The sequence below is a fragment of the Winogradskyella vincentii genome, assembly GCF_020166345.1.
GTDB classification, from domain to species: Bacteria; Bacteroidota; Bacteroidia; order Flavobacteriales; family Flavobacteriaceae; genus Winogradskyella; species Winogradskyella vincentii.
Genome location: NZ_JAIUJS010000001.1, coordinates 576715 through 634385, shown reverse-complemented (window position 1 = coordinate 634385; position 57671 = coordinate 576715). Strand labels below are relative to the sequence as shown.

Here is a 57671-nt window from a genome sequence, read left to right as displayed (position 1 = left end):
CACCCTCAAGGCTATGATAGTTTTGGTTTGCCTGCTGAGCAATATGCTATACAAACTGGGCAACATCCTCGTATTACAACCGAAGAAAATATTAAGACCTATCGCAGACAGTTAGACCAAATAGGATTTTCATTTGATTGGAGTAGAGAAGTGCGTACTTCAGATCCTAAATATTACAAGTGGACGCAATGGATTTTTATTCAGCTGTTTGAGTCCTGGTATAATTATGACAGTGATAAAGCTGAGAATATTGAAACTCTAGTAGAGATATTTGAATCAGATGGGAATGCTACAATAAATGCGGCATGTGACGATGATATCGAAATTTTTACAGCAGATGATTGGAAAGGCTTTTCTTCTGAAGAGCAACAAGAAATTCTTTTAAAATATAGGTTAACCTATTTAGCTGAAACAGAAGTAAATTGGTGTCCTGCATTGGGTACGGTTTTGGCTAATGACGAAATTATTAATGGCGTTTCTGAACGTGGTGGACATCCTGTTATCCGCAAGAAAATGACGCAATGGAGTATGCGTATTTCTGCTTTTGCAGAGCGCTTATTACAAGGATTGGAAACCATAGATTGGACAGACTCATTAAAAGAAAGCCAACGTAATTGGATTGGAAAATCTGTTGGAGCATCAGTAACATTTAATATTAAAGATTATGATGCCAAAATTGATGTCTTTACTACAAGGCCTGACACTATTTTTGGGGTATCCTTTATGACTTTGGCTCCAGAGCACGAATTAGTCACTCAAATAACAACATCAGAACAAAAGGCAGATGTTGATGCTTATGTTGAAGCTACTGCAAAGCGTTCTGAACGCGATAGAATGGCAGATGTTAAAACTATATCTGGTGTATTTACTGGAGCATATGCAGAACATCCCTTTACAAAAAGACCAATTCCAATTTGGATTGGTGACTATGTATTAGCTAGCTATGGTACTGGAGCTGTAATGGCAGTACCTTGTGGTGATCAACGTGATTATGATTTCGCTAAACATTTTAATATTCCGATACCAAATATTTTTGATGGTGTTGATATTTCTGAAGAAGCCTTTGCTTCAAAAGATAATGTAAAGATTGGTAATAGTGATTTTCTTGACGGTTTAAATTATAAAAAAGCGACTAAGCGTGCTGTTTATGAATTAGAGCAAATTGGGCAAGGAGAAGGCAAAACCAATTATAGATTAAGAGATGCGGTTTTTTCGCGTCAGCGTTATTGGGGCGAACCATTTCCTGTGTATTACAAGAATGGATTACCTCAAATGATAGATGTAAAGTATTTGCCACTCACACTTCCTGAAGTTGAAAAGTACCTGCCTACAGAAACAGGCGAGCCACCTTTGGGTAATGCCAAGGTTTGGGCTTGGGATACAAATACTAATTCGGTTGTAGATAATGATAAGATTGATAATGAAACAGTATTTCCATTAGAGTTGAATACCATGCCAGGTTGGGCTGGAAGTTCTCAGTATTTTAATAGATACATGGATCCTCAAAATGATGAAGAAATTTTCTCTCAAGATGCTATTAATTATTGGCAACAAGTAGATTTATATATAGGAGGTAGTGAGCACGCGACAGGACATTTATTGTACTCACGCTTTTGGCAAAAATTTATGTTTGACAAAGGTTTTGTGCCGTATGACGAATACGCCAAGAAACTGATCAATCAGGGTATGATTCTTGGAACGAGTGCTTTTGCGTATAGAATCAACTTAGATAGTTTTGGATTTGAAGCAGTTGGAGAAGACGTCAAAAATGAATTAAATAAATTTATTGTTTTTGTGTCTGGTAATAAATTGGAAAAATTAAAGGAATCGGATGAAGAAAAGGAACTCTTTGTTCAAAAAATTAAAAAAGAATTAGAGTCTATTAATTTAGAAAAAGGTAAACTTGTTCGAGTTGAAATTAATCCAGATTTGTTTCATGGAATTCATGCTGATGTGTCTTTTGTGAATGCTTCTGACGAGTTGGATATTGAAGCATTTAAAAACTGGAGAACTGAGTTCAAAAATGCGGTTTTTATTTGTGAAGAAGATGGTACGTTTAAGGTTAAACGCGATGTTGAAAAAATGTCCAAATCCAAATATAATGTTGTCAATCCAGACGAGATCTGTGAGCAATACGGTGCAGACAGTTTAAGGCTTTATGAGATGTTTCTTGGTCCATTAGAGCAATATAAGCCATGGAACACTGCAGGAATTACAGGTGTACATAGTTTTCTTAAGAAACTTTGGAAACTTTATGTTGGGCAAGATGGACTGAATGTTAATGACGCGGAGGCATCAAAGGATAATTTAAAGACCTTGCATAAAACTATTAAAAAGGTTGAAGAGGATATTGAGAATTTCTCATTCAATACATCAGTTTCAACTTTTATGATTGCTGTAAGTGAGTTAACAGCTCAAAAGTGCACTAGTAAGGATATTCTTGAGCCATTATTAATTCTTATTTCACCTTATGCACCACATATAGCTGAAGAACTTTGGGAGCGTTTGGGAAATTCAGGTTCTATTTCTACTGCACCATTCCCAAAATTTGATGAGAGCCACTTAGTGGAGAGTAGTAAGAACTATCCAATTTCTTTTAACGGTAAAATGCGATTTACCTTAGAATTACCGTTAGATATGAGTAAGGAAGAAATTGAAAAGACTGTCTTGGCTTATGAAAAAACACAAGAACAGCTTCAAGGGCGTACGCCAAAAAAGGTGATTGTTGTACCAGGAAAAATTGTCAATATAGTAGGATAGACGGAAAAATAGGAATGATGATAAAGCTCAAAAGAAACGATAAAATTGGATTGATTTTCTTTTTGGCCTTTATTATTAGTATGTCCCTTATTTGGCTTTTTGAAGAACGATTTGATCAAGAGCAATGGCGAAGCAATCCTGGTAAACGCTATAAAATGGCAAAGAATATTATTGAGCAAGACCTGTTGGACAATAAATCTAAAGAAGAGGTAATTCAAATTTTAGGACAACCTGTTACTGCTGAATCTTCAGATAAAAATATTTTAATTTATCAATTAGGTACTCCACCAAGTTTTTTTGATGAAGAGCCTCAAGAATTAATAATTGTCTTAAAAGATTCTAAAGTAATTCATGTATCTGTAAATCAAGAAGAGTAGTTGCTTTGCTAGAAGAACCTGACAAATTTTCTTAACTCAAATTTGGCTTATTTTTTGTTATTCATTTAGTATTTTTACAATAACTAATAGTTAAAAATATGTTTGGATATTATATATTAATTGGAGCAATTGCATTAGTCAGTTGGTTAGTAAGCAATAAACTGAAGCAGAAGTTTGCCTTTTATTCTAAAAGACAATTACAAAATGGAATGAGTGGTAGAGAGATTGCTGAAAAAATGCTCGCCGATAATGGTATTTATGATGTTGAGGTAATTTCTGTTAGAGGACAATTAACAGATCATTATAACCCAAAAAATAAAACAGTAAACTTAAGTGAAGCGGTTTATAATCAGCGTAATGCTGCCGCTGCGGCTGTTGCTGCTCACGAAGTTGGACATGCAGTACAACATGCACAAGCGTATAGTGCGTTAGGCATGCGCTCAGCTTTAGTGCCCATTGTAAGCGTAACGTCTGGCATGTCACAATGGCTAGTAATAGGTGGTTTGGTTTTAGGTGCTGCAGCCGGAGTTGGATTAGGATATTGGGTGGCTGTAGCAGGACTGGCATTTATGGGATTTGCTACACTTTTCAGCTTTATAACTTTGCCAGTTGAGTATGATGCAAGTAATAGAGCATTAGCTTGGCTAAAAAATAAAAATATGGTGAATCAGCAAGAATATGAAGGCGCGGAAGATGCTTTAAAGTGGGCGGCAAGGACTTATTTAGTAGCTGCGATTGGTGCACTAGCTTCACTATTATATTGGGCGCTTCAGGTCTTTGGTGGTAGGGATTAAACAAGTAAATAAAAATGAAAGCTCTGAGAAATCAGAGCTTTTTTTATTTAAATTTTTATCTGCCTATTTATCTGTTGTTGCAAGGAAATAAAGGTTTCAGTTCTCGAAACTCCTTTTATAGTCTGAATTTGGGAATTGAGAACATGCATTAAATGTTCATTGTCTTTAGATAATATTTTAATAAAAATACTCCACTCTCCTGTAGTATAGTGGCATTCTATAACTTCAGGTACCTTTTGGAGTTGTTTTACAGCATCAGGATTACTCACAGCTTTGTCTAAATAAACACCAACAAACGCCATTGTTGTATAGCCTAATACTTTAGGATTAATAATAAACTTAGAACCAGCAAGTAATCCAGATTTTTCAAGTTTTTTGAGCCTTTGGTGTATTGCGGCACCAGATATACCAACACCTCTAGCTATTTCCAGAATAGGAGTTCTGGCGTCAGACATTAAAGCTCTTAGTATCTTTTTGTCAATACCATCTATAAATATACCCTTATCGTTAACCTTCATTGCAAATATTGTTTAAAATTGAAAGTTAAAAATAAGAAAAGGATTTCAAAATGTAATTATTCGAGATTTAAAGGATTATAACCTAAGTAGGGCACTTTCTTCTCATTAAATACGATGCCATAAGTCTTTAACTCGTCTAAAATTGGAGTATATATTTCTTTCGAAATAGGAATTTGTACACCTGGAGTTGTGATTTTTTTATTCAGAATATCCAACGTTGCAATTGCGACAGGTAGGCCAACAGTTTTAGCCATTGCGGTATAAGTTTGGTCTTCTCCAACAACTACCATAGTAGAATCAATTTGTCGTTTTTCACCATTGATTTCATAGCCAAATTTATGATACATTACGATCATGTCCTTATCATCTTCGCTTAATGTCCAACTGTCCATTAATATTTTTTGAAGGATTTGAGCTGGTGTAGCTTTTTTTAATTCTACCATTTTAGTGGCACTAAACAAGTCTAGTTCTAAAAACTTATCCCAGACAATATCGTCTTGATCAATTTTTAAGGCATGCCTAAATTTCAATTCTACAGAATCTGTTGGGCTGTATGGTAAAAATGAATTAACAAAATCACGATAAGTCATATTAGCACTATCCTCTATAGTATAACTATCATCTGTCATACCGAGCTGTACAAATACATGCCATGCTTTGCTGAAACCTACACGTCTCATTGTGCCACGATATAATGTTTTAGTATTATCAAGTCCATAAGAGTGTTGGTACTTTAGAGAATCTCTATTAGCGTAGGCTTCAAATCTACCAAATCCCTCTACTTCAAGAAATTCAGTGCGTCTAAATAGTCTGTGGTATGGGATATATTTAAACTGGTTTTCTTGTAAAAATTTGGCGGCACCACCTTGTCCAGCAACTACAACATTCCTTGGGTTCCAGGTAAATTTATAATTCCAAAGATTGTTATCACTCTCAGGTGCTACTAGACCACCAGTAAAAGATTCGAATAGAATTATTTTACCTCCCTTATCCCTAATGCGATCTATCACTTGCATTGCACTCATATGATCTATACCAGGATCAACACCAATTTCATTCATAAAAATCAAACCATTTGCTTTTGCCTCTGCATCTAGCGCTTCCATTTCCTTACTAACATAAGATGCAGTTACCATGTGTTTTTTAAAAGTTATACAGTCTTTGGCGACTTCGGTATGCATTCGGGCTGGCAACATTGATACCACAATATCAGCCCTTTTAATCGCCTCCTCTCGTGATTTTGAATTGAACACATCCAGGTGAATAACTTCAACATTTTGTGCGTCCTTTTCCAATAATTTCGTTGCATTCTCTACATTAATATCTCCAATAGTAATTTTAAGATTTTCAGTAATAGATTTATCTATTAAATATTTGATAAGATAAGAGGATGATTTACCAGCACCAATAATTAAAATCTTTCGCATAATGGCTTTATATGACTAATTTTGTATAGCACGAATGTAATAAATACAAAAGGGATTTTAAATGAATATTCTAGTTTAATTATGAACAAAACAATTTTAATTACAGGATCAATTTTAGGGCTATTAGGAATTGTTTTAGGAGCATTTGCAGCACATGGATTAGAAAAATTGATTGATGAAAATGCAATAGAATCTTTTAAAACTGGCGTAAGGTACCAAATGTATCACGCCTTTTTACTTTTAATTATTGGAGGTACAGGTTTTGTAAAAGAAAAGATTAAAAAGAGTATTTTCTACTTGGTGTTAGGTGGTATAATTTTCTTTTCAGGATCAATTTATGGCCTAGCAACAAATACACTTACAGGTTTTGATTTTAAAATCATAGCTATGGTAACACCTATTGGAGGATTATTTTTAATTTCTGCTTGGCTAATTATGTTAATTGGTATAATAAAAAGTAATATCGATTAATGAGTTTCTTGACCATTTATATAAAATAAAATTATAATTTTGCGACCTAAACAATACTAAAATTATGGCAAACCATGCTTCATCAGCGAAAACGATTTCGTTAGATAAATATGGCATTAAAAATGCTCAAATTCACTATCAACTTTCACCAAAAGATCTACAGGCTATAACCATTGAAAAAGGAATGGGCCGTGAAACCAATAATGGAACTTTGGCAATAAACACAGGTAAGTTTACCGGCCGTTCTCCAGAAGACAGGTTTTTGGTAAAAGACAATTATACTGAAGATAAAATATGGTGGGGAGATTCTAACAAAGCAATCTCACCAGAAAACTTTAACTTTTTGCAAAGTGAAATAGAGCAATATCTATGCGAGAAAGAGCTTTTTGTAAGAGATGGATATGTATGTGCAGATCCAAAGTATAAAATGAATGTTAGAACTGTTACAGAATATCCATGGTCTAATATGTTTATTTATAATATGTTCTTGCGTCCAGAAGAAGAAGAACTCGATGGGTTTGAAGAAGAATGGCTCGTATTATGTGCACCAGGTTATGAGTGTCTAAACCCTGAGCAACATGGATTAAGACAAGGAAATTTTTCGATTCTTAATTTCACAAAGAAAATTGCACTAGTGGCTGGTTCTGCATACACTGGCGAGATGAAAAAAGGAATTTTTACTGCATTGAATTTTATTTTACCAGTTGAGAAAAATGTATTACCGATGCACTGTTCTGCGAATGTTGGTGATAATGGTGAAACAGCAATCTTCTTCGGTTTATCAGGAACTGGAAAAACCACATTGTCTACAGACCCAAATAGAAAGCTTATCGGAGACGATGAACATGGTTGGACTGAAGAGAATACAATCTTTAATTTTGAAGGAGGGTGTTATGCGAAAGCTATTGATTTAAGTGAGGAAAAGGAGCCAGACATTTATAGAGCCATAAAACCGGGAGCCATTCTAGAGAATGTAATCTTTAAAGAAAATGGTGAAGTTGATTATATGGATAGCACAATTACTCAGAATACACGTGTAAGCTATCCGATTTATCACATTGACAATATACAGCAACCATCGTTTGCAGCTAATCCCAAGAATATATTCTTTTTAACCGCAGACGCCTTTGGAGTGTTGCCTCCAATTTCTAAGCTGACTCCAGCTCAAGCAGCTTATCACTTTATTTCTGGTTATACAGCTAAAGTTGCTGGAACTGAAGCAGGAGTGGTTGAGCCACAACCATCGTTTTCCGCTTGTTTTGGAGCGCCATTTATGCCACTACATCCAACAAAGTATGCAGACATGCTGAGTAGAAAAATGAAAGAGGCAGGAGTAAATGTTTGGTTGGTAAATACGGGATGGACAGGTGGACCATACGGAGTTGGAACAAGAATGAAGTTAAAATATACACGTGCAATGATTACTGCAGCCCTAAATGGGGATTTGGGTAATTATACTTATGAAGATTATCATATACATTCAGTATTTGGTGTTGCACAACCTAGAACCTGCCCTGGTGTCCCAACTGAGGTTTTAAGCCCAAGAACTACATGGAATGATGATGACGCCTATTATAAAATGGCATTTAAATTATCTAATTCCTTTAGACATAATTTTAAGAAGTTTGAGTCTTATGCTTCTGAAGAAATCAGACGTGGAGGCCCACAGCGATATGCATATTAATTTAGGTGCGATAAATAAAAAAAGCGATTCTAAAGAATCGCTTTTTTTATTTGTTAATTGTTTGATAATAAATTATTTATATATTTAGAACTGATAACAAGACTTGAATTATTCAAATTAATATGAAAAATAAGTTCTTCCTAGTTCTATTTTTAGCCTCTCTTCAACTATCGTTTTCTCAATTTAAAAAGAAATATTCAATCTATTTAAACTTTGATTCATCAAAGGGGCAAATGATTATAACAGAAAAGAAAATGAGTGATTCAATTTGGGTTAAAACGTTTAACTTTTCCAAAGATGTCTCAACTGAGAATTGTAAATCTGCACTAACAATTGACAGTAATGGAAGGTTGATTAAACAAAAGGATAGAGGCAATACAGAAAAAAAAGAAGATAAAATTATACTTTATCATTATTCATACAGAAATAAAATAGTTTCATTAGATCAATTACCACAGTCTAATATTATTGAATATGATGATTTTATTAATTCTGAATTTATAAGTTTTAGTAAAATTCTGAAAAATGCGGAAAATGTTTACGTAATTGATTCGGGTGAATCCAGAGATTCTACTAATTCTATTAAAGCCTATCAAGTTGTGTTTTAAAACAAAAAAGCTCAACCAAAAGATTGGGCTTTATGTATTCTTATTTCTTAACTTCTTCCTATTTCCCTTTGTTTACAGAATCAATATATTTCTGTAATGCCATGGTCATTGAAGGTGTTTCTGGTGTTGGAGCAGCAATATCTACTCTTAATCCTTTTTTCTCTACAGCCTTTACTGTTGTGTTACCAAATACAGCTATGCGCGTGTCGTTTTGTTTGAAATCTGGAAAATTATGAAATAACGAATCAATTCCGGATGGGCTAAAGAATACTAAAATGTCATAATACACATCAGCTAAATCAGATAAATCACTTATTACGGTTTTGTAAAAAGTGGCCTGTATCCAGTTCACTTCAAGATTATCAAGAATTTCTGGGATAATAGGCTTTACCTTGTCAGTTGTAGGAAGTAAAAACTTTTCTTCCTTGTATTTTTTGATTAATGGAGTTAAATCTTCAAAATTACGTTTACCAACATAAATTTTGCGTTTTCTATACACAACATATTTTTGCAAGTAATAAGCAACTGCTTCTGATTGGCAGAAATACTTCATAGAATCAGGAACCTTAAAGCGCATTTCTTCCGCAACTCTAAAAAAATGGTCAACAGAATTTCTGCTGGTAAGGATTATTGCAGTAAACTTGCTTAAGTCAATTTTTTGTTGTCTAATATCTTTGGCAGATACTCCTTCAACATGTATAAAAGGTCTAAAATCTACTTTTACCTTTTGTCTTTCTTGGAGATCAAAGTATGGAGAGTTCTCTATTTTAGGCTCTGGTTGCGATACTAAAATTGTTTTCACTTTCATACGTCTTTCTTTGTTTTATACGTTATAGTCCCTAATTATCTTATACAAAAGTATATAAGGTCCAATTTCGAGAGCGCAAAGATACAACAAAAAATAGAATAAATTAAGATTTATTGTGTTTTGATAGGTTTTAAACGAACTGTAAAATCCAATAAGATTCAATAAGCAAATGACACAAATTACTGAGATTATGATAATTTCTGGAGCGCTATTTGTATAAATTAAAAATAGGTTGGCTACTAATAAAATTAACCCTGAATAATTTTTAAATGTAGTTTTCTGAAATAAATAATCATCTATAATATTGTCAATTTCAAAAAGGCTTGCAACTAGACGTTCCACCAAAACTTTAATAATTAATATAGTAGCAATTGCAAAGCTTAACTTCAAAAAGGAAATCAAATTAAATTCTATAGTTTCAACAAATTGAGCATAGCAGAAGTATATAAATATACTGAGACAAACTGTGAAATTAAAAAATAAGAACCCATCAAACGTATCAATGAATTTTTGATCCCTAGAATAGATTTTCAGGTATTTTGAGTTGCCAACAACATAAAGAAAATCATTAAATCTTAGGCTATGAAGAGATTTAGCTATAACAACTGAAACTAGGGCTAAAACAATAAAAATTGTAAACCATTCATATGTTATAAATTCTCTCATGTCGCTAAATTATGAAGAAAATGTGGGATTTGTCAGATTAAAATAGGCAATAATCAAATAAACAAATTCCAGTATATAATCCATTAAAAACTTTACTTTTGTCAAAATTTAAGAATACTTAAAATACGACTTCAAATAATTGATTTAATGTCTGACGCTTTAGTAATTATTCCTACATATAATGAAATTGAAAATATAGAGTCTATTATAAGAGCTATATTTTCTCAAGATAAGGCATATCACATATTGGTGGTTGATGATAAGTCACCAGATTATACAGGTAAAAAGGTAAAGCAGCTACAAACGGAATTTTCAAATTCCTTATTCCTATTGGAGCGCAAGGGGAAAAAAGGTCTCGGATCTGCATATATTGAAGGGTTTAAATGGGCTTTAGAACGATCTTATAGCTACATTTTCGAAATGGATGCCGATTTTTCACATAATCCAAAAGATCTCATTAAATTATACGAAGCCTGTGCTATAAATGGAGCTGATATTTCAGTCGGTTCTCGATATGTAAAAGGTATTACTGTTGTAAATTGGCCAATGTCAAGAATTTTATTGTCTTACGGTGCATCCAAATATGTAAGGATGATAACCGGAATGACTATAAATGATTCAACGGCTGGTTTTATTTGTTACAAGAGAGAAGTTCTAGAAAGTATAGATTTAAATAAAATAAAGTTTGTGGGTTATGCATTCCAAATTGAAATGAAGTTTAAAGCTTACAAGAAAGGGTTTACAATTGTTGAAATACCTGTAATATTTAAAGATAGAACACAAGGTAAATCTAAGATGAGTGGAAGTATTATATCTGAAGCTGTGTTTGGAGTTATTAGTTTAAAATTAAAAAGTTTATTTGCTAAGTCATAATATCATGAAGCGAAATACCCTCATAAAAAACGCGAAAATTGTTAACGAAGGAATAATATTTGAAGGTGATATTCTCATTGAGAATAACAGAATCAAAGCGATAGATTCATCAATAAGTGTAAAATCCGCAGATATGACAGTGATTGATGCGGAAGGAAATTATGTTTTACCAGGCTTAATTGATGATCAGGTACATTTTAGAGAACCTGGATTAACTCATAAGGCAAATATTGAGTCAGAATCAAAAGCAGCAATTGCGGGAGGAATTACTTCTTTTATTGAAATGCCAAATACCAAACCTCAAACAACTACAATAGAAAAACTTGAGGAAAAGTTTGCTATAGCAGCAAAGACCTCTTATGCAAATTATTCGTTTATGTTTGGTGGTACTAATGATAATTTGGATGAGATTTTAAAAGTTGATCCAAAATCTGTTGCAGGATTAAAACTATTCTTGGGTTCGTCTACAGGAAATATGCTAGTTGATGATCCAGAAGTTCTAGAGAAAATCTTTTCTAGTACTGATATAGTAATTTCAGTGCACTGTGAAGATGAAGCTACAATTAGAAAAAACCTTGAAAAATATACGGATGAATATGGAGATGATATTCCAATGGAATTACATCCTATTATCCGCAGTGAAGAAGCTTGCTATTTATCCTCATCAAAAGCAATAGATTTAGCGAAAAAAACAGGTGCAAGGCTACACGTATTTCATTTATCTACAGGTAAGGAAACCAGTTTATTTACGAATAAAATTCCACTTAAAGATAAGAAGATAACAGCTGAGGTTTGCATTCATCATTTATGGTTTTCGGATGAAGATTACAAGACTAAAGGAAGCCGAATAAAGTGGAATCCAGCTGTAAAGACAGCAAAGGATAGGGATAAATTGTGGGAAGCATTGTTGGATGATAGAATTGATGTACTGGCAACGGATCATGCACCTCATACAAATGAAGAAAAGAATAATCCATATACAAGCGCACCATCTGGTGGGCCTTTAGTGCAACATGCACTTGTAGCATTATTAGAAGCACATCATAAGGGTAAGATTTCCATAGAGAAGATTGTTGAAAAAGCATGTCATAATCCTGCTATTTTGTTCGACGTTGAAAAACGCGGGTATATTAAAGAAGGTTATTTTGCAGATTTGGTAATTGTAGATTTAAAAAGCCCTTGGACAGTAAATAAGAGTAATATACTTTATAAATGTGGTTGGTCTCCATTTGAGGGGAACACCTTTAAAAGTAGGGTGACACATACATTTGTTAATGGTGAGTTGGTTTATAATAATTTTAAAGTTCTAGACGTTAAAGCTGGGCAGAGACTAACATTCAATAGATAGTATGTTAAAAAAGACAGTTGTATTAATATTAACGATGGTAATTTTCTTGTCTTGTGACAATAAAGATAGACCACCTAAACCATCAAATCTTATCCCAAAAGAAAAGATGGCTGATATATTATACGACCTTTATATTATAAATGCGGCAAAAGGTGTTAATCGAAAAGTTTTAGAAAAGCGTAATCTGGTGCCTGAAAATTATGTACTTACTAAATATGAGATAGACAGTATTCAATTTGCTCAGAGTAATAATTATTATGCCTTTGACACAGAGGATTATGCATCAATTGTTGAATCAGTAAAATCTCGATTAGAAGGAGAAAAGAAGGAGATTGAAGATCTACAAAAACAGGAACAAGTTGAAGCTAAACGAAAGAGAGATTCATTAAAAGCGCTGAATAAAGAAAAAAGGGAACAGAAAAAAGTATCGAAAGATTCTACGTCAATAAAGTAACTTAAGCCCTTAAATCTTTTATAAACAAACTACAAACTTCGTCTATAGAATCATCAATGGTCTTAAAATCAAAATTTAGTGCTTTTTTAATTTTTGAATTATCATATTTGGTGATGCTAACCGCGGATTTGGCTGTTTGTTTTGATAAAGTCCTGCGTTTTCCTAATAGTTTATGATTAAGCCAATCCAAACGCCATCCAATATTTAGTAACCATAATTTAGCTTCTTTTTTAGGTGGATTAACGTTCAAATATGAAGCAACTTTATATTGAAACTCCTTAAAACTCAAGTTTTCCGAGATGAGAATATAACCTTGATTTTTAATATCGCTTTTCATAAGTCCATGCATAATATGAACCACATCAAAAACGTCAACATAACCTACCACGCCTTTAACGTAATACTTCATTCCGTCATAGATTAATCTAAATAAATGACCACTACTACCACCATTCCAATGTCCTGCACCTAATACCACTCCAGGATTTACAATTACTGCATTTAGTCCCTCCTGTGTGCCGCGCCATACCTCGAGTTCGGCACCATATTTAGTTATGCGGTAAACATTATTGTCTTCCTCTGGATTCCAAGGTGTATTTTCATTTATTAATTCATTTTCATCTTCTGTGTGTCCTAAAGCAGCAATAGAACTCACATAGCACAATTTTTTAATTGAATGGCTGATGCAAAGATTAACAATATTAGCCGTACCCTCAATGTTAATCTTTCTAAGAAGTTTGTACTTGTCCGGTTCAAAAGAAACAAAAGCTGCACAATGGTAAACATGAGTAATTCCGATAAAAGCGTGTTGTAATTTTGGGATATCATTTAAATCAGCTTCAACCCAATCAATTCTTTCAAAAAGTGTTTCTGGTTCATCAGTAAAATAGGAGAAAACGTGTTCAACACGTTTTAAGGTTTTTTCTCGTCTATAAATTGCTCTCACATTTTCATTGTCACTCACCAATTTAAATAACAAATGAGAACCGACTAATCCTGTGCCTCCAGTAACTAAAATCATAATGCTAAATTACGTTTTTTAGATTTGTCTTTTGTCTTTAAAAGTGGAAACATATCTTTGCTAAAATTTAATCACAACTATTATAAAATGGGACAGAATTTTGTTGAAGAATTAAAGTGGAGAGGAATGATACATGATAGTATGCCAGGTGTAGAAGAACATCTTGCAGAAGCAATGAGAAGCGCATATGTTGGTTTTGATCCTACGGCCGATTCTTTGCACATAGGTAACCTTGTTCCAATTATGCTCTTAGCGCATTATCAGCGTTGTGGACACAAGCCAGTAGCTTTAGTTGGTGGTGCTACCGGAATGATTGGTGACCCCTCAGGAAAATCAAGTGAACGTAACTTGTTAGATGAAAAAACACTTCGCCATAATCAAGAAGCTATTAAAAAACAATTGTCTCATTTTTTAGATTTTGAAAGTGACGCTCCTAATGCAGCGGAACTTGTAAATAATTATGACTGGATGAAGGCGTTCTCCTTTCTTGGATTTATAAGAGATGTTGGTAAGCATATCACTGTAAATTATATGATGGCAAAGGACTCAGTAAAAAACAGAATTTCTAGTGAAAATACTAGTGATGGAATGAGTTTTACAGAGTTTACCTATCAATTGGTACAAGGCTATGATTTTCTTCATTTATATAGAGATCGGGATTGTACTATTCAAATGGGCGGGAGTGATCAATGGGGAAATATTACAACTGGAACAGAGCTAATAAGACGCATTGGAAATGGAAAAGGCTATGCAATAACTTGTCCTTTAATTACAAAAAGTGATGGCTCAAAATTTGGTAAATCTGAAGGTGGAAATGTTTGGTTAGATGCCAACCGTACTTCACCGTACAAATTTTACCAGTATTGGTTAAACTCTAGTGACGAAGATGCGGCAAAGTATATTAAAATCTTCACTTTTTTGTCACAAGATGAAATTGAGAATTTAATCAAGGAGCACGCAGAAATGCCACATATGAGATTACTACAAAAGAAACTTGCTGAAGAAATTACTGTAATGGTGCATTCTAAAGAAGAATATGAAAATGCAGTAAAGGCATCTCAGATTTTATTCAGTAAATCCTTTAAGGAAGATATTGTAACCTTAGGTGAAAAAACATTTCTCGATGTTTTTGAAGGCGTAAAGCAAGCAGAACTATCAAAATCAGAATTTGATGAAGGTTTAGATATGATAGGTGCTCTATCTGCTAAAACGGGTTTTTTAAACTCCAATGGAGAAGCACGTAGGGCATTGAAAGAAAATGCTATAGCTGTAAATAAAGTAAAGGTTACAGAAGACTACCAACTTTCTTCAGAAGATCTTATTAACGACAAGTACATTATTTTAAGTAGAGGTAAAAAAACAAACTTCATTCTAAAAGTTATCTAAAAAGAGAATGCCCGAAAAAAATTCGGGCATTAACTAACCAATCAATCAACTAATGAAAAATCTTTCTTTTTCATAGCACTCAATTGGTCGGTTTTAATTTAGATTCCTTACAAAACCATAAGATTGCAGCCACGAATATCAGAATTGTCAAATCTGCCTATAATTTCAAAATCACCACTGTCATGCACTTTTCCTAAATCTTGCGTTGCAATAAAGGAACAAGAGTTTATATTGGCTAAATCAATGATATTAATACCACCTGATTTATTAGTTTTCTGAAGTGTCAATGCATCTTCAGTATCTCTAGTTAGTATCTTCATCCAAGGAGGGCATTCAAAAATACCATTACCTTTAGAATATGCCTGACTTAATAGTTCTGTCATGCCATATTCACTATGTATGTGATCTACACCAAATCCTTCTTTTAGGATAGTATGCAATTCAGTACGGATCATTTCTTTCCTTCTTCCTTTCATACCACCAGTTTCCATTACGATGGTATTTTTTAATTTAATGCTGTGAGATTCAACAAAATCTAATAAGGCAAAGGATACACCAATTAAAATAGTCTTCTGTTTTTGGGCTTCTAGGAATTGAATGGTTTCGGCTAATTCATCAAGATTTTTTAAATAGAAACCACTTTTAGGATGATTTGATTTTTGAATTAAATAATCAACCATATAAATCAATGAAGAGCCATCTCTTTCTAGATAAGATGGGAGTAAACCTAGTATCGCATAATCATCATTATTGCCATAGAAATATTCAAATCCCTTTTTAAAACTCGACTCATAAATATTTAAATCTGTGACAAAATGTTTACTAGTTACATTTCCTGTGGTACCAGAACTTGTGAAGACCTTCTGAGGCTGTTTTCTTGAACTCAATACCTCATGAGTTTTGAAAAATTGGATGGGTAAAAAAGGAATTTTTGAGATAGAATTAACATCTGATGGATGTTTATATAACAAATCACAAAAGGATCTATAAACAGGATTATTATCAAACTGAAATTTAAAAATCTCTAAGGCAAGAGATTCGAATTCCTCCTCTGATTTAATCTTAAAAATTTCATTATCTGATAGCATGATGCAAAAGTATGGAAAATAAAAAAGCGCAATCTGAACAATCAGGTTGCGCTTTTCATTATAACAATGCTACTATTTAATAACTAATTTTTTAGTAACTGACGCATTGTTTTGAGTAATCTTAACGATATATAAACCAGATCTAAGGTTAGATACATTAAGATTGTTATTTGAAAGTCTTTGATTAATTACCTGCTTACCTAATACATCAAATACTTGAATATCCATCACATCATTATTGGTAGACGTTATAGTTACGTTACCAGTGTTTGTTGGGTTAGGGTAAATATTAAACTCTCCAATTTCAAAAGATTCCAAATCTAATGTAAAATCTGACAAGCTTCTTGCAACTACTTGAGCGGTGCCAAAAAAACGGGAAACTATAACGGTTAGATCTTGGCTACCAGACGGAATTGGGGTTCCGATATAATTTGCGGTACCAAAATCTGATCTAAAAATCATTGTTCCTGAAGAATCTGTAATATCGTAATTTCCAGTACCACCTATGGCAGCAACAAAGTTGTTACCCACGTCTGCTGGATCAAAAGTTACATCATTTATATTTACTAATTCAGATTCATAGTCGTCTAAATTAGCAGTTATTGTTGCAATATCAACTGTAGGAGCTGATGGAGTATTACCTGTTGTGTCTGGAGTTCCCCAATCTGCGAATGTCGGCACAAATTGAAGGGTCCCATTAAATATTTCTAACCGTCCTCTAATATTTGAAACTGCATCTCCAATATTATACGTCTGTAATTCGTAATCTGCATCAAAAACTTTAATTGCTCCTGTAGCATCCTGAAAATACATAACTTGTTCGGTATCAGCATCGGTTGCAGTATTTATAACTTGACCAGTAACTCTGTAATAGGTATCAGGATCTACAGTTTGAAGTCTCAATGCTCCTAAATTAGCAACATTATTATATTGTGCTATGGTAATAGTAAACGAATAAATTACTGCTGGACTTAAGGAAGCCCCTGCATTGTCAACTAACTCAGATGTAAAATCATAAGTTTCTCCAGCTATTAAACCTGTTATGTCATATTCAACACCGTCATTAGCTGTATAAATATTACCTCCGTCATTATTTCCTGCGTTATTTATGTTCACTATCGACCATACTATATATCCATCCCCTTGTGTACCTGTACCAGGTTCTCCTACAGTAAAATTAGTTGTTTCAAAATCAATCGTAGCATTTCCTGGGACTGCTGTTTCAGGATCATCGGTAAAAGAAGAGCCATTCGCAGGAGCATCAGTTCCTGCTATTTTTAAAGTAGGGTCTGTATTAGGTGTTGTCGAATAAGTTCCATTAGGAAAAGGTGTTGAAGCCCCAGCATTGGAACTTTCACCATCTAGAACATTTTTTCCGCTATAGGTCCAGTTACTCAGAGTAAATGTGCTACCATCAGGTCCAGTACCATCAACTCTATACGCCCAACCGTCTAAATATTCCCATGGCTCGTTAGTACCATCGGTATTAATATCTCCAAAAGTATCTATTACCGTTTCTGCACCAGAAAAGGTTCCAGAGGCATCATAAAAAAGCTCTATAGCATCATCACCATTTACATTTGTAGCAGATGGATGGGTAATATCTGGATTAAATCCAAACCATGTATTAAAATCTCCAGCATTTGCTTCATATGCAACATATATAAAATCTCCTAAAGATGCCGTACCAGATAATTGTACTTCAGATCCGTCGGTTCCTCCACCGTTATTAGCAGATCCAACACCGTAAAGTGACAAGTCTGGTATATTGGCAGTTGCATATAATTCAACGGCCTTTGGTGAGCCACCTGGCAAAGTAGCATCAATGACTCCTGTTAGTATCAGATCTTGTCCATAAGAAAGACTTGAAATTAGAATAGCGCTTAAAAAAAAGTAAAGTTTTTTCATAATTGATTAAAATAAAATTAGTCCTTAAATATAAGAACTATTTATGATTAAAAGGAGGGAATTTTGTTAACAACCTACAATTTTACAATAGCATAACATTGTTTAAAAATTGCTATTCAAAAGGATGTAATACCGAATATTCAATGTTAGGGAATTGTTATCAATTGTTACTATATATGACACTTAATAAAGATATATTTTATATTTACAAATCTTAAAACATTATTGTAGGATTGAAGAAAAAGGATATAAAAATACTATTGGTTGATGATGAGCCGGATATTTTAGAAATTGTTGGTTATAATTTGTCATCACAAGGTTATCAAATTATAACTGGTGAAAATGGTATTGAAGCTGTTGAGAAAGCCAAAACACATAGACCACATCTTATCATTTTGGATGTAATGATGCCAGAAATGGACGGCATTGAGGCTTGTGAAAAGATTAGAGAATTACCAAACCAAAATGATACAATAATAACTTTTTTAACAGCAAGGGGAGAGGATTATTCCCAGGTTGCTGGTTTTGATGCTGGTGCTGACGATTATATTGCAAAACCAATTAAACCAAAGGTGCTCGTTAGTAAGGTTAAAGCACTGCTAAGACGCTTGAAGAAACAAGATAATACCAGAGATAGTGTTGTTAAAATCGGAGACCTTGTTATTTACAAAGAAGAATATAAGATTACCAAAAAGGGTGAAGAAATAACTTTACCACGAAAAGAGTTTGAATTATTATCTTTGCTAGTGACCAAGCCTGGAAAAGTATTTAAGCGCGACGAGATTTTAGATAAAGTATGGGGCAATGAAGTTGTTGTAGGCGGAAGAACAATAGATGTTCATATTAGAAAGCTCCGTGAAAAAATCGGCGATAATTCTTTTAAAACTGTTAAAGGCGTTGGTTACAAGTTTGTTGATTGATGCAAGGAAGTAATTTTAAGAAAACCTATAAGTTCGCTACAATAACATCGTTATACGTAACGATGTTTACAACGCTCCTTGTGAGTGTTTTTTTATGGTATTACCATAGTTTTAATTGGCAGGTGATCTTCTTTGCACCCATTTGCTATATCGTATGTTTTTTTGTTATTCAGTATAGAGTTGAACGTTTTATTTACAGAAGAGTTAAGAAAATCTATGATGATTTAACACTTTTAGAATCTGCATCCTTAAGACAACAGCCCATAACTACGGATATGGGAACACTTACCAAAGAAATTGATAAGTACGCGCGAGATAAAAAATTAGAAATTGAAACGCTTAAGGTCAGGGAAGAATATCGGAAGGAATATATGGGTAATATTTCCCATGAAATGAAAACACCATTGTTCACAGTTCAAGGCTATATCTTAACCTTGTTAGATGGTGGCATGGATGATGAGAAACTCAGAAATAAATATTTAAACAGAGCAAGCGAAGGTGTTGAACGATTAATTTATATAATTAAAGATTTGGATATGATCACTAAATTAGAAGTTGGTGATCTTAGCCTAAACAAGGAAAAATTTGATATTGTAGAATTAGTAAAGGGTGTTTTTGATTTATTTGAAATGAAAGCCTCAAAAAGGAAAATCACCCTAACTTTTGACATGGATTATAACCATCCGATTATGGTTTATGCAGACCGAGAAAGGATTCAACAAGTACTTACAAATTTGATTGTAAACTCAATAAAATATGGTCAAGAAAAGGGTACCACCGAAGTCAGTATAGAAAACCTAATAAAGAACAAGGCTATAGTTAGAGTAACTGATAATGGAGAGGGTATAGATAAAAAAGATCTTCCAAGACTTTTTGAAAGATTTTATAGAGTAGATAAAAGTGGTTCTAGAAAAGAAGGAGGTTCTGGTTTAGGGCTTTCTATTGTGAAACATATTATTGAGGCACACGAAGAAAAAATCTACGTTGAAAGTCAACTTGGAGTCGGTAGTGAGTTCTCTTTTACTCTAGAAAAGGCTGAATAGATTTTCATAGTCTGTTTGAAATGGACTTGATTTAAAACCTGAATAATCTTCAATAGAGTTTAGCATTTCTATTTTAAAATCATCTTGATTACAACTTGGGATAATTTTATCGTCCTTAAGTCGACGTGCCAAGTACTCTTGTTCAAATTGGCCTGGAGTTGGAATAAAAAAGGCCTTCTTCTCTAATTTTGCTAAATCCATAATAGTGGTGTAGCCGGATCTGCTCAAAACTAAAGCACTCTCGTTTATAGACTTCTCAAGTTCTTGAGTAGTCATATAATTATATACGGTTAAATTATTTTGAGTTTGTTTTGTCTGTGAGTTTTTGATTAAACCTCTTACGAATCTTACATTTCCATTAAAGTGTTCAAGTTCATTAAGTAATTTCTGTTCTAAAATTGTACGTTGAGGTTCTGGGCCAGATAGTAGTACAATTAAATCGTATATTTTATTGGTTTTTTGTTTTTGGAATCTACTTAGCGGACCAATATATTTTAATTGTATTTTATCAAATGTTCCATGCCCCAAATCACCACTTAAGTTATTTGCTCCTTTATGATCTGGCACCCAGCATTCATCAAATTTTGAAATGATATTTTGATGTAATTTAGTACTCAACCATGTTGTTGAACCACTTAAAACTTTTAATTGATGTGTAATAAATATAGTAGGAATATCTTTTGCCCTAACACCAAATCGATTGTCTGAAATTATGCCAGATAGACCTTCTGTTTCTGCCAGTAACTTAATTAATCTTCTCTCTTTTTTTATTGTTTTCATAAAACGAGGTGAATCAGAAAGCAGTTTTTTTCTAAGGCCTTTCCCTTTTTTTGGATATGTAATATTATATGAAGGCAGTTCAATGGCATTTAATTCAGGAAACTCTTTTTTCAATAATTCTAAAGCATCACCATCACTTGCAATTATAGGCTCAAAATTATAATCTAATAGTGCTTTGATTATAGGTATACACCGAGTTGCATGGCCCAAACCCCAATTTAGAGGTGCTACTAATATTTTTTTCCGACCATTATTTTCCAAAAAACAAAGTTGTTTTTAATTATTCTGAAACAAAGATGAATATCAAATATAAAGCTAAAATCTTTCCTTAATTTTACGGCATTAATAAACTAGTGTATTTTAAAAGTGGGTAGTAAAAACAAGCTCAAACGATTCAAAGAAAATGAGACATTTCATAATGTCTATCAGCCAACACGTGAAGAACTTTTGAACAACTCTTATGATAAGAAAGGCCAATGGCGTGAGAAAGTATTTAATAATAATAATCCCATAGTATTAGAATTAGGATGTGGCAAAGGTGAGTATACAGTGAGCTTGGCTAAGCGTAATCCAAATATAAACTATATAGGTATAGATATTAAAGGTGCAAGATTTTGGCGTGGTGCCAAAACGGCAATAGAGGAAAACTTAGATAATGTCGCTTTTGTAAGAACCCAAATAGAATTGGTTGAATATGTATTTGGAGAAAATGAGGTTGATGAAATTTGGATAACTTTCCCTGATCCACAGATTAAATATAAGCGCACAAAGCATAGAATGACCAATTTGGCTTTTATTGAGCGTTATAGAAAAATATTAAAAGCAGATGGAATAATGCATTTAAAAACAGATAGTGAATTTATGCATGGTTATACACTTGGGTTGTTGCATGGTGCTGGTTATGAAGTGATTTATGCCAACCATAATGTTTATAAACTAGAGGGAAGCCCAAAAGAAGTAACTGATATTCAGACGTTTTATGAAAGCCAGTATTTAGAGCAAGACAAAGCAATTACGTATATTAGATTTAAAATCAACTAAGGTTTGAGCATTACCGTAATTTTCTTTCTTGGGCTATTTGTTGCGCTTATTGGTGTTATACCTCCTGGATTACTTAATATGACAGCGGCTAGAATTAGCCTTAAAGAAGGTCCTGGAAGAGGCATTACATTTTCATCTGGCGTATGTCTTATCGTATTTGTTCAAACTTATATTGCAGCAATTTTTGCTAGATATCTTTCCAATAGACCCGATATAGTTGAAATTCTGCAACGTGTAGCATTTGTGATTTTTATATTAATTACTATATATTTTTTGGTTATTGCAAAAAATCAAAAAGACCCAAAGATTAATCCAGATACCAGAAGTAAGAAAAGTCGCTTTTTTCATGGAATGTTTTTGTCTTCATTAAATGTATTCCCAATTCCGTATCAAGCTTATATGACTATAACCTTAGCTTCTTTTGGTGTTATGGATTTTGAAAGATTGAGTATAATTACCTATGTAACTGGAGCAGCAATGGGGACTTTTGTGATGCTGTATTTCTATATTTTCTTTTTTGATAAGATAAAAGACAAAAAGTTTACGTCACAGAAAAGCATGAATTACAGTATTGGTATTATTACAGGTCTTGTAGCACTGATTACTTTTATAAATATATTAAGAGAACTCTAATGAAACCTGAAACACTTGGTTTTTTCGAGAAAGTTTATGATGTCGTAAGACTGATTCCATATGGTAAGGTCACTAGTTATGGTGCTATTGCAAAGTATCTTGGGGCAACAAAAAGTGCAAGAATAGTTGGTTACGCTATGAATGCTTCTCACACTAAGGATGTACCAGCGCACAGAGTGGTTAATCGCAAAGGATTATTAACAGGTAAACATCACTTCGAAGGGACGAATTTAATGCAACAATTGCTCGAAAATGAAGGTGTTGTTGTCATTGACAATCAAATACAAAATTTAGAAGAAATCTACTGGGATCCTTCGAAGGAACTTCTCTGATATACTGCCTATTATAAAATCGAATTCAACTATTATCCAATTCAATTTTGGAGCTTCAGAATATGAACTTTTAGCAGTATCTTTGCATTTAGAATTAATCTAGATAATGGTAAAACTAAACAAACAAGATATACTTAAGGCACTTAAAACCATAACGGCTCCTGGTGAGGGTGAGAATATGGTTGATAGTGGTGCGGTTACAAACATAGTGACATTTGCAGATGAGGTAATAGTTGATATAACGATTAAAAACCCAAGTCTTCAGGCAAAGAAAAAAACTGAGGTTGAGATTCTACAGACTATTCATAGAGAGGTTTATGAAAAAGCCAAAATAAAAGTTAACGTTAAGGTAGATGCGCCAGCGCAAACTGCTGTGAACGAAATAAAAGGGAAGCCAATTCCAGGCATACAAAACATCGTTGCTGTAGCTTCTGGTAAAGGTGGTGTTGGTAAATCTACGGTTACCGCAAACCTTGCGGTCACTTTAGCAAAGATGGGTTTTAAAGTAGGTGTGTTAGATGCTGACATTTATGGTCCATCAATTCCTATAATGTTCGATGTGGCTTCAGAACGTCCACTATCAGTAAATGTAGATGGTAAGTCAAAGATGAAACCAATTGAAAATCATGGTGTAAAAGTGCTTTCTATAGGATTTTTCACTAAACCAGATCAAGCAGTTATTTGGAGAGGACCAATGGCTGCAAAAGCGTTAAACCAAATGATTTTTGATGCCGCTTGGGGAGAACTAGATTTTTTACTTATAGATTTACCACCAGGTACTGGTGATATTCATCTAAGTATAATGCAAGCACTACCAATTACTGGATCTGTTGTAGTTAGTACACCACAAAATGTTGCACTTGCAGATGCAAAAAAGGGTGTAGCAATGTTTCAACAAGAAAATATTAATGTACCAGTTTTAGGAATTGTAGAAAATATGGCCTACTTCACTCCTGAGGAACTGCCAGAGAATAAATATTATATATTTGGTAAGGAAGGTGCAAAATATTTGGCAGAGGACTTAAGCGTACCGTTTTTAGGGGAGGTTCCAATTGTACAAAGTATTCGTGAGGCTGGTGACCTAGGAAGGCCAGCGGCATTACAAACAGCAACGCCAATTGAAAAGGCATTTGAGGCCATCACTCGTGAAATGGTACAACAATTAGTGCATAGAAATGAGGCTTTACCAGCAACTGAAGCAATTAAGATTACAACAATGGCAGGATGTTCTGCTGTTAAAAAGAAATAAATGAACTCAGAAGAATTAAAATTAAATGTTGAAAAAGCGTTAGACGAAATTCGACCTTTTTTGCAAAGTGATGGTGGAGACATCAATTTATTGTCAATAGAGGATGAGAAGTTGGTTAAGGTGCAGCTTGTTGGAGCCTGTACATCTTGTAGTGTCAACCAAATGACATTAAAATCTGGCGTAGAAATGACCATTAAAAAGTACGCGCCTCAAATAGAAAGAGTGATTAATGTTGAATAGTAATGTGTTTATCATCACATTAATGATATTGCAATATTTGTGTTGCTTCCATTTTTAAATTCATGATTACAACTGATATACTTATTATAGGAGCTGGTCCTACAGGATTATTTACTGTTTTTGAGGCCGGATTATTAAAATTAAAGTGCCATCTAATTGATGCTTTACCTCAACCAGGTGGTCAATGCTCTGAAATTTATCCTAAAAAACCGATTTATGATATTCCTGCCTATCCAGAGATTCTGGCTGGAGATTTAACTGATAAACTTCTTGAGCAGTGTAAACAGTTTGAACCTGGTTTTACATTAGGCGAACGAGCAGATACAATTGAAAAACAAGAGGACGGTTCATTTATTGTTACTACAAACAAGGGTACAAAACATAAAGCGCCTGTTGTGGCAATTGCTAGTGGATTAGGAAGTTTTGAACCCCGTAAACCTTTAATTCATAACATCACTGATTTTGAAGAAAAAGGCGTAGAATATATGATTAAAGAACCAGAATTATATCGCGATAAAAAAGTGGTTATTGCTGGTGGTGGTGATTCAGCATTAGATTGGTGTATCTTTTTAAGTGATGTTGCATCAGAGGTTACCCTTATACATAGACGCAACGAATTTCGTGGCCACTTAGATTCAGTAGAAAAAGTGCAGGAATTAAAGAATGCAGGAAAGATTAATTTAATAACACCTGCTGAGGTAGTTGGTATTGTTGGCGATGAAAAAGTAAACGCTGTAGTTGTAAAACAAGCACAACATATTGAAAAAGAATTTGAAATAGAATGTGATCATTTCGTGCCACTCTTTGGTTTGTCTCCAAAACTTGGACCAATTGCAAATTGGGGATTGGAGATAGAGAAGAATGCTATCAAAGTAAACAATGCGTTAGATTACCAGACAAATATTCCAGGGATTTTTGCTATAGGAGATGGTAATACCTATCCAGGAAAGTTAAAACTAATTCTTTGTGGTTTTCATGAAGCTACTTTAATGTGTCAAGCGGCATTTCAAATTATTAATCCAGGTAAGAAAAACGTATTAAAATATACTACAGTTACTGGTATAGATGGATTTGATGGTTCTAGAAAAGAGGCGCCTAAGCAAGTTGTTAAAAAGATAAATTAGTTTTCTATTACCAATAAAAATGCAAAAACATCTACTCCTTAATGAAATAGATGTTTTTACACAATGATGAGAAGTTTACATATTTCTGTAAAGCTCTAATCTTTCCCATTTAGTATCAACTTCTTCTTGAGCCTGCTTGAGTAGTTTCGCTCCAACTTCAGCATTTTCTTTAACGACTCTTGAGAATCGAGTTTCGGTATACATAAAATCCTCTAATGGTGCTGAAGGTGCCTTAGAATCTAATTTAAACTTCTTACCTTTTGGTTTGGAAGGGTTGAATCTAAATAATGGCCAATAGCCCGTTTGTACGGCTTTCTCCTGGTGTTTTGCTCCATCCTTTAAATTATAGCCATGATCACCACAATGTGAGTAAGCAATAATTAATGAAGGGCCGTCGTAAGCCTCAGCTTCTTCAATAGCTTTAAGTGTCTGCAAATCTTTTGCTCCAATTGCCACTTGCGCTACATAAACGTTACCGTAAGATACTGCCTGCAATGCTAAATTTTTCTTACCTGTACGTTTTCCAGCTACAGCGAATTTTGCGCTAGCTCCAAGTGGTGTGGCTTTAGACATTTGACCACCAGTATTAGAATATATCTCAGTATCTAATACCATAATATTGATATTTTCACCAGAGGCTAAAACGTGATCAACACCACCATAACCAATATCATAAGCCCAACCGTCTCCACCGAGTATCCAAACTGATTTTTTACGTAAGTACTCTGTTAACTGGGATAATTTTTTGGCTTCAGGTTTGTCAATTGTTGCTAACTTTTCTTTTAACTTATCTAAGTTTGAGAAATTTTCTGCTTTTTCCGCTTCTGTTTTTTCAGGATTGTTTAGAATAGCATCAACTAATTCAGTTCCTACTTCAGCTTCAAGTTCTTTTAACAGATTGGTAGAAATTTCCTGTTTTTTAGTTAAACCTAATTTCATACCTAGACCATATTCTGCATTATCTTCAAATAAAGAATTTGCCCATGCTGGTCCTCTGCCAAATTGATTTTTCTTATATGGTGTTGTTGGTAGGTTTCCACCATAAATTGAGGAACAACCTGTTGCGTTAGCAATTAATATACTATCACCATATAATTGCGTTAGCAATTTAATATATGGTGTCTCACCACAACCAGAGCACGCACCTGAGAATTCAAATAATGGTTCTAAGAACTGAGAACCTTTTACATTGTTTATGACCAATTCTGTTCTATCATAATCTGGTAAATCAATAAAGAAATCCCAATTAGGATCTTCTGCACCTTCAACTTTAAGCTTGCTATGCATATTAATAGCCTTAAAGTTTGGATCTTCTTTACTTATTGCAGGACAAACTTCAACACAAAGGTCGCAACCTGTACAATCTTGAGGAGATACTTGCAATACGTAAGAGTCATTTTCTTTATTAAATGGTCTACCTACTGCTGGAACAGATTTAAGAGTCGATGGAGCATTGGTTAACTCTTCATTTGCAACAACCTTAGCTCTAATGGCTGCATGAGGACATATAACCACACATTTATTACATTGTGTACAAATATCTTCACCGTCCCATACAGGTACTTTATCTGCAATACCACGTTTTTCAAATTGAGTTGTTCCTGTAGGGAAGGTACCATCTGGCTCGAATGCACTTACTGGAAGTTCATCACCTTTCCCTGCTAAAATTTTGCCTAAAACTTCTTTCACAAATAGATCTGCATCACCAGTCATCATTGGCTTTAATTCAGCATCACTAGTGACTTTCTTTGGATAATCAACCTTCTGAAGGTTTTCTAATGATTTATCAACAGCGTTAAAGTTCATTTGAACAACAGCATCACCCTTTTTAGAATATGATTTTACAATCGCTTCTTTAATTTTTGTAATGGCTTCGTCTTTTGGTAATACTCCAGAAATAGCAAAGAAACACGTTTGTAATATAGTATTAGTTCGTTTACCTAAGTTTGCTTCTTGAGCTACTTTAGTGGCATCTATAACATAAAAATCTAATTCGTTCTCTACAATTTCTTCCTGCATTTTTTTAGGCAGGATATTCCAAACGGTGTCTTTATCAAAAGGAGAGTTTAATAAGAAGGTTCCTCCTTTTTTTATGTTCTTTAATATGTCATATTTTTCAATGAAGTTAAATTGATGACACGCTATAAAATTCGCTTTATGAATTAAATATGTAGAATATATAGGCTTTGGTCCAAATCGTAAATGTGATACGGTTTGAGCACCGGCCTTTTTAGAATCATAAACAAAGTACCCTTGCACATAATTATCGGTTGTTTCACCAATAATCTTAATAGAATTTTTGTTTGCGCCAACGGTACCATCTGAGCCAAGTCCGTAGAACATGCAGTTAAATGTTGTTTTAACCGTATGTAATCTGCTTCCAATTTCTAAACTTCTAAAAGATACATCATCGTTAATACCAACTGTAAAGTGGTTTTTAGAATCGTCTTTATCTAACTCATCATAGACTGCCTTAACCATAGCAGGATCAAATTCTTTCGAAGATAAACCGTAACGTCCACCAATTATTTTTGGCATAGCCCTATCACTTTCCATAAAAGCTGTAACTACATCTTGATAAAGAGGTTCGCCAATACTACCTGGTTCTTTAGTTCTATCTAAAACAGCAATCTTGTTTACTGTTTTTGGAAGTGCATCAATAAAATGACTAATTGAAAATGGTCTGAACAAACGTACTATAATAGCACCTACTTTTTCACCATCTTTTACCATCGTATCCACAGCTTCCATTACAGGCCCTTGACCAGAACCCATAATTACAATTACTTTTTCTGCCTCAGGATGGCCAACATAATAGAATAAGCTGTAACGTCTTCCTGTATGTTTATAAAACGTTTTCATGGTTTCATCAACAATGTCAGGAACTTTATCATAATATAAGTTGGCAGCTTCTCTAGCCTGGAAGAACACGTCTGGATTTTGTGAGGTACCTCTTATTACTGGATTATCTGGATCTAGTGATCTTTTTTTATGAGCCAAAATATCATCTTCTGGCATCATGTCCTTAATGATATCATCCGTAATACTATCAATTTTAGAGATCTCATGGGAAGTTCTAAATCCATCAAATATGTTTAAGAATGGTACTCTAGATTTTAATGTAGCAACTTGAGAAATCAATGCAAAATCTTGAGATTCTTGAACTGAGCCACCAAATAACATTGAAAACCCTGTTTGTCTTGTTGCCATGACATCAGAATGATCACCAAAAATGGATAGTGCATGTGTAGCTACAGTTCTTGCAGCCACATGGATAACTGATGGTAATAACTCACCAGCCATTTTGTACATATTTGGAATCATTAATAATAAACCTTGTGAGGCTGTAAATGTTGTTGTTAAGGCACCAGCTTGTAATGACCCGTGTACAGCACCAGAAGCACCGCCTTCACTTTGCATTTCAACAATTCTTGGGACATTTCCCCAAATATTTTTTTGTCCTTTGGAGCTATAGATGTCTACGTGTTCACCCATTGGTGATGCTGGAGTAATTGGGTAAATTGCACAAACCTCATTGGTTTTATGAGCAACCATTGCAACGGCCTCATTAGCATCACAAATAAGTTTTGGAAACTCTTTTTTCATAATGAATATTTATAATTATGGCAATGAAAAAAAAGAACTGCTTAATTGTTTAACCGCTCAATTCTCAGTGCTATAGAAAAGATTTATAAAAGTGTTATAAAATTAAGATGAATGTGCCAACTATTATATGACAAATGTCAGTAGAGGTAATTGAAAACTGCTTATTTTGAGAGGGTTTCATAGAAATTTTGTTTTCTTGGCACTAACTATGTAAATAAAAATCCACTCCTAACAATTTAGTTAAGAGTGGATAATGTTTTGAATAGAATTAATACCTTTTATAGCAAAAAGCGATTACTCACCATGTAGCCATGCTTTTTTCTCTAACAATGCTTCTTCAGTTTCTACATTGTCTTCATCAGGAACACAGCAATCTACAGGACAAACAGACGCACACTGTGGTTCGTCATGGAATCCTTTACATTCAGTACATTTATCAGGAACAATAAAATAGAATTCTTCAGATATTGGGTCATTCTCTTCGTCAGCATCAACTTTAGCTCCACTTGGAGTAGTTATAGTGCCACTTAATTCCGTTTCCTCTGCATAGGTCCATTCCTGGTCTGGTTCGTAAATTGCGTTGTTAGGACATTCAGAAATACAAGCATCACAATTGATGCATTCGTCTGTGATTATAATTGCCATTTTTACTTAATTTAGGATATATAGGAGTAAAAGTAAATGTTCTTTCGGGTATTTAATATGATAAAAATCATATTGTATTATAACCACAGAAGGTAAATTTGACATAAAACCGTTATGCGGTTCAATATACTTAGAATTGAATAATACTAACTTGTTATGAATATTCATTTAGAAGATGCACAACCTGAAGTTTTAGAAGCTGTTGTTATACGATTTGTTGGAGATTCAGGAGATGGAATGCAACTTACAGGGACGCAATTTTCAGATACTTCTGCTATGTTTGGAAATGATGTAGCAACATTTCCAAACTATCCATCAGAAATTAGAGCACCACAAGGCAGTTTATATGGCGTATCTGGATTTCAGGTGCATATAGGAAGTATAGAGATTAGTACGCCTGGTGATGAGGTAGATTTATTAGTGGTAATGAATCCAGCAGGATTAAAAACAAATCTATATGCGGTAAAACCTGGCCATACAATAATTGTAGATACGGATTCCTTTAATAAAAAGAATCTGCAAAAGGCGCAATATGATATTAGCCCGTTGGAAGATGGAACACTTGATAATTACAGAGTAATTGAGGTTTCAATATCTTCTCTGACAAGAGAAGCTTTGAAAGGTGTTGAAGGTTTAGATAATAAAAGTATTACTAGAAGTAAAAACATGTTCGCTTTGGGTATGGTGTACTGGATGTATCACCGCTCTACAGAGCATACGATCAACTTTTTCAAAAACAAATTCTCATCCAAACCTCATCTAATTGAGTCTAATACAAAGGCACTTAATGCTGGTTATTATTTTGCTGAAACTTTAGAATTAATACCAAATTCATTTACAATTTCACCAGCAAAAATGCCTCCAGGCACCTACAGAATTATTAGTGGTAATACAGCAACAGCCTGGGGATTTTTGGCAGCAGCCGAGAAATCTGGTTTGGAATTGTTTTTAGGATCTTACCCAATTACTCCTGCGACTGACATCTTGCACGAACTTGTAAAACATAAACACTTTGGAGTGAAGGCATTTCAGGCTGAAGATGAAATTGCTGGTATAAATTCAGCAATAGGTGCTTCATTTGCTGGTGATTTAGCCATAACAACTACGTCAGGTCCAGGCCTTGCATTAAAAAGTGAGGCATTAGGTTTAGCCATGATGGTAGAATTACCATTGGTTGTAGTTAATGTACAAAGAGGTGGCCCTTCTACAGGTTTACCTACAAAAACGGAACAATCGGATTTATTACAGGCCATGTACGGAAGAAATGGTGAGAGTCCTGTTATAGTTATTGCGGCTAGCACACCTGCAGATTGCTTTAATTATGCTTATCAAGCTTCTAAATTGGCTTTAGAACACATGACACCAGTTATTTTATTAACGGATGGATATATTGCCAACGGATCAGAACCTTGGAAAATAAAACAAGTATCTGAAATGCCTGAAATTAAAAACCATAAGATTACTGAAGTCTCTGAAAATTGGCAACCATATGACAGAGACAAAAACACGCTAGCTCGAAATTGGGCAGTGCCTGGAACATTTGGTTTAGAACATAGAATAGGTGGTTTGGAGAAAGATAAGATTACAGGTAATGTATCTTATGTTCCGGAGAATCACGAATTCATGACTAAAACAAGAGCTGAAAAAATTAAGCGTGTTCAAAATTATATACCAGACCTAAAAACTGAATTTGTTGAATCTGGTGATTTACTTGTAATTGGATGGGGAGGAACATACGGTAGTCTATATTCTGCTGTGAAACAGATGCATGAAGAAGGTAATGATAAAATCGGTTATGCTCATTTTAATTATATAAACCCACTACCAAAAAACACAGAAGAAATATTTTCCAAATTCGAGAAGATTGTAGTTTGTGAATTGAATAACGGTCAATTCGTACATATTTTAAGAATGAATTTTAATAAGTTCAATATTTCACAATTTAATAAAATACAAGGCTTGCCTTTTGGAAATACTGAACTTATAAATAAGTTTAACCAATTACTAAACTGATATGGAAACAACTGTTGATAAATATACATTCAAAGATTTTGCGAGTGATCAGGAAGTAAGATGGTGTCCTGGTTGTGATGACTATGTTATTTTACGTTCAATGCAGAAAGCACTTCCTGAAATGGGTGTTAAGAAAGAAGATGTGGTTTTTATTTCAGGTATAGGCTGTTCTTCTCGTTTTCCATATTATATGGATACTTATGGTATGCATGGTATTCATGGTAGAGCACCAGCAATTGCATCTGGTGTTAAATTGGCAAATCCAGATTTAAGTGTTTGGGTTATTACTGGAGACGGTGATGCAATGGCTATTGGAGGAAACCATTTTATCCATGTGTTAAGAAGAAATATAGATTTGAATATCGTCCTCTTTAATAACGAGATTTATGGTTTAACCAAAGGCCAATTTTCACCGACCTCTCTCGTTGGTCAAAAAACAAAATCATCACCTTACGGAAATACACAACCTCCATTTCAACCTGGTGAGTTGGCAATTGGAGCTCAAGCCAGATTTTTTGCAAGAATTGGCGGTAACGCACCAAAAGAAATGACTCAGATCTTTATAGAAGCTGAAAAGTTCAATGGTACTTCTTTAATTGAAGTATTACAAAACTGTGTAATATTTAATGATGGTTGTTTTTCTAAATACACGGATAAAAATGTCAGAGAGGACAAACAAATCTTTGTGGAACATGGTAAGCCTATGATATTTGGAAAAAATAAGGACAAAGGATTGGTCTTAAATGGACTAAAATTAGAGGTTGTAACTATAGGAGAAAACGGTATTGAAGAAAAAGATATTTTAGTTCATAATGCTCATGATGAAGACCCAACCTTGCATCAAATGCTTGTAAGATTAGAATACCCACTAGTTACTGGTATCATAAGAAGTTTTGATGATATTACCTTAGAAGAAAGGGAAGATGCGTTAACTACAGAAGTTAAATCAAAATCAAGTTTTACGAAAGTTGATGATTTATTGTTTTCAAGTGAGACTTATGAAGTTCATTGATTCTTAAACCAAGGCAGCAAAACCTAAAAAAGCTAATGATAAAAGTCCGGCAACCAATAAGTTTATTGGTACACCTTTCATGCCTTCAGGTATATTAGCTAATTCTAGCCTTTCCCTAATACTTGCAAAAACTATTAATGCCAAAGCAAAGCCAATAGCATTTGATATTGCAAAAAATACGGCTTTTAATAAGCTACTATTTTCTAATCCTAAGGCTAAAATTGCTACACCTAAGACCGCACAGTTAGTTGTAATAAGCGGAAGAAAAACACCCAAAGCTTGATACAAAGGAGGGCTTACTTTTTTTAATATAATTTCTACCATTTGCACTAATGCTGCAATGACCAAAATAAAAGTGATGGTTCTTAAATAGTTTAGTCCAGCAGGTACTAAAATATATTCATGTAATAAGTAAGTTACGGTAGTTGCAATGGTCATAACAAATAACACTGCTCCAGACATTCCTACAGACGTAGAAACTTTGTTAGAAACACCTAAAAAGGGACATATTCCTAAAAACTGGGATAGAACAATATTGTTTACAAAAACAGCAGCTATAAGGATTAAAATATATTCCATTTGTTAGTTTGTTTTAGATACTTTGTTGAATACTACTGATAAATATGCCAATGCAATAAAAGCACCAGGAGGTAGGATAAAAAGTATTAATGTGTTTGCATCCTCTGATACAAAACGGAAATCAAATATACTTCCGCTTCCAAAAATCTCCCGTACTGCACCTAAAGCAGTTAATGCTATTGTGAATCCAATTCCCATACCTAATGCATCAACAATAGATGACCAAAGGTCGTTTTTTGATGCAAATGCTTCAGCACGCCCTAAGATTAAACAGTTTACTACTATTAATGGTATGAAAATTCCAAGTTGTTCATATAAAAAAGGAATATAGGCTTCTAAAACCATTTCCACTATAGTTACAAATGAAGCAATAATGATAATAAAAGCGGGTATTCTAACCTTATTAGGTATTTGCGATTTAATCATGGATACTACAGCATTGGACATAAACAAAACGAACAGGGTTGCAATTCCCATCCCCAGTCCATTAAAAGCTGACGATGTAACACCCAATGTAGGACACATACCTAATAGCATCACAAAAACAGGGTTGTCTTTTATGATTCCCTTAATAAAGTTTTCTTTTTGAGTTATTTTCTCTGCCATGATGCCTAGTTTTTAGATTGTTTAGTTTCTACAAGTACATCGTAAGCCATTTGAGTAGCTTCACCAAAAGCACGTGTAGAAATAGTTGCTCCAGTAATAGCGTCAACATCGCCACCATCCTTTGTTGGCTTTAAGTTAAATTCTGAAGGTTTCTTACCTCTAAACTGTCTTATAAATCTTTCATCTTTCATCTTTGTTCCCAAACCTGGTGTTTCCTTTTGTTCAAGAACTACAATATTTTTAATGCTTTCGTCAGGGTTAAACCCTACCATTATTTTTACCAATCCGCTATAACCTCTTTCAGAGGAACCAATAACAGCTGTCCCAATATGACTATCATTTAATGACCCAAAATAGATTTCGATACTGTCTTTGATATTTTTAGGTTTATAGAGTAGTACCTCTTCAACCGGACTATTGTTAAATTCAGGTAAAACTTGTTTTAAGGCATTTATCTTTTTCTCTAATTTGGCTTGGGCTTTTGGGCCTTCAGTAATATCGTTTATAAAACCAAGAGATGCACCCGCAACAATTGTAATGACAACAAGTGCAATAATCATATTAAAAAAAGTAGATTCTTTTTTGCTCATAATTATATGATTTTTGATTTGATTTTGTTTCCAAATCTCCTCGGTTTAAAATACTTGTCAATAAGCGGAACAAAAGCATTCATAATTAATATCGCGAATGAAATTCCTTCAGGATAGGCACCAAACAGCCTTATAACTACCGTAATAATTGCAATCCCAACTGCAAAAATTACCATACCTTTTTTAGTCATGGGGCTAGTCACTAAATCAGTTGCCATATAGAATGCTCCTAAAATAGCACCACCAGAAAGAATATGAATTATTGGGCTTGCGTATAGCTCTGGATTCACTAACCAAAAGATTCCCGTCATTATGGCCATGGTTACAATAATGGTTACAGGTATGTGCCAGGTAATCACTTTTCTTACAATTAAAAAGATTCCACCTAGAAGTAATGCCAAAGCAGACATTTCGCCAGCAGATCCACTGGTTAAACCAAGAAGCAATTCCATGGATGAAGGTATTCTTTCACTAATTGTAGTCATTGTTTCACCGTACATTAGTCCTTCTTTGATGATACCAAGTGTAGTTTCGCCAGTAATTGCGTCTATTGATAAATTATTCTCAATGGCGGTTGGCCAAGACGTCATTTGAACCGGAAAACAAACTAACAAAAATACACGACCAACTAGTGCAGGGTTAAAAATGTTATAACCCAAGCCACCAAAAGAGAGTTTTGCAACTCCAATAGCAATTAAAGAACCAACAATAATCATATATATAGGCAAGTTTGTTGGTAGATTAAATGCCAATAAAATACCCGTAATCAAGGCAGAGCCATCGGTTATTGTAATTTCTGTTTTTAAAAGATATTTTTGAATTAGATATTCAAAAACTATACATGATATTATTGCAACTGATGTAAGTATTAAAGCACTAATTCCAAACACGTAAATAGATACCAAAAAGGCTGGGATCAATGCATAGAGCACATCATACATTACTTTTTTTGATGTTCTGGCTGAATGAACATGAGGTGAGGCTGAAATAATAATTGGATCTGCCATATTAATTCTTTGCAGTATTTAATTTTTTAACAATACTTTTTCCAAATCTTATATAGTCTAATAATGGTCTGTGGGATGGGCAAACATAACTACAAGAACCGCACTCAATGCATGTCATTACATCTTCATCCGAAAGGCGTTCATATAAGCCTTTTTCTGATAAATTCATTAATAAATGTGGTTCTAATCCCATTGGGCAAACAAATACACATTGACCGCAACGAATACAGTTTTTAGATTCTTGCCTGCTTGCTTCTTCTTCAGATATAACTAATATCCCAGACGTACCTTTAGTAACAGGTACATCAGTATTTTTTATGGCTTTTCCCATCATTGGCCCACCATTCACAATTTTTCTGGTACCTTCTGGTAAGCCACCTACTTCAGCAACTAAATCTTTAATAGGTGTGCCAATTTTCACCCAAAAATTAGAGGCGTTCTCCAAATTCTTTCCAGTTACAGTTACAACACGTTCTATTAAAGGTTGGTCGTATTGTACAGCCTGATATATTGCGTATATAGTCCCGACATTGTGTACAATAACACCAACGTCCATTGGTAATCCGCCCTTAGGAACTTCTCGTTTTAGAATTGCCTTGATAAGTTGCTTTTCACTGCCTTGAGGGTATTTCACCTTTAAAGCCGCTACCTTAATTCTTTTGTCGTCTCGTGTTGCTTCTTTTAGAACAGCAATAGCATCTTTTTTGTTGTTTTCAATTCCGATAACAGCTTTGTTAATATGTAAGGCATGCATTAATATTTGTATACCAACAATGATCTCTTCTGCTTTTTCTAGCATTAATCTATGATCGGCCGTTAAATAGGGTTCACATTCTACACCATTAATAATCAAACAATCAACCTTATTGTCATTTTTAAGATCTAGTTTAACATGAGATGGAAAAGTAGCACCACCTAAACCTACAATACCAGAATCGGTAATATGTTGTAAGATGTCTTTTTGATCCATGGTTATCTCCTTTTTTAAAGGAAAATCAGGGACTTCAAAATTTGATTCATTTTTTTGATCGGTTCTAATGACGATACATTGTTTTTTATAGCCACTTGAATCAACAATCATATCTAGCTTTGTAACAGTTCCAGCCACTGGTGTATGAATATTTGATGACACAAATCCACCAGACTTAGCTATTACTTGGCCAATTTCAACCTTATCTTTTTTTTCTACAATTATTTCTGAAGGGATACCAATATGTTGTGCAATCGGAACATAAACAATCTTAGGGACAGGTATTCTTTTAATCGCTTTTGAAGACGTTATTTTGTTTTCTTCAGGATGAATGCCACCTTTTGGAAATGTTTTAAGCATTTGCTTGTGTTTTTTCAGATTTTACTTGGGCTGTGTCTGCCGTTACTTTTTCTGCCTTGTCCTTTTTTGCTTTGGTTTTTACGTCTTTTGGTTTTTTTACTTTTTTAGGTGGAAAATTAGTTTCTATAATGGAATGAGTTGGGCATACTTCAACACACTTTCTACAAAGTGTACATGCCACAGGGTCGATATAAGCCAGTGTGTCGGTCATAATTACTGCATCTTTTGGACAAATGTCTTCACATTTAGAGCACCCAATACATGCTACATCACAAGCCTTTTTAGCAATACCTGCTTTGTCTTCGTTAAGACATCCAACAAATATTTTTAAGTCTCGCTTATTACGTGGACGCATTTCAATAATGTCTCTTGGACATGCTTTTACACAGGCTTCACAAGACGTACATTTATCTGTGTCAATTACAGGTAAGCCTGTATTTTCATCCATATGCATTGCACCAAAATCGCATACCGCTACACAATCACCATCGCCTAAACAACCATATTGACAATCGGTTTCGCCACCATATACCATTGCTGAAATAGCACATGTTCTTGGACCTTGGTAAATAGTAGTTTTTGGCCTAACGTCACAACCTCCTTGACAAAGGACAACTGCTACTGTAGGGTCTTTTTCTGCAACTTCTTTTCCTAAAATTTCAGATACTTGCTTCATAACATCATTTCCTCCAACTGGACAAAACAACTCTGAAATATCGTCGGTATCAACAAGTTTCTCGGCAAATGCTTTACATCCTGGAGAACCACAACCTCCACAATTAGCTGCGGGTAGTATATCGTTTACATCACCAATTAAGGGATTTTCATAAACGTAAAACTTTTTAGAAACTACATATAGTATAATGGCTGCAATCACTCCCAAAGAGACTAGTAAAAACACACTATTTAAGACTGAATCAGACATAATTATTAGATTTTTAATATGGATATTTTAAAGGCACTTTTGAGTGTGTTTTTTAATAAATAAAGCACATAGTAATAAGGAACTATTACAACAAGTGATATTAAACCAGCTTGCCACTCTTTTAAAAAAGACGAAGTAATTATTAATGTAGAGAACATTAGAATAAATGGGAATACATACGCCCAAAATACCGCCTTTAAACCCAATGCTTTTTTTAAGATAACATCTACCTGTTCGTTAATCTTAAAAGAATGTATAGAATCAGAGACTTCAACTTGTTTTACACTAAACTCTGAAAGACCACAACTTCCTTTAACATGACAAGACTCACATTGTATATTTTGTTCAAGAGTTACAATAACAGAGTCACTGTTTATTTTAGAAATAACACCAGCGTGGACAAAAGTGTTTTTATTTTTTTGATGGGAATTCATTAATAGTTATTCTTTGCCTAATCACGAAAGACTAAATTAGTTATTTGAACTCAGGGATTATATGACTTATGTCAGGTTAAGAATACCGTTAATTTTTCATAAAATTTAGAGGACTTGGGCTATATGGGACTGTCAAATGATAATTTTTTAGTCAGTTTCACTTATTTTTGCTCGTATTTTTTTAAAACATGGACGTTACAATAAAAATAACTGATAGAGAAGGTACACCTCATGAGGTGCTAGCTCCTACAGATATGGCAATGAATCTTATGGAAGTGGTAAGGTCTTATGAACTTGCTCCAGAAGGTACTGTTGGCGTATGCGGTGGTATGGTAATGTGTGCTTCTTGTCAATGTTATGTTTTAAGTGATACAGACTTGCCAGAAATGACTGACGATGAAGAAGCAATGTTATCTGAAGCTTTTTATGTAAAAGAAAATAGTAGATTGGGATGTCAAATACCAATAACTCCAGACACTGAAGGTTTGGAGGTAGAGCTGGCTCCTGAATCTTAGAGACGTTAATTTATCATTCAGTTTTATAATCAATTAGAGGAGTCGGGCCTTCTAATAATACCCTCACAATTTTTAATGTACCATCATCTGCTGTAGAAATTTGCCATTTTATAAGGGCAATTTTACCATTTTCAATTTCTAGTCCAGTAATACTCCTAGGATGAACACAGCTACCGTCATTAAAAAATGCAATATCTCCAGGTTCGGGAAAACGTGGTCTGTGGGTGTGACCCGTAATGGTAATTAAATTTTCATTTTCAATTATCCATTTTTTTGTGCGTCGTTCAACCTTAATGAGTTCTTTGTAGTTTTTTGCGGGACTTGTTGGGTCTGCAATTCCCATAACGTTCAGAGGCTTCCATAAAATCCTAACCATGAATCGACTCCATTTCCAAAAAAGATAATTCCACCAATCTGCTTGATGACCATGGCATAAAAATAGTTCTTGGTTTGTGTCGATATTTTCAAGTACAATGCCTTCATGATATTTTATGTCGCAAAACAATTCTTCGTCATTGCCAGTTTTAGGATCAAAATACGTGTTGAGGTGTTTATTAACATAATTTTTGTTACGATAAACCATATCATGATTGCCCCAAATCATATGTAGTCGTTCTTCATCATGAAATTGCTTCATGAGCATGAAAACATTTTTATGAGCATGTAAGATTGAAGTAAAAGATAGATTCTCCCATAATTCATCACCATCGCCTAATTCACAATAATGAAACCCATTATTATAATAATGTTTTAATGCATGGAAGTAGATGTTACGGTTGTTTGCAAAATCGTCTGCAAAGCTATTGTCCCCTCTATGACAATCACTAAAAAGAATGAATTTAGAATCGTCATTGAATGAGATTCTAAGTGCATTTTTATAAGCTATGCTTAATCTACGTTTTGAAGACATAAATCGAATTTAAGCAATTTATTCCATTAGTATTTCAAATGCTAAGGGAAGTAATTGAGTAACTAATTGAGAATAGGCAAATTCAGAAGGGTGCAAATTGTCTGGTGCTATGAGTTCAGGATTTGTTAAACCTTCAAAAATTAGATTTTGAGCATCAACTAAGTTGTAGCTATTTTCATTACAGAAATTCTCGATATATGTGTTGTAAATTGTTAATTCATCTGTAATAGTTGATCCTCCAAATGCTTGACCAAAACCTGTATTGGCATAATCAGGAATTGATATAATTATTACATTTTCTTTTTCGCCTTTGGCTAGTTCTGTAGCCTTATTTACTAGCTCTGGGAAATCTTCTTCGAACCAAGTGAATGGTCTGTTTTGAAATTGATTGTTGACTCCAATTAATAGTGTTACCAAGTCATAGTCATTTGAGGGGTTATCCTCATTTATTGCACTTATCAAATTTGAAGTATTCCATCCAGTTTCAGCAATTACCTTAAGGTTAAAAGTGTCTTGCACATTAAACTTTGTAACTAAACTATCTTTTAATTGCACTGGGTATCCGCATGTATCACATACGCCTTGGCCTTTTGTGTAGCTATCTCCTAAGGACAGAATTTTAAATGATTTGGGAATAATAGGATCATTATCATCTGAATCACAGCTAAATGAGCAAATAAATATAATCAGTAGATATATCTTTTTCATACTTGTAAAGATACAACAAACTCAAACGAAAAATGCCTCCATTAAGTGAAGGCATTTTCTATTTTTATTGACTGCTCTCTATTTAAAAGCATTTAAACCCGTAATATCTAAACCAGTAATAAGTAGATGAATATCATGCGTTCCTTCATAAGTAATCACACTCTCTAAATTCATCATATGCCTCATTATACTGTATTCTCCTGTTATGCCCATTCCACCAAGCATTTGCCTTGCTTCACGAGCAATTTTAATTGCCATCTCAACATTATTTCGTTTTGCCATTGAGATCTGAGCTGATGTTGCTTTGTTTTCATTTTTTAACTGACCTAATCTGAAAGCAAGAAGCTGTGCTTTTGTGATTTCGGTAATCATTTCTGCAAGCTTTTTTTGTTGCAACTGAAATGCTCCAATTGGCTTACCAAATTGAATACGTTCTTTAGAATAACGCAATGCAGTATCATAACAATCCATGGCCGCGCCAATAGCTCCCCAAGCAATTCCAAAACGTGCAGAATCTAAACAACCTAAAGGTGCACCTAAACCAGATTTGTTAGGAAGTAAGTTCTCCTTTGGCACCTTAACATCTTGAAAAATCAACTCTCCTGTGGCAGAGGCTCTTAAAGACCATTTGTTATGTGTCTCAGGTGTTGAAAACCCTTCCATACCGCGTTCTACAATTAAGCCATGAATACGACCTTCTTCATTTTTTGCCCAAACCACGGCAATGTTACAGAAAGGTGAATTACTAATCCAAAGTTTAGCACCATTTAAAAGATAGTGGTCTCCCATATCTTTAAAGTTAGTAGTCATTCCGCCAGGATTGCTACCGTGGTCAGGTTCAGTTAAACCAAACGAGCCCATCCATTCTCCAGAAGCTAATTTCGGTAAATATTTTTGGCATTGTTCTTCAGTACCATATTTCCAAATAGGGTACATAACTAATGAAGATTGTACTGAGGCTGTACTTCTAACACCAGAATCACCGCGCTCAATTTCTTGCATTATGAGCCCATACGATATTTGGTCCAATCCTGCACCTCCATATTCTTCAGGAATATAAGGCCCAAACGCACCAATTTCTGCCAATCCATTTATAATTTGTTTTGGGAATTCCGCACGTTGTGCGTATTCTTCAATAATAGGTGAGATGTCTCGTTTTACCCATTCTCTAGCGGCATCTCTTACTAATTTATGTTCTTCTGTAAACAGATCATCAAGATTATAATAATCTGGAGCTTCAAATAAATCTGGCTTCATAATTGCAATAAAATTTATAAAACAAAAGTAACGAAAACGTTTTCATTGCCCAACCTAAAGTCTTACATTTTCAAGTAAAAATCTTTGGTTAATTCTATATAGTCCTCTGTATAATTATGACGCGAATTTTCAATGATTAAATTTGAAATTTCTGGTTCGTGAGAATGAAATGAAAAGGACATTAAACTTCTTTTAATTTCTGAATTTTCAGTGCCTTTAACTCTAGTAAGTTTTATCAGTTTCAGATTAGCTTGATTTGCAAAATCTATAAACTTCTTTTCTTCTTTGTATGTTATTATTGTTGAGAAAATGCCATCAGGGCTTAAAAGTTTTGAAATCCCATAAACAAGGTGTTCAAAAGGCATAGCGTCATTAAATCTAGCAATATCACGAGCTTTGTTATTTGACTTATAATTTTCAGAATAAAAAGGAGGATTACATATTATGGAGTCGTATTCCTCATCCACTTCCTCAACAAACTCTAATAGTGATGCGTGGTAACAAAATAGACGATCGTTCCATGGTGAATTCTCGAAATTTTCTGAGCACTGTTCATAAGCATCACCATCAATTTCTATAGCTTCAATAATTTGTGCAGTACTTCTTTGAGCGAGCATTAATGAAATGATTCCTGTACCCGAACCTATATCTAAAATTGAAAAGGGTTGATGGTTGATGGGAGACCATGAACCAAGTAAAACACCATCCGTGCCAATTTTCATGGCACATTTATCTTGGTTTACCGAAAATTGTTTGAATTTAAATGGCTTTGACATCTATTTATATTGCCTTTAAAGGTAGAGATCTATTAAACCTTCAGGTGTATTAACGTGTATGGTTTTGTTTTTCCTGTCAATCTTAACGATAAATTCGTCGTTCATAGGAATTAGGATTTCAGTCCCATCTCTATCAATTTCAAAAAGTGCCTGAGCTGTAGAGTCATTTATATTCTTTATAATACCAACTTCACCAAAATTTTTGTCCTTTATACTAAAGCCAATAACCTCATGAAAATAAAATTTGTCACCTTCTAGTTTAGGTAACAAATCTAATGGTAAATAAAGATCTGATTTAAGAAGGGAATCGGCATCAGCTTCGCTGTCAACATCTTCAAATTTTAGTCTAAGCAAATCAGATTTATGTAATTGCGACCGTTCAATGAAAAAAGGAACCAAATTTCCGCGTAAATCAACGAATATGGCATCCAGATTATTATATAAATCAGGTTCATCAGTGTCTAATTTTGCCAATAGTTCACCCTTGAAACTGTATTTTTTTACAATCTTACCTAAATAGAAACATTTATCCTTTTTCATGACAGTAATAAATAAAAAACTCCGATAGAAACTATCGGAGTTTAAAAGTATAAAAATTTAATTTTTATTCTTCTTCGTTTGAAGCTGTTGTTTCTTCAGTAGTAGCTTCTTCAGCCTCTTCTGCTTCTTCAACTGGTGCCGCCGCAGCAATTCTGGCTTCGTTAACAGCTTTCTCAGCTTCTAAAGCTAATGCTTTAGCCTCTGCGTCTGCTTTAGATAAACCATCGGCTTTAGCTTGAACTTTCGTTGCTTTCTCTTCTAACCAAGCATTGAATTTACTCTCAGCTTGTTCTTCAGTTAATGCACCTTTTTTTACACCACCAGCTAAGTGATTTTTCAATAGAGCACCTTTATAAGATAAAATAGCTCTAGCAGTGTCAGTTGGTTGTGCACCATTCTGTAACCATTCTACAGACTTATCTAAATTCAAGTCAATAGTTGCTGGGTTAGTGTTTGGATTGTAAGCACCTAATTTTTCAAGGTATTTACCATCTCTCTTTGCGCGAGCATCTGCCGCTACAATCCAGTAATAAGGTTTTCCTTTTTTACCGTGTCTTTGCAATCTGATTTTTACAGGCATAATAATTAATTAGTGAGGTTCTCGACCTCTGTTATTAATGAGGGCGCAAAGATAAAACATTTTTTTAATTTCCAAGTGTTTAATGAACATTAGTCAATATTAAAAAATATTATACTTTTGACTGGCTTGATCCGTTATATTTGAATCTATATAAAATTTGCAATATTAGAATGAAAAAAACACTCCTCGTAATTCTTACATGCCTATTAGTTTTTGGTTGTGGTGATGAAATACAATTTAACAATCCTGCTTTTCAAGGTGATAGAGAAAATGAACTTTGGAGAGCCGAAGTTTTTTATGCAGGTATTGAAGCAAATGGTTTTTTAACTATTGTAGGGACTAACAATATCGAGACAGTAGAGTTAAAAGTGCCATCTGCAACAGAAGGAACTTACATTGTGGGTGATGTAAACACTATTGAAGCTGTATACAGAGACGCTTTTGATACTAGGTTTTCCACAAATAATAGGCCAGATGAAAGTGTATCAGTTTATCCTGAACTTGGCGAGATTATAATAGATGAAATAGACTTGGTTAATGCAACTTTTACAGGTACATATAGATTCTTAGCTTTTGACGATTCCGGTTTGAATTCAATTGGATATACAAATGGAATTTTTTATAAAGTACCATTAGAGTTTGGTGCATTCCCAGCAGATCCGATAACTTGTGATGATGTTCAAGCTGATGTGATAGCGGCTAGAATAGCATATGAAGCGACTTTTGCACCAGAATTAGATTTTATTGATCCAACTGCATTAGCAAATGCATGTAACAATTATGTTGCTGCATTAAATACGCAACGTAATTATTGTGGTGATGTAGATGGTGCAATTCAGGCAATTATAGATTCATTAGGAGATTGTCAAATTTCATGTGAACAAACTATCGCCAATAGACTCGAAGCTGAATCACAATTTAGCGGCGCAACAATAGGAACTTATATAGCACTTTGCGAGCAATATAGATTTTACCTTCTGGAGGAAATAAATACTTGTGGACCTGGAGATGGTAGTACCCAGTTAATCTTTAATGATCTTAATTGTAATGATAACGATGGAGATGGAATAGCAAATATTCTAGAAGATTTTAATGGCGATGGTAATTTTGGTAACGATGATAGTGATGGCGATGGGATTGTGAATTATTTAGATGATGATGATGATGGAGATGGCGTATTAACAATCGATGAGGGGTTTGATGCTAATGGAGACCCTATTGACACCGATGGAGATGGAGATGTTGACTATTTAGATAGTGATGACGATGGCGATGGAATTCTTTCGAATTTTGAAACGGGAGACAGTGATGGAGATGGCATACCAGACTATTTAGATAATGATGATGATGGCGATGGTATTTTAACCATCAATGAAAATGCTGATCCTAATGGAGATGGTGACCCAGTGGATGCTGTGGATACAGACGGAGATGGTGTTCCAGATTATTTAGATACATAAATAAATTATAAAAAATTATTCAAAACGCTACCGAAGAGGTAGCGTTTTTTGTTTACAACTGTTTATAACTTCATTTTATTAAAGTACCATAATTTGTTAATTTTAAAGTTCTGATTTTTTAAGTCAAACGAGCTCTATGTATTTAATTTTTGATACCGAAACGACAGGTTTACCAAAGCGTTGGGATGCACCTATAACAGATACTGATAATTGGCCTAGGGCTATCCAGATTGCATGGCAGTTGCATGACTCAATGGGTAATTGTATAGAACATCAGGATTATTTAATTCAACCAAATGGATTTAATATTCCATTTGATGCAGAAAAGATTCATGGTATATCTACGGAGTTGGCTCAAGAAAAGGGAGTTCCTCTAACTCAAGTATTGGATAAATTCAATGATGCGTTAAATCGGACAAAGTTTGTTGTAGGTCAGAATGTGAAATTCGATCTAAATATAATGGGAGCTGAGTTTGTTAGGGAAGATGTGGCTAATCCACTTCAAGAGTTACCAGTCTTGGATACGTGTACGGAACATACAGCATTACTTTGTAAAATACCAGGTGGTAGAGGGGGTAAATTTAAGTTACCTACTTTAACTGAATTACACCAGTATTTATTTAATCAACCTTTTGCTGAGGCACATAATGCTACGGCGGATGTGGAAGCTACGACAAGGTGTTTTCTCGAATTAATTCGAAGAAGAGAATACACAAAAGAAGAACTAGATGTTCAGCCTGATTATTTTGAAGCGTTCTCTCAAGTTAATCCAGAGTCAATTCAATTAATTGGTCTAAAGCACATTAATTTAAAGCGTGAAAGTGCCAAGATTAATGAAAGATTACAAAGAGAACAATCTGAAACAATTTCAGTAGAAACTAATCAGGAGACAAAACAATTACTTGCAGATGTTGATTTTGTGCATCTTCATAATCATTCTCAATTTTCAATTCTGCAATCCACTATTAGTGTTCAGGATTTGGTTGAAGCATCTGCAAAAGAGGAAATGCCAGCAGTTGCCTTGACAGATCATGGTAATATGATGGGCGCATTCCATTTTGTAAGTGCTGTTGCAAATCATAATAAAAGTATTAGGCAACAGCATAAAACGGCAGAGGAAAACGGAGCAGAGAAAAAGGGTAAAATCATAAAACCTATAGTTGGTTGTGAATTTTTTGTTTGTGAAGATCATAAAGATAAAACCCGAAAGGATAATGGCTATCAAATAGTACTTTTAGCAAAAAATAAAAATGGGTATCATAATCTTGCTAAGCTATCTTCTGCGGCATTTACAGATGGATTTTATTATGTTCCAAGAATTGATAAAGCCTTAATTGAACAATATAAAGAAGATTTAATCTGCCTTACAGGTAACCTTTATGGTGAGGTGCCAAGTAAAGTATTGAATGTAGGAGAAAATCAGGCTGAGGAAGCCCTTATTTGGTGGAAAGAGACTTTTGGTGATGATTTATACATTGAGTTAATGCGTCACAATCAAGAAGATGAAAATCGTGTTAACCAAATACTTGTGCAATTTTCTAAAAAGCACAATATAAAATTGGTGGCAACCAATAACACCTATTACGTTGAACAAGAAAATGCAAACGCCCATGATATTTTACTTTGTGTAAAGGATGGTGAAAAACAAAACACACCCATAGGTAGAGGTAGAGGTTATCGTTATGGATTGCCAAATCAAGAATATTATTTTAAGTCTTCAGAAGAAATGAAGGCACTGTTTAGAGATATTCCTGAGGCAATAATCAATATTCAAGAGATTGTAGAAAAAATTGAACCATATCAACTTGCAAGAGATGTGTTGCTGCCTGCATTCGATATTCCAGAGGAGTTTAAAGACTCTCTGGATATAGAAGATGGAGGTAAAAGAGGTGAAAATGCTTATTTAAAACACTTAACTTTTGAAGGTGCAAAAAAGCGTTATGGCGAAATAACCCCAGATATAAAAGAGCGTATTGACTTTGAACTTAGTGTTATTGAAAATACTGGATATCCTGGGTATTTCTTAATAGTTGAAGATTTTATTCGAGAAGCGCGTAATATGGATGTATCCGTTGGCCCAGGTCGAGGATCTGCTGCCGGATCTGTTGTTGCCTATTGCCTGTGGATTACAAATATTGACCCAATAAAGTACGACTTACTTTTTGAGAGATTCCTAAATCCAGATCGTGTCAGCATGCCAGATATTGATATAGATTTTGACGATGAAGGACGAGGACGGGTGATGCAATATGTAATCGATAAATATGGTGCTAACCAAGTAGCTCAAATCATTACTTATGGTACTATGGCTGCTAAGTCTTCTATAAGGGATACAGCTCGAGTTTTAGATTTACCACTAAACGAGGCCGACCATATTGCCAAGTTAATACCCAACATGTCAAAGTTGGGCAAGATATTTGGTAAAAGCGAAAAAGAGTTAGCACAAAAATTTAGGCAAGAGGAACTTCTAAAGGTTAATCAACTTCTTAATATTTCAGAGGGTGAAGATTTACAAGCTGAAACGGTAAATCAGGCTAGAGTTTTAGAAGGTTCTGTTAGAAATACTGGTATTCATGCCTGTGGAGTTATTATAACTCCTGGCGATATTACTAATTATGTGCCTGTTGCAACGGCTAAAGACTCTGACCTATATGTAACCCAGTTTGATAACTCTGTAGTAGAAAGTGCAGGGCTTCTAAAAATGGATTTCTTAGGTTTGAAAACCTTGACATTAATAAAGGATACCGTAAAAATTGTCAAAGCAAAACATGGCATTACTCTCGATCCTGAAAATTTCCCATTAGATGATGAAAAGACATATGAACTTTTCCAAAAAGGTGAAACCGTAGGGATATTCCAATATGAATCACCTGGAATGCAGAAGCACATGAAACATCTTAAACCAACTGTTTTTGATGATTTAATTGCCATGAATGCATTGTATCGTCCTGGACCAATGGAGTATATTCCTAGTTTTATTAATCGGAAACATGGTAAGGAGGAAATCATTTATGATTTACCTGAAATGGAGGAATATCTTAAGGAAACTTATGGCATTACTGTTTATCAAGAGCAAGTGATGTTGTTATCACAAAAACTAGCTGACTTCACAAAAGGTGAAGCTGATGTTTTGCGTAAAGCAATGGGTAAGAAACAAAAGGCGGTTTTAGATAAAATGAAGCCAAAGTTCATAGATCAGGCAGCCGCCAAAGGTATGGACAAGGAAAAGCTCGAAAAAATATGGAAAGATTGGGAGGCATTTGCTAGTTACGCTTTTAATAAATCACATTCTACTTGTTATGCTTGGATTGCCTATCAAACAGCATATTTAAAAGCACATTATCCTGCAGAATATATGGCAGCGGTGCTCTCTAATAATATGAATGACATTAAGTCTGTGACATTCTTTATGGAGGAATGTAAGCGTATGCGTTTACCAGTTTTGGGACCAAGCGTTAATGAAAGTTATTATAAGTTTTCGGTAAATCAGGATAATGCCGTTCGCTTTGGAATGGGTGCTATTAAGGGTGTAGGTCATGGAGCTGTTAAAACGATTGTGGAGAATAGAAAAAAAGACGGCAATTTTAGATCTATTTTCGATTTAGCGAAGCGCATTGATTTAAGGGCTGCAAATAAGAAATCATTTGAAGGATTAGCAAATGCTGGTGGATTTGATTGCTTTGAAGGCACGCATCGCGCTCAGTATTTTGCACATGATGGAGATGGTATTACCTTTTTAGAGAAAGCCATAAGGTTTGGGGCCAAGTATCAAGAAAATGAGAACTCCGCTCAGGTAAGTTTGTTTGGAGATTCGAGTGATGTACAGATAGCGGAGCCACAAGTTCCACCATGTGAGGATTGGGGAACAATGGAAAAGCTATCGCGTGAGAAAGAGGTTGTGGGAATTTATATTTCTGGTCATCCTTTAGATGATTTTAAAATTGAAATGCAAACATTTTGTAACGGTAACATCTCTGTTTTTAATGACTTGGATGCAATTCTAAATCGAGAAATTACCTTTGGAGGTGTAGTTACAGATGTGCAACATAGGGTGAGTAAACAAGGTAAAGGCTGGGCATTGTTCACAATAGAAGATTATACAGATAGTCATGAATTCAGGATTTTTGGTGAGGACTATTTAAAATTTAGACACTTTTTTGTTATCAATTCATTTGTCTATGTACGAGCATTTGTAAAAGAAGGATGGACAAATAGGGAAACAGGAAAGAAAGGTGATCCACGAATACAGTTTAACAATTTTCAATTGTTACATGACGTTATGGATACATATGCGAAGAAATTATCAATACAACTAAGTATAGATGATTTAGGTGAGGGTAAAATTTCAGAATTGAAAGAGATGTTTAATATGCATGATGGAAAGCACGCTTTGAACTTCGTAGTTTACGATAACGCCGAAAAATTAAAGTTGATTATGCCAAGCAGAAAGCAAAAGGTGAAAATTTCCCAAGAACTCCTGAATGAATTAGAAGAATGCGATGTAAAATATAAGTTGAATTAGCATAAAACCAAACAATGGTTGCATTGCCAAAACAAATACAGCCCATGTAAGGTTTGGCATTTTTTTTGACTAATATTGCATATAAAATAGAAGTAAAATACATTAAAATAAATATTATGGCATTAGAAATAACAGATGCAACTTTTGAAGAAACAGTATTAAAAAGTGATAAGCCAGTAATGGTGGATTTTTGGGCAGCTTGGTGTGGACCTTGTCGCATGGTTGGACCAATTATCGATGAGATAAGTAAAGAATATGAAGGTAAAGCTGTTGTTGGAAAAGTAGATGTAGATTCAAATCAGGAATTTGCTGCTAAATATGGTGTTAGAAACATCCCAACAGTGTTAGTTTTTCAAAACGGAGAAGTTGTAGGACGTCAGGTAGGTGTAGCACCTAAAAATGCTTATGCAGATGCTATAGATGCATTATTATAAGCTATACTCTAAAAGAAATGATAAAAGGTTTGTCTTTACGGCAAACCTTTTTTAGTTTCGGTACAATATGGATTTAAGATCAGAATTAAACAAAGTTGGTGGATTTAAAAACCTAGAGTTACTTGCGAAACAAGTTGTTGAAGGGTTTATAGCTGGGATGCATAAAAGTCCGTTTCATGGTTTTTCTGCTGAATTTGCTGAGCATAAAATTTACAATCATGGAGAAAGTACTAAACACATTGATTGGAAATTATATGCCAAAACAGACCGATTGTATACCAAACGTTATGATGAAGAAACAAATCTCAGATGTCATCTCATTGTAGATAATAGTAGCTCAATGCATTATCCAGAATCGGCAGGTACGACAATTGATAATCTTAATAAAATTGCATTTTCAGCTCTTGCCAGTGCCTCATTAATGAACATACTTAAAAAACAACGTGACGCTGTTGGATTGAGCATATATAGTGATAAGTATGACTTTTATTCACCAGAAAAGGGAAGTGAACGACATCATCAAATGTTGCTCACAAAGTTAAGTGAGGCAGTTGTTGCAAAGCCTAAGACTCAAACTACGGAGACGTACAAATATTTACATCAAATTGCAGATAAAATCCATAGAAGATCTTTGATATTTGTTTTTACAGACATGTTTCAAACATCAGAAGGTGATGAAAAGTTGTTTGAGGCTCTAAGGCATTTAAAACACAATAAACATGAAGTAGTTCTTTTTCATGTTTTTGATAAGGAAAAGGAACTTACTTTCAATTTTGACAATAGACCAAAGCGTTTCATAGATATAGAAACAGGAGAGTTTATTAATCTCTATCCAGATAATGTTAAAGTTAATTATGAGAAGGCAGTGGCAGACTACTTTAAGAACCTAAAATTAAAATGTGGTCAATACAGAATAAAATATGTTGAGGCCGATATAAATTCAGGGTTTAATAATATCCTTACGACCTACATGATAGAGCGACAAAAATTTGTTTAGATAAATACCTATTTTTTCTCTTTTTTGTTTGTGAAATTAAAAATGCAATGTATATTTGCCCTCGCAATTACGCAACGGTCTGGTAGTTCAGCTGGTTAGAATATCTGCCTGTCACGCAGGGGGTCGCGGGTTCGAGTCCCGTCCAGACCGCAAAAAGCTTCTCCATAAGAAGCTTTTTCAATATTAAGACGTTGTGTTGTGCTCAGATTAATTCTGAGACGTAGTAGAAATTCAATTTTTGTTGAATATTTACCAATGAAAGGCTTTCCTTTTTTCTTTTAGAAAATCGGGATGCTTTTTTGTTTAATGAGGGTTACTTTAAGTATTTGCAAATTTTATCCTACTAAAAGGTGTCCAATAAGGTATCATTGAAATCTAACAGGTAACATTTTTTAATAGTCTCGAACCATAACTAAATAAAGATTTCTAAGAAAATAGCCCATAAGCGCAACTGAAAAAGCCATACCAATTAAATAGATAGTAAAGAATAAGTCATAGTTATCGATTGACTGTATTAAAGATTGTATTCCTATGATGAAACAAGCTATCGCAATAAAGAAAACGTATGACTTACCAATAGTTAAGTATCTATTGAACTTGTATCTAAGTATTTTTGATGTGCTATGGAATTTCTTAATTCTTAATAGTTTGAGTAATTTAAAGTGAAATGCAAAATCTAAATATCCTAATTCATGAGGATATATTATGATTGTAGGTAAATTATTCTCTATGTAGACCTTAGTCTTTAAATCATATTCAGCTCTTATTTTTCTTGTAGCGTTATATAGTCCATAATATTCTACATAAGTACCTAGGTTCACCAAGTAAAAATCAACCACTCTGTAGGAGTATTTTAAGTCACCTTTAAGGTTATCAATTCTATATTCTGCTTTATACCTAATTCCTCTAGAATCAAGATAATTTTTTACAAATGCTTCATCTTTAGTCGGACTATTTGGTGACACATTATTAATTTTTTTCATTTAAAATAAATATTATGATTAAACACAAAATGAATATACGCTATGTCGTTGCAAGAAATAGACTACGTAAAGATAATAGAATACCTATTTACATAAGAATAACTATAAATAATATGAGAAAGCAATTTTCATCAGGACATTTTGTAAAATATAAAAATTGGAACAGCAAAACACAATCTGTTGAACCCCCAGAACCTGATGCAGAACTAATAAACACACAATTGAGCCTTATTAAGACAAAACTTAGTCAGGCTTTTTTATTTCTGCAGGTTAAGGGAAGTGATTTTAATGTACATGATATCTACAAGCAGTATAAAGGTGAAACCCCTAAAATGGAGTTATGAATGAATTTAAAGTATAACTTAAAAGTGAAAGGGCATCTAATAGGTGTCCTTTTTATTTATTATATATGCTAAAGTACTTTAAATACTATCTATTTTAAATTCGTTTGTGGTCTTGGAAAGACTATAAATAAAAAATTTAATAAAAATACTACCATTCTATCTTTCATTGTGTTTGTTTTTTAATTTCTGTATCTTTAAGAATTAACCTACTAGTTTTCGGTTTGTAGGGTCAATAATATCGAACTTTATTCATGAATGAATGATGTTAACCTATAAATGAAATGGTGTCAGGAAGTAAAAAATCATTAAGTATATTTAATTAACTAATATCGAACGTTCAATCATTATCAAGATATGAAATACGACAGTACATTTGAAGATATATTCAAGGACCACATAAAAATTGAATCCTCTCAAAAAAGTATAGATAATCTCTTTACTGAGAGAATGAAAAATAAAACTAACTATAGTCCATATTACCAAAGAAATTATGTCTGGGATGACAATAAGGCAACTCATTTTATTGAAAGTATATTTCTTGGAACAGAATTACCTCCTTTAATATTTTTTGATAGTGACTACGGTGTTGAAATTATTGATGGTAGGCAAAGATATGAAACCATTAAAAGATTTATGGAAGATCAGTTTAGTTTAAAACCAAACGGTCTTACAATTTTAACCCAATTGAAAAATCTGAAATACAGTAATTTATCAAAAAAATCTAACGACTTATTAGAGCATTTCTTAGATTGCAAAATTAGAATTATTCATTTTCAAATTGTAAATCATCCTCCTTTAGATAAAGCCTTACAAGATAAGGTTAAGAAGGAAATTTTTTTAAGATATAACTCGGGTATTACTCCGTTAAAAAAAGAAGAGGTCGATGACGCAAGATATGATAAAGATGGTTTATCAAATTTCTTCAAAACTAAATTAAGAAATGAAAGAACAAAGAAGAAATTCATGGATGTCTTATTTATTGGACATTCAAGTAAAATTTATCGACCAATTTCTCTGGCAAAGATAGTTTCACAAATTAGGTTAGAAATAGTCCTTCCATTATATCCAATTGAACAATATGCAAAAGGAGGCTCAAAGAAGGTCTCCGAAAAACTATATGAATTTTTTATTAAGAATTCAGATATCAATGAAGGAAGTATTTTTAAAAATTTTGAATCAAAAATTGAGTTTTTAAATAAGGTAATCACAAACTCTGCCAACAATGAATTAAAATCAAACCACCTTGCAATGAGATCCTTATTTTGGGGATTCAGTATTCTAGAAAAGGAAAATATCATCATAAAGTATGAAAAAGAATTGATAAAGAAATGCTCAGAATTCGTAAATGAAAACATCGAATATTTTTCAACAGAGTATAGTACTAGAAGAGAGAACATTATCAACAGATATATTATTACTCAACAATTTTTTGAAACTGAGTTTGGAATGAATCTCTCAGCTTATATAGATTCTAGTTCGAAGATAGATAGAATCAAAAAGCAAATTAGGAACAAGAAATCTACAACGAAGCTTGAAAAGTTAAAAGATATTGGATTATCAAAACCTGAACCCTCAAATATGTCAATTGATGATGTTACTAGAAAAATGAACCGAAGAAAGTTCTTAGTAAGACCATCCTATCAACGTGTTGAGGTTATTGATAAGCAAAAAAAATCATCTATAATTGAGAGTGTTCTTTTAGGGATTAAACTACCCCCAATATTCATTTTTAAAAGATTAGATGATGTTTATGAGGTAATTGATGGACAGCAAAGGCTACTAACCTTATTAGGTTTCACTGGTTCAACATATACAGATCAAGACGATAAGGTAAGAAAGTCAAAAGATGATAAATTTATCCTAAAGGGGTTAAGAATTTTGACGGAATTAAATGGTTTACGCTTTAGTGATTTGAGCGAACAGGAAAAGGATAAAATTTATGATTTTCAACTTTATATTGTTGAAATTGATGCAAATAAAAATCCGAACTTTAACCCGATTGATCTGTTTATAAGATTAAATGATAAACCATATCCGATAAAGACCAATTCATTTGAAATGTGGAATTCTTGGGTGGATGTTGATTTAATTGAACAAATTAAATCCCTTAAAAAGAATTTAGAAGATTGGTTTTACATAAAAAAAATAATTAAAAAATCTGATCGGGATAGAATGGAAAATGAGGAACTAATAACCTCGTTAGTCTATATAGAAAACCATTTTTCGAAAGACCCAAAAGTTATTGATGTATATCAAAAAGATAATATTGATTTGGATGGGGTTATAACATCAAAATTAAATGCCAGAGTAAAATCCAAAACCAAAATAAATTCTTTATTACTTAAAGCTAGTAATGATGAAAAAGTCAAGGAGGATTTATTTAAATCAATCAAAAAAGTAAAAAGTGTAATAAAAATTTTAAGACTTATTTTAATTGATAGAAATAAAAAAGACAATGAAACTGTAGAAGGATTTCTTTCATCTGAATTGGAAAAATTCATAAAAGTTGGAAATACAAGAAAACTACAAAACATTTATTTTTTATGGTTACTCATACATAAATCAAACTTTAATCTTGTAAAATATAAGAGATTAGAAATGAAAAATGATCTCTTGGAGCTTTTTAGAATAATTAATTTAAAGCATAGGGGTTTACAAAAAGATGATAATGGCCAAAAGCCACTTGTAGATTTATTTGAATCTAGGAAACAAATTTTTCTAAAAAATTATACTTCACAAGCTGTTAGGAAAAGAAAGTTGAGCCTGAAGGAAAAAGAGGAAATGTTAAAAAAGCAAGATTATAAGTCTTCTATCAGTGATGTTCAAATTTTTGACATGGATGATCTCGAGGTTGATCATACCATTCCTTTATCTTTTCAAGGGGAGGATAGTATTGAAAATATGGGATTAGCACATAGTACAGAGAATAGAAAAAAAGGTCCAAAAATTGATTAGGTCAGATAAAAATTAATCTCTAACTATCGATTATGCAAAATTTATTTTTGATAAAAACATAAAGACAGTATCACTTCTGTACTTATAAAAACCCTTGATTTTCGAGTCCCGTCCAGACCGCAAAAAGCTTCTCCATAAGAAGCTTTTTCAATATTAAGACGTTGTGTTGTGCTCAGATTAATTCTGAGACGTAGAAGAAATCCAATAAAATTGGATATTTACCAATGAAAGGCTTTCCTTTTTTCTAATAGAAAATCGGGATGCTTTTTTGTTTAATGACTTCCGCTTTGTTCGATTAGCATATAATTATTAAATTTAAGAAGCTTAAAATCATTTACATTTAAAATTAGTAGTTTATGAGACCTATCTCTTGTTGGTCAATTATTTTTATGATAATAACTAACCTTATTATGGGTCAGGTATCGAATGATTCTATTAACTCATATCTAATAGAGGTGGTAAAAACACACCAAATCCCTTCAGTCTCAGCTGGGATTCTGGTTGATGGAAAGATAACATGGGTAGGATCTTCAGGGTATTCTGATTTGGATAGTCAAATGACAGCAAGCACAGAATCCTTATATCGTGTGGGCTCAGTTAGTAAAGTTTTAACTGCAACCTTGGTATTACGATTGGTAGAACTTGGTGTACTAGATCTCAATGAGCCTATTCAAACCTATATCCCAAATTATCCTTTAGACCGCAAAGGAGCAATAAAGGTCATTCATTTGCTTGCTCATACATCAGGAATTAGTCATTATAAGGGTAATGAAAACAGATCTTTTGTTCATTTCAATAATTTAAGGGAAGCGTCTAGGTTATTTGAAGACCGAAAACTAAAGTTTAAACCTGGCACAAAATATAAGTATACCTCTTATGGATATACTTTATTGGGTGCAGTGATTGAGGCAGCTACAGGCAAATCTTATTTTGATAATTTAAAAACACATATTCTAGATGTAGCTGGTATGAATCATACCTTCATTGAAAATAAAAATAGTCCAAAAATTCAACAAGTAAAACTTTATAAAAAAGAAGATGGAAAAATCGTCCTAGATGTTAACAACGATCTAAGTAACATCTATCCTGCTGGAGGTCTTCTTTCTACACCTAATGATCTGTTATTATTTTATAATGCATGGAATTCTGGTAAGTTAATCTCTCAGAAGAATATTGATCTAATGGTATCTGTTATTAAGACAGATGGTAAAGTTCTTGATGAGAACGCTGGACTTGGTTGGAATATTTGGGAGCACAATTCTCTTGGTTGGGTTTGCCATCGAATTGGCGGTCAATCGGGAGCTAGCGCACTTCTACTTTCCTATAGAGAACAAGGTGTCACGGTTGTCCTTTTAAGTAATCAGGCTGTCTTGGATCCAATATGGGAAATTAGCAATACCCTTATTGGATTTGGACGTAATCAGAAGAAACTATAAATTCAATTATCTCTTTTTCTATAAGAAAACCGGGATACTTTTTTGTTTTGAGACTATGCTTTCCTATAAAATGTTAAAAATATATGTATTTCAACGAATAAATATGTAATACAACGAATTTATAAGTATAAAAACAATATTTTGCGGGTCTAAAACTAAATCAAAAAACCTTTAATCAAAATTACATGTAGAAGAGTTATAAGAAATCCCCAAAGATTAACCGCAATGAAAAATCTTAGCCTAACATATAGATTTAGAATACTAGCCGCAGTATTATTGTTTCTCCCGTTTTGCGTTCAAGCCCAAGTAATGCATATAGAAATTACAGGTGGAGCAACCGTAACTCAGGGTTCAACAGTTACAGTGAATTCTGGTAACTTTATTCAGTTTACAATAACAAATGTAGAAACTAATAACTGCAAGAAATTAAAGATCAAGGATGTTGATATTTCTAATACAACTGATTTTGATATTAACCCAAACAATCCAAAACGAAATATAAAACCCGCAACTTGTAATGGTGGCTGGAAATATTTAGATTTTGACATTACTAAAATATCGGGCTCATGTAGCTACGCAAGCACTTTAGTCACAGTTGAGATAAGGAATCAACCCGATTTTACTTTTACTCTTGAGTTTAACGGTTCGCCCGAGATCTATGTTTTAGGAGGAGATCCATATACTGATATTTTTAATGGCGATACTGCAACTGACGAGGCGAATGGAACTTTCTTTGGTGTTGTAGAGGAAGAAGCCTCTGTTACCAGAACCTACATATTAGCTAATATTGGTAGTTGTCCTTTAGATATTAATGGTTTAAGCAGTTCTAACGGAGATTTTGTAGTATCATCACCTTATACAATTCCGTTTATTGGATTAGATCCTTATTATTACATAATTTTTGATGTTACATTTACAGCGCCTATCGGTGGCACTGGGACTCAAACTTCAACT

53 protein-coding genes and 1 tRNA gene (2 of these 54 only partly in view) are annotated in these 57671 nt (G+C 33.8%); 30 read left to right on the top strand and 24 right to left on the bottom strand.

Annotation, left to right across the window (positions count from 1 at the left end):
• From LBV24_RS02870 to LBV24_RS02860, 3 genes are all read left to right on the top strand, one after another.
• On the top strand, positions 1 to 2760 hold the 3' portion of the coding sequence (locus LBV24_RS02870) for a leucine--tRNA ligase (protein ID WP_224477081.1). The gene continues 219 nt to the left of window position 1, outside the view; the window shows 2760 of its 2979 coding nt (coding positions 220-2979); the start codon falls outside the window, past its left edge; it ends in the stop codon at positions 2758 to 2760.
• A 17-nt stretch (positions 2761 to 2777) separates the two neighbouring features.
• Positions 2778 to 3137, top strand: coding sequence for a hypothetical protein (locus LBV24_RS02865; protein ID WP_224477080.1), 360 nt, complete (start codon positions 2778 to 2780; stop codon positions 3135 to 3137).
• Positions 3138 to 3235: 98 nt separating this feature from the next.
• A complete protein-coding gene (locus LBV24_RS02860) occupies positions 3236 to 3931 on the top strand; it encodes a zinc metallopeptidase (RefSeq protein ID WP_224477079.1) in 696 nt (231 codons plus the stop codon).
• Between the two features lie 47 nt (positions 3932 to 3978).
• Here LBV24_RS02860 and LBV24_RS02855 read toward each other — a convergent pair whose 3' ends face one another.
• Both LBV24_RS02855 and LBV24_RS02850 read right to left on the bottom strand, forming a co-directional pair.
• Positions 3979 to 4449, bottom strand: a complete 471-nt coding sequence (locus LBV24_RS02855) for an Lrp/AsnC ligand binding domain-containing protein (protein WP_224477078.1) — start codon at positions 4447 to 4449, stop codon at positions 3979 to 3981.
• A gap of 56 nt (positions 4450 to 4505) precedes the next feature.
• On the bottom strand, positions 4506 to 5876 hold the full coding sequence (locus LBV24_RS02850) for a saccharopine dehydrogenase family protein (protein ID WP_224477077.1): 1371 nt from the start codon (positions 5874 to 5876) through the stop codon (positions 4506 to 4508).
• Positions 5877 to 5957: 81 nt separating this feature from the next.
• Here LBV24_RS02850 and LBV24_RS02845 point away from each other — a divergent pair, with 81 nt between their 5' ends.
• The 3 genes from LBV24_RS02845 to LBV24_RS02835 all read left to right on the top strand — a co-directional run bounded on the left by LBV24_RS02845 (position 5958) and on the right by LBV24_RS02835 (position 8639).
• Positions 5958 to 6347 (top strand): DUF423 domain-containing protein, encoded by a 390-nt coding sequence (locus tag LBV24_RS02845; RefSeq protein WP_224477076.1) that lies wholly within the window; start codon positions 5958 to 5960, stop codon positions 6345 to 6347.
• A 64-nt stretch (positions 6348 to 6411) separates the two neighbouring features.
• The gene (pckA, locus tag LBV24_RS02840) at positions 6412 to 8031 is read left to right on the top strand and encodes a phosphoenolpyruvate carboxykinase (ATP) (protein ID WP_224477075.1); all 1620 of its coding nucleotides are present in this window, start codon (positions 6412 to 6414) and stop codon (positions 8029 to 8031) included.
• Positions 8032 to 8153: 122 nt separating this feature from the next.
• Positions 8154 to 8639 carry a hypothetical protein gene (locus tag LBV24_RS02835; protein WP_224477074.1) on the top strand — a complete coding sequence of 162 codons (486 nt, stop codon included), beginning with the start codon at positions 8154 to 8156 and terminating at the stop codon, positions 8637 to 8639.
• Positions 8640 to 8697: 58 nt separating this feature from the next.
• Here LBV24_RS02835 and LBV24_RS02830 read toward each other — a convergent pair whose 3' ends face one another.
• Together LBV24_RS02830 and LBV24_RS02825 are read right to left on the bottom strand one after the other, a co-directional pair.
• Entirely contained in the window at positions 8698 to 9447 is a 750-nt protein-coding gene (locus tag LBV24_RS02830; RefSeq protein WP_224477073.1) for a uroporphyrinogen-III synthase, read from the bottom strand.
• A 15-nt stretch (positions 9448 to 9462) separates the two neighbouring features.
• The gene (locus tag LBV24_RS02825) at positions 9463 to 10113 is read right to left on the bottom strand and encodes a DUF4271 domain-containing protein (protein WP_224477072.1); all 651 of its coding nucleotides are present in this window, start codon (positions 10111 to 10113) and stop codon (positions 9463 to 9465) included.
• Positions 10114 to 10260: 147 nt separating this feature from the next.
• On the opposite strand from LBV24_RS02825, the gene LBV24_RS02820 reads away from it, so the two are divergent.
• The 3 genes from LBV24_RS02820 to LBV24_RS02810 are packed head-to-tail and all read left to right on the top strand — an operon-like array spanning position 10261 to position 12788.
• Positions 10261 to 10986 (top strand): polyprenol monophosphomannose synthase, encoded by a 726-nt coding sequence (locus LBV24_RS02820; RefSeq protein ID WP_224477071.1) that lies wholly within the window; start codon positions 10261 to 10263, stop codon positions 10984 to 10986.
• Positions 10987 to 10990: 4 nt separating this feature from the next.
• On the top strand, positions 10991 to 12334 hold the full coding sequence (locus LBV24_RS02815) for a dihydroorotase (protein ID WP_224477070.1): 1344 nt from the start codon (positions 10991 to 10993) through the stop codon (positions 12332 to 12334).
• 1 nt (position 12335) lies between these two features.
• Positions 12336 to 12788 carry a DUF4296 domain-containing protein gene (locus LBV24_RS02810; RefSeq protein ID WP_224477069.1) on the top strand — a complete coding sequence of 151 codons (453 nt, stop codon included), beginning with the start codon at positions 12336 to 12338 and terminating at the stop codon, positions 12786 to 12788.
• Between the two features lies 1 nt (position 12789).
• Here the strand turns inward: LBV24_RS02810 and LBV24_RS02805 are convergent, their stop codons facing one another.
• Positions 12790 to 13809: an NAD-dependent epimerase/dehydratase family protein gene (locus LBV24_RS02805; protein WP_224477068.1), complete on the bottom strand. Its 1020-nt coding sequence runs from the start codon at positions 13807 to 13809 to the stop codon at positions 12790 to 12792.
• 87 nt (positions 13810 to 13896) lie between these two features.
• Between LBV24_RS02805 and tyrS the strand changes: the two genes are divergently transcribed.
• Positions 13897 to 15195, top strand: coding sequence for a tyrosine--tRNA ligase (gene tyrS, locus LBV24_RS02800; protein WP_224477067.1), 1299 nt, complete (start codon positions 13897 to 13899; stop codon positions 15193 to 15195).
• A gap of 107 nt (positions 15196 to 15302) precedes the next feature.
• On the opposite strand, the gene LBV24_RS02795 is transcribed toward tyrS, so the two are convergent.
• Positions 15303 to 16283, bottom strand: coding sequence for a LuxE/PaaK family acyltransferase (locus LBV24_RS02795; RefSeq protein WP_224477066.1), 981 nt, complete (start codon positions 16281 to 16283; stop codon positions 15303 to 15305).
• Between the two features lie 72 nt (positions 16284 to 16355).
• Positions 16356 to 18191 (bottom strand): T9SS type A sorting domain-containing protein, encoded by a 1836-nt coding sequence (locus tag LBV24_RS02790; protein WP_224477065.1) that lies wholly within the window; start codon positions 18189 to 18191, stop codon positions 16356 to 16358.
• 233 nt (positions 18192 to 18424) lie between these two features.
• Here LBV24_RS02790 and LBV24_RS02785 point away from each other — a divergent pair, with 233 nt between their 5' ends.
• Positions 18425 to 19111, top strand: coding sequence for a response regulator transcription factor (locus LBV24_RS02785; RefSeq protein WP_224477064.1), 687 nt, complete (start codon positions 18425 to 18427; stop codon positions 19109 to 19111).
• A complete protein-coding gene (locus LBV24_RS02780; RefSeq protein ID WP_224477063.1) occupies positions 19111 to 20154 on the top strand; it encodes a sensor histidine kinase in 1044 nt (347 codons plus the stop codon). The genes LBV24_RS02785 and LBV24_RS02780 overlap by 1 nt, the downstream gene beginning before the upstream one ends.
• On the opposite strand, the gene LBV24_RS02775 is transcribed toward LBV24_RS02780, so the two are convergent.
• Positions 20137 to 21195 (bottom strand): glycosyltransferase, encoded by a 1059-nt coding sequence (locus LBV24_RS02775; RefSeq protein ID WP_224477062.1) that lies wholly within the window; start codon positions 21193 to 21195, stop codon positions 20137 to 20139. The genes LBV24_RS02780 and LBV24_RS02775 overlap by 18 nt on opposite strands.
• Positions 21196 to 21300: 105 nt before the next feature.
• Between LBV24_RS02775 and trmB the strand changes: the two genes are divergently transcribed.
• From trmB to LBV24_RS02745, 6 genes are all read left to right on the top strand, one after another.
• On the top strand, positions 21301 to 21975 hold the full coding sequence (gene trmB, locus LBV24_RS02770; RefSeq protein ID WP_224477061.1) for a tRNA (guanosine(46)-N7)-methyltransferase TrmB: 675 nt from the start codon (positions 21301 to 21303) through the stop codon (positions 21973 to 21975).
• Positions 21976 to 21978: 3 nt separating this feature from the next.
• Positions 21979 to 22608, top strand: coding sequence for a LysE family transporter (locus tag LBV24_RS02765; RefSeq protein ID WP_224477060.1), 630 nt, complete (start codon positions 21979 to 21981; stop codon positions 22606 to 22608).
• Positions 22608 to 22940, top strand: coding sequence for an MGMT family protein (locus tag LBV24_RS02760; protein WP_224477059.1), 333 nt, complete (start codon positions 22608 to 22610; stop codon positions 22938 to 22940). Before LBV24_RS02765 ends, LBV24_RS02760 begins: the two co-directional genes overlap by 1 nt.
• 106 nt (positions 22941 to 23046) lie before the next feature.
• The gene (locus LBV24_RS02755; protein ID WP_224477058.1) at positions 23047 to 24189 is read left to right on the top strand and encodes an Mrp/NBP35 family ATP-binding protein; all 1143 of its coding nucleotides are present in this window, start codon (positions 23047 to 23049) and stop codon (positions 24187 to 24189) included.
• A complete protein-coding gene (locus LBV24_RS02750) occupies positions 24190 to 24429 on the top strand; it encodes a NifU family protein (RefSeq protein WP_224477057.1) in 240 nt (79 codons plus the stop codon).
• Positions 24430 to 24491: 62 nt separating this feature from the next.
• Positions 24492 to 25553, top strand: a complete 1062-nt coding sequence (locus tag LBV24_RS02745; protein WP_224477056.1) for an NAD(P)/FAD-dependent oxidoreductase — start codon at positions 24492 to 24494, stop codon at positions 25551 to 25553.
• A gap of 75 nt (positions 25554 to 25628) precedes the next feature.
• On the opposite strand, the gene nifJ is transcribed toward LBV24_RS02745, so the two are convergent.
• Entirely contained in the window at positions 25629 to 29159 is a 3531-nt protein-coding gene (gene nifJ / locus LBV24_RS02740; RefSeq protein WP_224477055.1) for a pyruvate:ferredoxin (flavodoxin) oxidoreductase, read from the bottom strand.
• A 294-nt stretch (positions 29160 to 29453) separates the two neighbouring features.
• Positions 29454 to 29804, bottom strand: coding sequence for a 4Fe-4S dicluster domain-containing protein (locus LBV24_RS02735; protein WP_224477054.1), 351 nt, complete (start codon positions 29802 to 29804; stop codon positions 29454 to 29456).
• A gap of 156 nt (positions 29805 to 29960) precedes the next feature.
• Here LBV24_RS02735 and LBV24_RS02730 point away from each other — a divergent pair, with 156 nt between their 5' ends.
• The gene (locus LBV24_RS02730; protein WP_224477053.1) at positions 29961 to 31817 is read left to right on the top strand and encodes a 2-oxoacid:acceptor oxidoreductase subunit alpha; all 1857 of its coding nucleotides are present in this window, start codon (positions 29961 to 29963) and stop codon (positions 31815 to 31817) included.
• A 1-nt stretch (position 31818) separates the two neighbouring features.
• Entirely contained in the window at positions 31819 to 32829 is a 1011-nt protein-coding gene (locus LBV24_RS02725) for a 2-oxoacid:ferredoxin oxidoreductase subunit beta (RefSeq protein ID WP_224477052.1), read from the top strand.
• A gap of 3 nt (positions 32830 to 32832) precedes the next feature.
• On the opposite strand, the gene LBV24_RS02720 is transcribed toward LBV24_RS02725, so the two are convergent.
• From LBV24_RS02720 to LBV24_RS02690, 7 genes are read right to left on the bottom strand one after another with little or no spacing between them, the layout of a single operon-like run.
• Positions 32833 to 33408, bottom strand: a complete 576-nt coding sequence (locus tag LBV24_RS02720; RefSeq protein ID WP_224477051.1) for an electron transport complex protein RnfA — start codon at positions 33406 to 33408, stop codon at positions 32833 to 32835.
• Between the two features lie 3 nt (positions 33409 to 33411).
• Entirely contained in the window at positions 33412 to 34014 is a 603-nt protein-coding gene (locus tag LBV24_RS02715; RefSeq protein WP_224477050.1) for an RnfABCDGE type electron transport complex subunit E, read from the bottom strand.
• A gap of 5 nt (positions 34015 to 34019) precedes the next feature.
• Positions 34020 to 34604, bottom strand: coding sequence for an RnfABCDGE type electron transport complex subunit G (locus tag LBV24_RS02710; protein ID WP_224477049.1), 585 nt, complete (start codon positions 34602 to 34604; stop codon positions 34020 to 34022).
• 2 nt (positions 34605 to 34606) lie between these two features.
• The gene (locus LBV24_RS02705; protein ID WP_224477048.1) at positions 34607 to 35611 is read right to left on the bottom strand and encodes an RnfABCDGE type electron transport complex subunit D; all 1005 of its coding nucleotides are present in this window, start codon (positions 35609 to 35611) and stop codon (positions 34607 to 34609) included.
• A gap of 1 nt (position 35612) precedes the next feature.
• The gene (gene rsxC / locus LBV24_RS02700; protein ID WP_224477047.1) at positions 35613 to 36941 is read right to left on the bottom strand and encodes an electron transport complex subunit RsxC; all 1329 of its coding nucleotides are present in this window, start codon (positions 36939 to 36941) and stop codon (positions 35613 to 35615) included.
• Positions 36934 to 37866, bottom strand: a complete 933-nt coding sequence (locus tag LBV24_RS02695; protein ID WP_224477046.1) for a Fe-S cluster domain-containing protein — start codon at positions 37864 to 37866, stop codon at positions 36934 to 36936. Before LBV24_RS02695 ends, rsxC begins: the two co-directional genes overlap by 8 nt.
• A 5-nt stretch (positions 37867 to 37871) precedes the next feature.
• Positions 37872 to 38300, bottom strand: coding sequence for a SoxR reducing system RseC family protein (locus LBV24_RS02690; protein WP_224477045.1), 429 nt, complete (start codon positions 38298 to 38300; stop codon positions 37872 to 37874).
• A gap of 188 nt (positions 38301 to 38488) precedes the next feature.
• Here LBV24_RS02690 and LBV24_RS02685 point away from each other — a divergent pair, with 188 nt between their 5' ends.
• Positions 38489 to 38815: a 2Fe-2S iron-sulfur cluster-binding family protein gene (locus LBV24_RS02685; protein ID WP_224477044.1), complete on the top strand. Its 327-nt coding sequence runs from the start codon at positions 38489 to 38491 to the stop codon at positions 38813 to 38815.
• 13 nt (positions 38816 to 38828) lie between these two features.
• On the opposite strand, the gene LBV24_RS02680 is transcribed toward LBV24_RS02685, so the two are convergent.
• The 6 genes from LBV24_RS02680 to LBV24_RS02655 form a co-directional block, all read right to left on the bottom strand.
• On the bottom strand, positions 38829 to 39725 hold the full coding sequence (locus LBV24_RS02680; protein ID WP_224477043.1) for a metallophosphoesterase family protein: 897 nt from the start codon (positions 39723 to 39725) through the stop codon (positions 38829 to 38831).
• 18 nt (positions 39726 to 39743) lie between these two features.
• Positions 39744 to 40433 carry a GDSL-type esterase/lipase family protein gene (locus tag LBV24_RS02675; RefSeq protein ID WP_224477042.1) on the bottom strand — a complete coding sequence of 230 codons (690 nt, stop codon included), beginning with the start codon at positions 40431 to 40433 and terminating at the stop codon, positions 39744 to 39746.
• A 78-nt stretch (positions 40434 to 40511) separates the two neighbouring features.
• Positions 40512 to 41690, bottom strand: coding sequence for an acyl-CoA dehydrogenase family protein (locus LBV24_RS02670; protein WP_224477041.1), 1179 nt, complete (start codon positions 41688 to 41690; stop codon positions 40512 to 40514).
• A 62-nt stretch (positions 41691 to 41752) separates the two neighbouring features.
• Complete coding sequence (locus tag LBV24_RS02665) at positions 41753 to 42466, bottom strand: tRNA1(Val) (adenine(37)-N6)-methyltransferase (protein ID WP_224477040.1); 714 nt, start codon at positions 42464 to 42466, stop codon at positions 41753 to 41755.
• 15 nt (positions 42467 to 42481) lie between these two features.
• Entirely contained in the window at positions 42482 to 43006 is a 525-nt protein-coding gene (gene rimM / locus LBV24_RS02660) for a ribosome maturation factor RimM (RefSeq protein ID WP_224477039.1), read from the bottom strand.
• Between the two features lie 64 nt (positions 43007 to 43070).
• Positions 43071 to 43586 (bottom strand): 30S ribosomal protein S16, encoded by a 516-nt coding sequence (locus tag LBV24_RS02655; protein ID WP_224477038.1) that lies wholly within the window; start codon positions 43584 to 43586, stop codon positions 43071 to 43073.
• Between the two features lie 170 nt (positions 43587 to 43756).
• Here LBV24_RS02655 and LBV24_RS02650 point away from each other — a divergent pair, with 170 nt between their 5' ends.
• From LBV24_RS02650 to LBV24_RS02630, 5 genes are all read left to right on the top strand, one after another.
• Positions 43757 to 45046: a DUF6252 family protein gene (locus LBV24_RS02650; protein WP_224477037.1), complete on the top strand. Its 1290-nt coding sequence runs from the start codon at positions 43757 to 43759 to the stop codon at positions 45044 to 45046.
• A gap of 136 nt (positions 45047 to 45182) precedes the next feature.
• A complete protein-coding gene (dnaE, locus tag LBV24_RS02645; protein WP_224477036.1) occupies positions 45183 to 49568 on the top strand; it encodes a DNA polymerase III subunit alpha in 4386 nt (1461 codons plus the stop codon).
• 116 nt (positions 49569 to 49684) lie between these two features.
• Complete coding sequence (gene trxA, locus LBV24_RS02640) at positions 49685 to 50002, top strand: thioredoxin (RefSeq protein ID WP_114302150.1); 318 nt, start codon at positions 49685 to 49687, stop codon at positions 50000 to 50002.
• 67 nt (positions 50003 to 50069) lie between these two features.
• Positions 50070 to 50999 (top strand): DUF58 domain-containing protein, encoded by a 930-nt coding sequence (locus LBV24_RS02635; protein ID WP_224477035.1) that lies wholly within the window; start codon positions 50070 to 50072, stop codon positions 50997 to 50999.
• A 76-nt stretch (positions 51000 to 51075) separates the two neighbouring features.
• A tRNA-Asp gene (locus tag LBV24_RS02630) sits at positions 51076 to 51149 on the top strand.
• Between the two features lie 242 nt (positions 51150 to 51391).
• On the opposite strand, the gene LBV24_RS02625 is transcribed toward LBV24_RS02630, so the two are convergent.
• Positions 51392 to 51982, bottom strand: a complete 591-nt coding sequence (locus LBV24_RS02625) for a hypothetical protein (RefSeq protein WP_224477034.1) — start codon at positions 51980 to 51982, stop codon at positions 51392 to 51394.
• A 14-nt stretch (positions 51983 to 51996) separates the two neighbouring features.
• On the opposite strand from LBV24_RS02625, the gene LBV24_RS02620 reads away from it, so the two are divergent.
• The 4 genes from LBV24_RS02620 to LBV24_RS02605 form a co-directional block, all read left to right on the top strand.
• Positions 51997 to 52326 (top strand): Arm DNA-binding domain-containing protein, encoded by a 330-nt coding sequence (locus LBV24_RS02620; RefSeq protein ID WP_224477033.1) that lies wholly within the window; start codon positions 51997 to 51999, stop codon positions 52324 to 52326.
• Positions 52327 to 52680: 354 nt separating this feature from the next.
• A complete protein-coding gene (locus LBV24_RS02615; protein WP_224477032.1) occupies positions 52681 to 55281 on the top strand; it encodes a DUF262 domain-containing protein in 2601 nt (866 codons plus the stop codon).
• 410 nt (positions 55282 to 55691) lie between these two features.
• Positions 55692 to 56717 carry a serine hydrolase domain-containing protein gene (locus LBV24_RS02610; RefSeq protein ID WP_224477031.1) on the top strand — a complete coding sequence of 342 codons (1026 nt, stop codon included), beginning with the start codon at positions 55692 to 55694 and terminating at the stop codon, positions 56715 to 56717.
• Positions 56718 to 56942: 225 nt separating this feature from the next.
• Positions 56943 to 57671, top strand: partial view of a LamG-like jellyroll fold domain-containing protein gene (locus tag LBV24_RS02605; protein ID WP_224477030.1) — the start only. Its footprint extends 4173 nt past the window's final position; only the first 729 of its 4902 coding nucleotides appear in the window; the start codon lies at positions 56943 to 56945; the stop codon falls past the right edge of the window.

What these genes read in the sequence shown, in the direction of transcription:
- LBV24_RS02745 (WP_224477056.1), top strand. Translation starts at nt 24,492, where the DNA reads ATGATTACAACTGATATACTTATTATAGGAGCTGGTCCTACAGGATTA.
- LBV24_RS02670 (WP_224477041.1), bottom strand. Translation starts at nt 41,690, where the DNA reads ATGAAGCCAGATTTATTTGAAGCTCCAGATTATTATAATCTTGATGAT.
- LBV24_RS02610 (WP_224477031.1), top strand. Translation starts at nt 55,692, where the DNA reads ATGGGTCAGGTATCGAATGATTCTATTAACTCATATCTAATAGAGGTG.
- LBV24_RS02850 (WP_224477077.1), bottom strand. Translation starts at nt 5,876, where the DNA reads ATGCGAAAGATTTTAATTATTGGTGCTGGTAAATCATCCTCTTATCTT.
- LBV24_RS02655 (WP_224477038.1), bottom strand. Translation starts at nt 43,586, where the DNA reads ATGCCTGTAAAAATCAGATTGCAAAGACACGGTAAAAAAGGAAAACCT.
- LBV24_RS02825 (WP_224477072.1), bottom strand. Translation starts at nt 10,113, where the DNA reads ATGAGAGAATTTATAACATATGAATGGTTTACAATTTTTATTGTTTTA.
- LBV24_RS02815 (WP_224477070.1), top strand. Translation starts at nt 10,991, where the DNA reads ATGAAGCGAAATACCCTCATAAAAAACGCGAAAATTGTTAACGAAGGA.
- LBV24_RS02755 (WP_224477058.1), top strand. Translation starts at nt 23,047, where the DNA reads ATGGTAAAACTAAACAAACAAGATATACTTAAGGCACTTAAAACCATA.
- LBV24_RS02790 (WP_224477065.1), bottom strand. Translation starts at nt 18,191, where the DNA reads ATGAAAAAACTTTACTTTTTTTTAAGCGCTATTCTAATTTCAAGTCTT.
- LBV24_RS02705 (WP_224477048.1), bottom strand. Translation starts at nt 35,611, where the DNA reads ATGGCAGATCCAATTATTATTTCAGCCTCACCTCATGTTCATTCAGCC.
- nifJ (WP_224477055.1), bottom strand. Translation starts at nt 29,159, where the DNA reads ATGAAAAAAGAGTTTCCAAAACTTATTTGTGATGCTAATGAGGCCGTT.
- pckA (WP_224477075.1), top strand. Translation starts at nt 6,412, where the DNA reads ATGGCAAACCATGCTTCATCAGCGAAAACGATTTCGTTAGATAAATAT.
- LBV24_RS02725 (WP_224477052.1), top strand. Translation starts at nt 31,819, where the DNA reads ATGGAAACAACTGTTGATAAATATACATTCAAAGATTTTGCGAGTGAT.
- LBV24_RS02865 (WP_224477080.1), top strand. Translation starts at nt 2,778, where the DNA reads ATGATAAAGCTCAAAAGAAACGATAAAATTGGATTGATTTTCTTTTTG.
- LBV24_RS02805 (WP_224477068.1), bottom strand. Translation starts at nt 13,809, where the DNA reads ATGATTTTAGTTACTGGAGGCACAGGATTAGTCGGTTCTCATTTGTTA.
- LBV24_RS02625 (WP_224477034.1), bottom strand. Translation starts at nt 51,982, where the DNA reads ATGAAAAAAATTAATAATGTGTCACCAAATAGTCCGACTAAAGATGAA.
- LBV24_RS02780 (WP_224477063.1), top strand. Translation starts at nt 19,111, where the DNA reads ATGCAAGGAAGTAATTTTAAGAAAACCTATAAGTTCGCTACAATAACA.
- tyrS (WP_224477067.1), top strand. Translation starts at nt 13,897, where the DNA reads ATGGGACAGAATTTTGTTGAAGAATTAAAGTGGAGAGGAATGATACAT.
- LBV24_RS02620 (WP_224477033.1), top strand. Translation starts at nt 51,997, where the DNA reads ATGATTAAACACAAAATGAATATACGCTATGTCGTTGCAAGAAATAGA.
- LBV24_RS02650 (WP_224477037.1), top strand. Translation starts at nt 43,757, where the DNA reads ATGAAAAAAACACTCCTCGTAATTCTTACATGCCTATTAGTTTTTGGT.
- LBV24_RS02680 (WP_224477043.1), bottom strand. Translation starts at nt 39,725, where the DNA reads ATGTCTTCAAAACGTAGATTAAGCATAGCTTATAAAAATGCACTTAGA.
- LBV24_RS02835 (WP_224477074.1), top strand. Translation starts at nt 8,154, where the DNA reads ATGAAAAATAAGTTCTTCCTAGTTCTATTTTTAGCCTCTCTTCAACTA.
- LBV24_RS02795 (WP_224477066.1), bottom strand. Translation starts at nt 16,283, where the DNA reads ATGCTATCAGATAATGAAATTTTTAAGATTAAATCAGAGGAGGAATTC.
- LBV24_RS02830 (WP_224477073.1), bottom strand. Translation starts at nt 9,447, where the DNA reads ATGAAAGTGAAAACAATTTTAGTATCGCAACCAGAGCCTAAAATAGAG.
- LBV24_RS02750 (WP_224477057.1), top strand. Translation starts at nt 24,190, where the DNA reads ATGAACTCAGAAGAATTAAAATTAAATGTTGAAAAAGCGTTAGACGAA.
- LBV24_RS02735 (WP_224477054.1), bottom strand. Translation starts at nt 29,804, where the DNA reads ATGGCAATTATAATCACAGACGAATGCATCAATTGTGATGCTTGTATT.
- LBV24_RS02720 (WP_224477051.1), bottom strand. Translation starts at nt 33,408, where the DNA reads ATGGAATATATTTTAATCCTTATAGCTGCTGTTTTTGTAAACAATATT.
- LBV24_RS02675 (WP_224477042.1), bottom strand. Translation starts at nt 40,433, where the DNA reads ATGAAAAAGATATATCTACTGATTATATTTATTTGCTCATTTAGCTGT.
- LBV24_RS02665 (WP_224477040.1), bottom strand. Translation starts at nt 42,466, where the DNA reads ATGTCAAAGCCATTTAAATTCAAACAATTTTCGGTAAACCAAGATAAA.
- LBV24_RS02710 (WP_224477049.1), bottom strand. Translation starts at nt 34,604, where the DNA reads ATGAGCAAAAAAGAATCTACTTTTTTTAATATGATTATTGCACTTGTT.
- trxA (WP_114302150.1), top strand. Translation starts at nt 49,685, where the DNA reads ATGGCATTAGAAATAACAGATGCAACTTTTGAAGAAACAGTATTAAAA.
- LBV24_RS02855 (WP_224477078.1), bottom strand. Translation starts at nt 4,449, where the DNA reads ATGAAGGTTAACGATAAGGGTATATTTATAGATGGTATTGACAAAAAG.
- LBV24_RS02615 (WP_224477032.1), top strand. Translation starts at nt 52,681, where the DNA reads ATGAAATACGACAGTACATTTGAAGATATATTCAAGGACCACATAAAA.
- rsxC (WP_224477047.1), bottom strand. Translation starts at nt 36,941, where the DNA reads ATGCTTAAAACATTTCCAAAAGGTGGCATTCATCCTGAAGAAAACAAA.
- LBV24_RS02690 (WP_224477045.1), bottom strand. Translation starts at nt 38,300, where the DNA reads ATGAATTCCCATCAAAAAAATAAAAACACTTTTGTCCACGCTGGTGTT.
- LBV24_RS02695 (WP_224477046.1), bottom strand. Translation starts at nt 37,866, where the DNA reads ATGTCTGATTCAGTCTTAAATAGTGTGTTTTTACTAGTCTCTTTGGGA.
- LBV24_RS02845 (WP_224477076.1), top strand. Translation starts at nt 5,958, where the DNA reads ATGAACAAAACAATTTTAATTACAGGATCAATTTTAGGGCTATTAGGA.
- dnaE (WP_224477036.1), top strand. Translation starts at nt 45,183, where the DNA reads ATGTATTTAATTTTTGATACCGAAACGACAGGTTTACCAAAGCGTTGG.
- LBV24_RS02730 (WP_224477053.1), top strand. Translation starts at nt 29,961, where the DNA reads ATGAATATTCATTTAGAAGATGCACAACCTGAAGTTTTAGAAGCTGTT.
- LBV24_RS02760 (WP_224477059.1), top strand. Translation starts at nt 22,608, where the DNA reads ATGAAACCTGAAACACTTGGTTTTTTCGAGAAAGTTTATGATGTCGTA.
- rimM (WP_224477039.1), bottom strand. Translation starts at nt 43,006, where the DNA reads ATGAAAAAGGATAAATGTTTCTATTTAGGTAAGATTGTAAAAAAATAC.
- LBV24_RS02635 (WP_224477035.1), top strand. Translation starts at nt 50,070, where the DNA reads ATGGATTTAAGATCAGAATTAAACAAAGTTGGTGGATTTAAAAACCTA.
- LBV24_RS02715 (WP_224477050.1), bottom strand. Translation starts at nt 34,014, where the DNA reads ATGGCAGAGAAAATAACTCAAAAAGAAAACTTTATTAAGGGAATCATA.
- LBV24_RS02685 (WP_224477044.1), top strand. Translation starts at nt 38,489, where the DNA reads ATGGACGTTACAATAAAAATAACTGATAGAGAAGGTACACCTCATGAG.
- LBV24_RS02820 (WP_224477071.1), top strand. Translation starts at nt 10,261, where the DNA reads ATGTCTGACGCTTTAGTAATTATTCCTACATATAATGAAATTGAAAAT.
- LBV24_RS02860 (WP_224477079.1), top strand. Translation starts at nt 3,236, where the DNA reads ATGTTTGGATATTATATATTAATTGGAGCAATTGCATTAGTCAGTTGG.
- LBV24_RS02810 (WP_224477069.1), top strand. Translation starts at nt 12,336, where the DNA reads ATGTTAAAAAAGACAGTTGTATTAATATTAACGATGGTAATTTTCTTG.